The sequence below is a fragment of the Allobosea robiniae genome, from assembly GCF_900102525.1.
GTDB lineage: Bacteria > Pseudomonadota > Alphaproteobacteria > Rhizobiales > Beijerinckiaceae > Allobosea > Allobosea robiniae.
On record NZ_FNBZ01000006.1, the window covers coordinates 113,187 to 169,039 of the forward strand.

Annotated in this window: 52 protein-coding genes (2 of these 52 cut by a window edge); 30 read left to right on the forward strand and 22 right to left on the reverse strand. The window is 66.9% G+C overall.

Annotated elements, in window-relative coordinates:
- Both lptG and lptF read right to left on the reverse strand, forming a co-directional pair.
- Window positions 1-756 carry the 5' portion of an LPS export ABC transporter permease LptG gene (lptG, locus tag BLQ70_RS17290; protein WP_061968103.1) on the reverse strand. The gene continues 336 nt to the left of window position 1, outside the view, so the window shows 756 of its 1,092 coding nt (coding positions 1-756); its start codon is at window positions 754-756; its stop codon lies off the left edge, out of view.
- The gene (gene lptF / locus BLQ70_RS17295; RefSeq protein WP_061968101.1) at window positions 756-1,949 is read right to left on the reverse strand and encodes an LPS export ABC transporter permease LptF; all 1,194 of its coding nucleotides are present in this window, start codon (window positions 1,947-1,949) and stop codon (window positions 756-758) included. The genes lptG and lptF overlap by 1 nt, the downstream gene beginning before the upstream one ends.
- A gap of 155 nt (window positions 1,950-2,104) precedes the next feature.
- Here lptF and BLQ70_RS17300 point away from each other — a divergent pair, with 155 nt between their 5' ends.
- From BLQ70_RS17300 to BLQ70_RS17310, 3 genes are read left to right on the forward strand one after another with little or no spacing between them, the layout of a single operon-like run.
- Entirely contained in the window at window positions 2,105-3,598 is a 1,494-nt protein-coding gene (locus BLQ70_RS17300) for a leucyl aminopeptidase (protein WP_091859088.1), read from the forward strand.
- Between the two features lie 48 nt (window positions 3,599-3,646).
- Window positions 3,647-4,099 (forward strand): DNA polymerase III subunit chi, encoded by a 453-nt coding sequence (locus BLQ70_RS17305; RefSeq protein WP_091859091.1) that lies wholly within the window; start codon window positions 3,647-3,649, stop codon window positions 4,097-4,099.
- The gene (locus tag BLQ70_RS17310; RefSeq protein WP_091859094.1) at window positions 4,096-4,533 is read left to right on the forward strand and encodes a hypothetical protein; all 438 of its coding nucleotides are present in this window, start codon (window positions 4,096-4,098) and stop codon (window positions 4,531-4,533) included. Before BLQ70_RS17305 ends, BLQ70_RS17310 begins: the two co-directional genes overlap by 4 nt.
- Here BLQ70_RS17310 and BLQ70_RS17315 read toward each other — a convergent pair.
- Together BLQ70_RS17315 and BLQ70_RS17320 are read right to left on the reverse strand one after the other, a co-directional pair.
- Window positions 4,530-4,721: a hypothetical protein gene (locus BLQ70_RS17315; protein ID WP_091859097.1), complete on the reverse strand. Its 192-nt coding sequence runs from the start codon at window positions 4,719-4,721 to the stop codon at window positions 4,530-4,532. The two genes, BLQ70_RS17310 and BLQ70_RS17315, sit on opposite strands and share 4 nt — an antisense overlap.
- 26 nt (window positions 4,722-4,747) lie before the next feature.
- Window positions 4,748-5,881: an MlaD family protein gene (locus BLQ70_RS17320; protein WP_091859099.1), complete on the reverse strand. Its 1,134-nt coding sequence runs from the start codon at window positions 5,879-5,881 to the stop codon at window positions 4,748-4,750.
- A 134-nt stretch (window positions 5,882-6,015) separates the two neighbouring features.
- On the opposite strand from BLQ70_RS17320, the gene BLQ70_RS17325 reads away from it, so the two are divergent.
- Both BLQ70_RS17325 and BLQ70_RS17330 read left to right on the forward strand, forming a co-directional pair.
- Window positions 6,016-6,354, forward strand: coding sequence for a YciI family protein (locus BLQ70_RS17325; protein ID WP_091859102.1), 339 nt, complete (start codon window positions 6,016-6,018; stop codon window positions 6,352-6,354).
- 69 nt (window positions 6,355-6,423) lie between these two features.
- Window positions 6,424-6,678, forward strand: a complete 255-nt coding sequence (locus tag BLQ70_RS17330) for a hypothetical protein (RefSeq protein WP_061968089.1) — start codon at window positions 6,424-6,426, stop codon at window positions 6,676-6,678.
- A 42-nt stretch (window positions 6,679-6,720) separates the two neighbouring features.
- Here BLQ70_RS17330 and BLQ70_RS17335 read toward each other — a convergent pair whose 3' ends face one another.
- On the reverse strand, window positions 6,721-8,592 hold the full coding sequence (locus BLQ70_RS17335; RefSeq protein WP_091859105.1) for an ABC-F family ATP-binding cassette domain-containing protein: 1,872 nt from the start codon (window positions 8,590-8,592) through the stop codon (window positions 6,721-6,723).
- Here BLQ70_RS17335 and BLQ70_RS25410 point away from each other — a divergent pair.
- From BLQ70_RS25410 to pncA, 7 genes are all read left to right on the forward strand, one after another.
- Window positions 8,579-8,872: a hypothetical protein gene (locus tag BLQ70_RS25410; protein WP_139163576.1), complete on the forward strand. Its 294-nt coding sequence runs from the start codon at window positions 8,579-8,581 to the stop codon at window positions 8,870-8,872. The two genes, BLQ70_RS17335 and BLQ70_RS25410, sit on opposite strands and share 14 nt — an antisense overlap.
- Before the next feature lie 60 nt (window positions 8,873-8,932).
- Window positions 8,933-9,433, forward strand: coding sequence for a pantetheine-phosphate adenylyltransferase (coaD, locus tag BLQ70_RS17340; protein WP_091859108.1), 501 nt, complete (start codon window positions 8,933-8,935; stop codon window positions 9,431-9,433).
- Window positions 9,434-9,585: 152 nt separating this feature from the next.
- A complete protein-coding gene (proS, locus tag BLQ70_RS17345) occupies window positions 9,586-10,917 on the forward strand; it encodes a proline--tRNA ligase (RefSeq protein WP_091859111.1) in 1,332 nt (443 codons plus the stop codon).
- 43 nt (window positions 10,918-10,960) lie between these two features.
- A complete protein-coding gene (locus tag BLQ70_RS17350) occupies window positions 10,961-12,253 on the forward strand; it encodes a lipoprotein-releasing ABC transporter permease subunit (protein WP_061968081.1) in 1,293 nt (430 codons plus the stop codon).
- A 4-nt stretch (window positions 12,254-12,257) separates the two neighbouring features.
- A complete protein-coding gene (locus tag BLQ70_RS17355) occupies window positions 12,258-12,944 on the forward strand; it encodes an ABC transporter ATP-binding protein (RefSeq protein ID WP_091859114.1) in 687 nt (228 codons plus the stop codon).
- A 594-nt stretch (window positions 12,945-13,538) separates the two neighbouring features.
- Window positions 13,539-17,012 (forward strand): DNA polymerase III subunit alpha, encoded by a 3,474-nt coding sequence (dnaE, locus tag BLQ70_RS17360; protein WP_091859117.1) that lies wholly within the window; start codon window positions 13,539-13,541, stop codon window positions 17,010-17,012.
- 9 nt (window positions 17,013-17,021) lie between these two features.
- On the forward strand, window positions 17,022-17,648 hold the full coding sequence (gene pncA, locus BLQ70_RS17365) for a bifunctional nicotinamidase/pyrazinamidase (protein ID WP_091859120.1): 627 nt from the start codon (window positions 17,022-17,024) through the stop codon (window positions 17,646-17,648).
- A 14-nt stretch (window positions 17,649-17,662) separates the two neighbouring features.
- On the opposite strand, the gene BLQ70_RS17370 is transcribed toward pncA, so the two are convergent.
- A complete protein-coding gene (locus BLQ70_RS17370) occupies window positions 17,663-18,817 on the reverse strand; it encodes a GGDEF domain-containing protein (RefSeq protein ID WP_091859123.1) in 1,155 nt (384 codons plus the stop codon).
- A 215-nt stretch (window positions 18,818-19,032) separates the two neighbouring features.
- On the opposite strand from BLQ70_RS17370, the gene BLQ70_RS17375 reads away from it, so the two are divergent.
- From BLQ70_RS17375 to pyrH, 4 genes are all read left to right on the forward strand, one after another.
- Entirely contained in the window at window positions 19,033-19,422 is a 390-nt protein-coding gene (locus tag BLQ70_RS17375) for a pore-forming ESAT-6 family protein (RefSeq protein WP_061968071.1), read from the forward strand.
- A gap of 250 nt (window positions 19,423-19,672) precedes the next feature.
- On the forward strand, window positions 19,673-20,665 hold the full coding sequence (locus tag BLQ70_RS17380) for a 30S ribosomal protein S2 (RefSeq protein WP_091859126.1): 993 nt from the start codon (window positions 19,673-19,675) through the stop codon (window positions 20,663-20,665).
- 194 nt (window positions 20,666-20,859) lie between these two features.
- Entirely contained in the window at window positions 20,860-21,783 is a 924-nt protein-coding gene (gene tsf / locus BLQ70_RS17385) for a translation elongation factor Ts (RefSeq protein WP_091859129.1), read from the forward strand.
- Window positions 21,784-21,891: 108 nt separating this feature from the next.
- Entirely contained in the window at window positions 21,892-22,599 is a 708-nt protein-coding gene (gene pyrH, locus BLQ70_RS17390) for a UMP kinase (protein ID WP_061968066.1), read from the forward strand.
- A 10-nt stretch (window positions 22,600-22,609) separates the two neighbouring features.
- On the opposite strand, the gene BLQ70_RS17395 is transcribed toward pyrH, so the two are convergent.
- Window positions 22,610-23,023, reverse strand: a complete 414-nt coding sequence (locus BLQ70_RS17395; RefSeq protein ID WP_061968349.1) for a VOC family protein — start codon at window positions 23,021-23,023, stop codon at window positions 22,610-22,612.
- A 247-nt stretch (window positions 23,024-23,270) separates the two neighbouring features.
- Here BLQ70_RS17395 and frr point away from each other — a divergent pair, with 247 nt between their 5' ends.
- The 11 genes from frr (at window position 23,271) to lpxB (ending at window position 35,408) form a co-directional block, all read left to right on the forward strand.
- Window positions 23,271-23,834, forward strand: coding sequence for a ribosome recycling factor (gene frr / locus BLQ70_RS17400; protein WP_061968065.1), 564 nt, complete (start codon window positions 23,271-23,273; stop codon window positions 23,832-23,834).
- Between the two features lie 75 nt (window positions 23,835-23,909).
- Window positions 23,910-24,668, forward strand: coding sequence for an isoprenyl transferase (locus BLQ70_RS17405; RefSeq protein WP_091859132.1), 759 nt, complete (start codon window positions 23,910-23,912; stop codon window positions 24,666-24,668).
- On the forward strand, window positions 24,665-25,492 hold the full coding sequence (locus BLQ70_RS17410) for a phosphatidate cytidylyltransferase (RefSeq protein ID WP_091859135.1): 828 nt from the start codon (window positions 24,665-24,667) through the stop codon (window positions 25,490-25,492). The genes BLQ70_RS17405 and BLQ70_RS17410 overlap by 4 nt, the downstream gene beginning before the upstream one ends.
- Window positions 25,493-25,497: 5 nt before the next feature.
- Complete coding sequence (gene dxr, locus BLQ70_RS17415) at window positions 25,498-26,679, forward strand: 1-deoxy-D-xylulose-5-phosphate reductoisomerase (RefSeq protein ID WP_091859138.1); 1,182 nt, start codon at window positions 25,498-25,500, stop codon at window positions 26,677-26,679.
- A 137-nt stretch (window positions 26,680-26,816) separates the two neighbouring features.
- Window positions 26,817-27,965 (forward strand): RIP metalloprotease RseP, encoded by a 1,149-nt coding sequence (rseP, locus tag BLQ70_RS17420; RefSeq protein ID WP_091859141.1) that lies wholly within the window; start codon window positions 26,817-26,819, stop codon window positions 27,963-27,965.
- A gap of 216 nt (window positions 27,966-28,181) precedes the next feature.
- A complete protein-coding gene (bamA, locus tag BLQ70_RS17425; RefSeq protein WP_091859144.1) occupies window positions 28,182-30,680 on the forward strand; it encodes an outer membrane protein assembly factor BamA in 2,499 nt (832 codons plus the stop codon).
- A 130-nt stretch (window positions 30,681-30,810) separates the two neighbouring features.
- The gene (gene lpxD, locus BLQ70_RS17430; RefSeq protein ID WP_091859725.1) at window positions 30,811-31,872 is read left to right on the forward strand and encodes a UDP-3-O-(3-hydroxymyristoyl)glucosamine N-acyltransferase; all 1,062 of its coding nucleotides are present in this window, start codon (window positions 30,811-30,813) and stop codon (window positions 31,870-31,872) included.
- A gap of 194 nt (window positions 31,873-32,066) precedes the next feature.
- The gene (fabZ, locus tag BLQ70_RS17435) at window positions 32,067-32,525 is read left to right on the forward strand and encodes a 3-hydroxyacyl-ACP dehydratase FabZ (RefSeq protein WP_061968054.1); all 459 of its coding nucleotides are present in this window, start codon (window positions 32,067-32,069) and stop codon (window positions 32,523-32,525) included.
- 35 nt (window positions 32,526-32,560) lie between these two features.
- Window positions 32,561-33,370: an acyl-ACP--UDP-N-acetylglucosamine O-acyltransferase gene (gene lpxA, locus BLQ70_RS17440; RefSeq protein WP_091859728.1), complete on the forward strand. Its 810-nt coding sequence runs from the start codon at window positions 32,561-32,563 to the stop codon at window positions 33,368-33,370.
- Complete coding sequence (locus BLQ70_RS17445) at window positions 33,367-34,236, forward strand: LpxI family protein (protein WP_091859147.1); 870 nt, start codon at window positions 33,367-33,369, stop codon at window positions 34,234-34,236. Before lpxA ends, BLQ70_RS17445 begins: the two co-directional genes overlap by 4 nt.
- Window positions 34,236-35,408 carry a lipid-A-disaccharide synthase gene (gene lpxB, locus BLQ70_RS17450; RefSeq protein ID WP_091859150.1) on the forward strand — a complete coding sequence of 391 codons (1,173 nt, stop codon included), beginning with the start codon at window positions 34,236-34,238 and terminating at the stop codon, window positions 35,406-35,408. The genes BLQ70_RS17445 and lpxB overlap by 1 nt, the downstream gene beginning before the upstream one ends.
- Window positions 35,409-35,631: 223 nt before the next feature.
- Here the strand turns inward: lpxB and gltA are convergent, their stop codons facing one another.
- Window positions 35,632-36,921 carry a citrate synthase gene (gene gltA, locus BLQ70_RS17455; RefSeq protein ID WP_061968050.1) on the reverse strand — a complete coding sequence of 430 codons (1,290 nt, stop codon included), beginning with the start codon at window positions 36,919-36,921 and terminating at the stop codon, window positions 35,632-35,634.
- 371 nt (window positions 36,922-37,292) lie between these two features.
- Entirely contained in the window at window positions 37,293-38,714 is a 1,422-nt protein-coding gene (gene gltX, locus BLQ70_RS17460; RefSeq protein ID WP_061968048.1) for a glutamate--tRNA ligase, read from the reverse strand.
- 171 nt (window positions 38,715-38,885) lie between these two features.
- Between gltX and BLQ70_RS17465 the strand changes: the two genes are divergently transcribed.
- Window positions 38,886-41,177: a ComEC/Rec2 family competence protein gene (locus BLQ70_RS17465; RefSeq protein ID WP_091859153.1), complete on the forward strand. Its 2,292-nt coding sequence runs from the start codon at window positions 38,886-38,888 to the stop codon at window positions 41,175-41,177.
- Here the strand turns inward: BLQ70_RS17465 and lexA are convergent.
- The 11 genes from lexA to BLQ70_RS17520 form a co-directional block, all read right to left on the reverse strand.
- Complete coding sequence (lexA, locus tag BLQ70_RS17470; RefSeq protein WP_091859155.1) at window positions 41,171-41,878, reverse strand: transcriptional repressor LexA; 708 nt, start codon at window positions 41,876-41,878, stop codon at window positions 41,171-41,173. The two genes, BLQ70_RS17465 and lexA, sit on opposite strands and share 7 nt — an antisense overlap.
- A gap of 80 nt (window positions 41,879-41,958) precedes the next feature.
- A complete protein-coding gene (locus tag BLQ70_RS17475) occupies window positions 41,959-43,170 on the reverse strand; it encodes a molybdopterin molybdotransferase MoeA (RefSeq protein ID WP_091859158.1) in 1,212 nt (403 codons plus the stop codon).
- Window positions 43,170-43,652 carry a cyclic pyranopterin monophosphate synthase MoaC gene (gene moaC / locus BLQ70_RS17480; protein WP_091859161.1) on the reverse strand — a complete coding sequence of 161 codons (483 nt, stop codon included), beginning with the start codon at window positions 43,650-43,652 and terminating at the stop codon, window positions 43,170-43,172. Before moaC ends, BLQ70_RS17475 begins: the two co-directional genes overlap by 1 nt.
- Entirely contained in the window at window positions 43,649-44,455 is an 807-nt protein-coding gene (trpC, locus tag BLQ70_RS17485) for an indole-3-glycerol phosphate synthase TrpC (protein WP_091859164.1), read from the reverse strand. Before trpC ends, moaC begins: the two co-directional genes overlap by 4 nt.
- Before the next feature lie 7 nt (window positions 44,456-44,462).
- On the reverse strand, window positions 44,463-45,476 hold the full coding sequence (trpD, locus tag BLQ70_RS17490) for an anthranilate phosphoribosyltransferase (protein WP_091859167.1): 1,014 nt from the start codon (window positions 45,474-45,476) through the stop codon (window positions 44,463-44,465).
- Between the two features lie 15 nt (window positions 45,477-45,491).
- The gene (locus BLQ70_RS17495; protein ID WP_091859170.1) at window positions 45,492-46,109 is read right to left on the reverse strand and encodes an anthranilate synthase component II; all 618 of its coding nucleotides are present in this window, start codon (window positions 46,107-46,109) and stop codon (window positions 45,492-45,494) included.
- Window positions 46,110-46,199: 90 nt separating this feature from the next.
- On the reverse strand, window positions 46,200-47,711 hold the full coding sequence (locus tag BLQ70_RS17500; protein ID WP_091859173.1) for a helicase HerA domain-containing protein: 1,512 nt from the start codon (window positions 47,709-47,711) through the stop codon (window positions 46,200-46,202).
- Between the two features lie 112 nt (window positions 47,712-47,823).
- Window positions 47,824-48,105, reverse strand: coding sequence for a YARHG domain-containing protein (locus tag BLQ70_RS17505; protein ID WP_091859176.1), 282 nt, complete (start codon window positions 48,103-48,105; stop codon window positions 47,824-47,826).
- Window positions 48,106-48,205: 100 nt separating this feature from the next.
- Window positions 48,206-48,511, reverse strand: coding sequence for a hypothetical protein (locus tag BLQ70_RS17510; protein WP_139163577.1), 306 nt, complete (start codon window positions 48,509-48,511; stop codon window positions 48,206-48,208).
- A 69-nt stretch (window positions 48,512-48,580) separates the two neighbouring features.
- A complete protein-coding gene (locus BLQ70_RS17515; protein WP_091859185.1) occupies window positions 48,581-49,618 on the reverse strand; it encodes an AMP-binding protein in 1,038 nt (345 codons plus the stop codon).
- Between the two features lie 9 nt (window positions 49,619-49,627).
- Window positions 49,628-51,481: an extracellular solute-binding protein gene (locus BLQ70_RS17520; RefSeq protein ID WP_244512083.1), complete on the reverse strand. Its 1,854-nt coding sequence runs from the start codon at window positions 51,479-51,481 to the stop codon at window positions 49,628-49,630.
- A 242-nt stretch (window positions 51,482-51,723) separates the two neighbouring features.
- On the opposite strand from BLQ70_RS17520, the gene BLQ70_RS17525 reads away from it, so the two are divergent.
- Window positions 51,724-52,509: an invasion associated locus B family protein gene (locus BLQ70_RS17525; protein WP_061968027.1), complete on the forward strand. Its 786-nt coding sequence runs from the start codon at window positions 51,724-51,726 to the stop codon at window positions 52,507-52,509.
- 178 nt (window positions 52,510-52,687) lie between these two features.
- Here BLQ70_RS17525 and hspQ read toward each other — a convergent pair whose 3' ends face one another.
- Both hspQ and BLQ70_RS17535 read right to left on the reverse strand, forming a co-directional pair.
- On the reverse strand, window positions 52,688-53,017 hold the full coding sequence (hspQ, locus tag BLQ70_RS17530) for a heat shock protein HspQ (protein ID WP_061968025.1): 330 nt from the start codon (window positions 53,015-53,017) through the stop codon (window positions 52,688-52,690).
- A 374-nt stretch (window positions 53,018-53,391) separates the two neighbouring features.
- Entirely contained in the window at window positions 53,392-54,441 is a 1,050-nt protein-coding gene (locus BLQ70_RS17535; protein WP_091859731.1) for an HpcH/HpaI aldolase/citrate lyase family protein, read from the reverse strand.
- A gap of 304 nt (window positions 54,442-54,745) precedes the next feature.
- Between BLQ70_RS17535 and BLQ70_RS17540 the strand changes: the two genes are divergently transcribed.
- On the forward strand, window positions 54,746-55,853 hold the 5' portion of the coding sequence (locus tag BLQ70_RS17540; protein ID WP_091859191.1) for an acyltransferase family protein. 11 nt of this gene lie beyond the right edge of the window; 1,108 of the gene's 1,119 nt are visible here — the first part of the coding sequence; it begins with the start codon at window positions 54,746-54,748; the stop codon falls past the right edge of the window.

A 55,853-nucleotide genomic window follows, 5' to 3' on the forward strand; every position in this document is an offset into this window, starting at 1 on the left:
GAAGCCCACCGCGTCGGGTGGGGTGAAGCTCTGGCGCATCTGTTCCGGCTCCAGCGTCGTGGCGAGCACGTAGCTCTTATAGCTCTGTGGCTCTTCCGTGGCGGAGGTCGTGCGTGCGTCGGCGAGCTCCCAGTGCCCCGGGCGCAGCAGGGCCTGCCGGGCGTCGATTCGCTCCTTGAAGCTGCCGTTCGGATTGAAGATGAAGAACGCGACCTGCGACAATCCGTCCTCGTCGGGCAGGGCGCCCGCGGCGCGGATGATCGCCTGGCCGTCGACGCTGCGCTGCCGCAGCCAGATTTCCTTGGAGAGGGCGGATTTGCCTCCGGAGCGGACGAACAGGCGCGTCTCGAGCGCCGTGGCCTTGCGCTTCAGCTCGGCCGCGACGGGATTGTAGATCATGATCGAGATCAGCCCGAGGACCCCTGCGACCGCCGCGGCCGGCTGCAGGAACTGCCAGGCCGAGACGCCGACCGAGCGGGCGACGACGAGCTCGAGCTTCCGGCTCAGCGTCAGCAGCGCGAACATGCCGCCGAACAGCGCGGCGAAGGGGAAGATCTGCTCGGCGACGGCCGGAGCCCGGAACAGCGCGAGCTGGACGATGCGCGGCGTCGTCGCGATCGGGGAATCGCCGGCGCGTCGCATCAGCTCGACGAAATCGAGCGTCCCGATCAGGAAGAAGAACGTGCTGAAGACGCCGACGATGGCGCGCGCGAAGCGCCTGGTCAGATAGCGGCCGAAGGTCGTGAACAGCAGCATCAGGCGCGCCGGAAACGGGCCGCGAGATTGACCAGCGGCGTGGTGAGGGGAGCGACGAGACGGGCCAGTATCGGCTGGATCCGTGCGCCGTAGAAGATGAAGCCTGTCGCCAGGATGATGGCGAGGATCGGCAGGATGTAGAGCAGCGCGGCAGCAAAGGGCGAGCGCACGCTCGCGGTCCAGGCCGCATAGGCCGCGATGCGGGTCGCTCCGACGATCATGATCGCCGACTGGATCGCCAGCGCGCGGCCCTGGCGGGTGGTGCGCGCCTCGCCGATGGCGGCAAAGGCGATCAGCATGAAGGCGAGGGGATAGAGCGGCGACGAGAGCCGGTTGTGCAGCTCGGCCCGGAAGCGGCCTTCCTGGATCTTGTAATAGGCTTCGTTGGTGTCCTGCCGGAGCAGCTCCCAGGTCGAGCGCTCGCGCGGCTTGTAGATCACCTTGTCGCCGTCGCCCTCGCCGGGGCCGCCGCTGGCGTCGCCTGTGAGCGCCGACAGGTTCAGGGCATAGCGCTCGAACGAGATGATCGAGGTCGTGCTGGTGTTCTTGGCCTCGCGCTGGATCGTGCCCTTTTCCAGCATCAGGAAGCTCTGGCCCTCGGCCTCGACCGTTCGGCCGCGCTCGGCGAGATAGATCGAGGGCTGCGACGGGTCGCGGCGATCCTGCATGAAGATGCCGACCAGGGAGTCGCCGGCCTTCTCGCGATAATGGAAGGTCACACCGGAATCGAGCGAGACGAACTGGCCTTCCTTGACCACGTTGGCGACGAAATCGGCGCGGATCAGCGTGATCAGGTCGCGCAGCATGCGGAAGCTCGCCGGCATCACCGAGATCGTCATCCAGGCGACGATCAGCGAGGTCGCGATCGTCAGCACGATGAAGGGCCGCGTGATGCGCTGTGGCGCGACGCCCGCGGCGTTCATCACGATCAGCTCGGAATCGCCGTTGAGCCGGTTCAGCGTGTAGAGCGTCGACATGAACAGCGCGACCGGCGCGATGCCGGCGAGCAGGGCCGGCAGCGAAAGCAGCGTCACGGTCAGGAAGATCAGGACCGTCTGGCCCTTGCCGGTGATGAGATCGACCTCGCGCAGGGCCTGCGTGACCCAGATCACGCCGGTCAGGCCGAGCAGGAGCACGATCGCCGCCACCGCCGCGATCTTCAGGATGTAGCGATCGAGGCGGTTGAGAAGCACGCGTCGTTTCCGGAGAAGGAGAGCAAGGCGCTCCCCGAGGTGGTTCGTCGGACACACCCTATGGTATAGGCGCGACCATGGCGCAAACGGGAATCGTTTGCCCTCTGCCGTCAATTGTCCTTCCCCTGTCATTTTCGCAAGATTGTGAGCGGATCATGTCGCAGCGCCTGAAGCTCGAGATCAAAGCCCTGGATGCCATCGAAGGGCAGGATCTGGTCATCCTCGTCTCGGACCGGCTTGCCGTCCCCGACGCGGCGCAGGAATGGGCGGGTGAGGGCGCGCAGGCGCTGCTGACCCGGGCCGCCGCCGCCGAGCGTTTCAAGGGCAAGGCCCTGGCCGGCCTGACGCTGCCCTCGCCGGAAGGTGCCTCCTATGAGCGCCTGATCGTCGTCGGCGTCGGGCCTGAGGACGAGCGCACCAAGCTGGATTTCGTCAAGCTGGGCGGCGTCATCGCCGGCCGGCTCGGCGCCGGCCGCAGCGCCGAAATCATTCTCGCGTTGCCTGAAGGCGCGCTCGGGGCGAAGCAGGCCGCCGATATCGCGCTCGGCCTGCGGCTGCGGGCCTATGCCTTCGACCGCTACAAGACCAAGAGCAAGGACAAGGATGAGGCCGAGCCGCTGACGGTCACGCTGCGCGCCGCCGATCCCTCGCCATTGAAAAAGGCTCTGAAGACGACTGACGCCATCGCTGCCGGCGTGATCCAGGCGCGTGACCTCGTCAACGAGCCGCCGAACGTTCTTTATCCGGAAGAGTTCGCCGACCGTGCCGCCAAGCTCGAGAAGCTGGGCGTCGAGATCGAGATCCTCGACGAGAAGGCGCTGAAGAAGATCGGCATGCGCGCTCTGCTCGGCGTCGGCCAGGGCTCGCGCCGCGAAAGCCGCGTCGTCGTCATGCGCTGGAACGGTGCGAAGAAGGATGCGCAGCCGGTCGCCTTCGTCGGCAAGGGCGTGACCTTCGACACCGGCGGCATCTCGCTGAAGCCGGGCGCCGGCATGGAGGACATGAAGGGCGACATGGCGGGCGCGGCCTGCGTCGTCGGCCTGATGCAGGCGCTGGCCGGCCGCAAGGCCAAGGTCAACGCGATCGGCGTCATCGGCCTCGTCGAGAACATGCCTGACGGCAACGCCCAGCGCCCCGGTGATATCGTGACTTCGCTCTCCGGCCAGACCATCGAGATCATCAATACCGATGCGGAAGGCCGCCTCGTTCTGGCGGATGTGCTCTGGTACACGCAGGAGCGCTTCGAGCCGCGCTTCATGATCAATCTGGCGACGTTGACCGGCGCTATTCTCGTCGCACTGGCGCAGGAGAATGCCGGCCTGTTCAGCAACGACGACGAACTCTCCGCCCGCCTGACGGCGGCCGGCATCGCCACCGGCGAGACGGTCTGGCGCATGCCGCTCGGCAAGGCCTACGACAAGATGATCGATTCGAAATTCGCCGACATGAAGAACTCGGCCGGTCGTTATGGCGGCTCGATCACCGCGGCGCAGTTCCTGCAGCGCCATGTCGACGATACGCCCTGGGCGCATCTCGACATCGCGGGAACCGGAATGGCCGCCGCGAATTCCGAGATCAACCGGTCGTGGGGGCCAGGCTGGGGCGTGCGCCTGCTCGACCGGCTGGTCGCCGACCATTACGAAGGCTGATTCGCTTTCTGCGGAAATGCCGGCAACCCTTTAGGATATAAGGCTTCAATGGCCGAGATCCTGTTCTTCCATCTGCAGTCCCGCCCGCTGGAGCAGGTCCTGCCGACGATCCTCGACCGCGCCTTGTCGCGCGGCCAGAAGGTTGTCGTCGAGGTCGGCGGCCAGGAGCGGCTGAGCGTGCTCGACGACCACCTCTGGACCTATGCTGATGAAAGCTTCCTGCCGCATGTCACGGCACTGGAGGCCGATGCGGCGAGCAATCCGATCGTGCTGACGACGCAGGCGCATAACCCGAATGCCGCTCAGGTCCGGGTCTGCGCCGACGGGGTCCGCATTCCCGACGCAATGCAGGACTACGAGCGCGTCGTCCTGATATTCGATGGTGACGATCCCGAGGCGCTTGCTGCCGCCCGCGAGGATTGGAAGAAGGCCAGGGCCTCGGGCCATGCCGCCAGCTACTGGCAGCAGGACGATGCCGGCCGTTGGGAGAAGAAAGCGTGAGACTGCCTGTTCTGTTGCTCTGCACCGCCGCCCTTGCCGGCTGCTCGGTCGATATGGGCGGTTTCGCCTTCCAGTCGGAGACGAAGGGCGGCGTCACCACGACGACGACGACCTCCGGCAGCGCCGGCATCTCGACGCAGGAGCCGGTCCTGACGCCGGAAGGCGAATGCAGCGTCGGCGCCTCGCTCGACCCTTCGACCCGGCCGCTGCCGAAGGAGATCGCGCCCGGCATCACCGAATGCGAACTGGTGAAGCTGAAGGGCGGGCGCCCGACCGACGTGCTGGTCGGCGAAAGCGGCAAGGGCCAGCGCGAGGTCCAGGTGCTCTATTCCGAGCCCGGCGGCCGCGAGATCTACATGTTCACCGACAACCGCCTGAGCCGGATCGTCAAGCCCGGGCAGGGGGATCCGGGGGCGGTCGCGTCTTCACGCTAGCGGCTTTGGCGCCGGGCTCGGTGGGCCATCAGCGACCTGAAAAGCGGGGCGCAGCAGAGCGCGACGATCGCGCTAGTGACCGACCAGCCGATCGCGCCGCCGCCGAGAATCTCCTGGCCGAGATACGCTCCACCGAAACATCCGGCCAGAGCCAATGGGATTTGCCAGAGGATCGTCGTGACGGGCATCGGGCTTCTCCGGACAGGCGCCTGTTCTATCGCGAGCCGTTATATTGCGGGATGCGGTTCTTGCTCCCGAAAATCAGCCCTTGCGGGTCTCGATTCACATTGCGCAGCGTACGGTCGAAGCCGGAGAGGGCGCGGCTGCCGTCCGAGGTGAATGTTTCGACCTTCTGCAGCCCGCTTCCCGTGAACTGGATGATCTTCGCCGCCACCGCCGCCGAGCTCCGATCCAGATTGTCGGCGAGCGTGCGCAGGGATTTCGCCGCCTCGGCAACGTCTTCGAAGACGCTTCCCCCGTTTTCTCTCCCGGCACCAGTCAAGAAGGCTTGCGCGCCTTTCAGCACGCCATCGACCTGATCGGCGGCCCTGTTGAGCTTTTCGCTCATCGAGGCGACGCTCCGCGCCGTCTTGCCGATGTCGGGAGCGGCGGCGCTCAGTTTCGTGGCAAGGCGATCGGCATCGTCGATGGCTGAAGCAATCCGATTTGTGTCGGCAGATCGCAGATTCTCGATGAAGCCCTCACTGAAAGTTTTCAGTTTATCGGGAAGCGGTGCGATGAAATCGGCAACCGAGCTGACGCTCGTCATGAATTCCGCCACTTTTGGAGAGCTGCCATCGAGCGTGGCGGACAGGTTCTCCAGGTATTTGATCTTTTCGTTTACCGGCCCTGCATTGGCCTGGATTGCCGCATCGATACCGACGAGGGATTCGTCGATGCCCTTCGCGATGGATCCGACCTTTTCGAAGATGCTTTCGGAGGATTCCGCGATGATCGTCGGAAGAGCCTGCCCCGGCCCGGCGATCAACGGAGCTGCGGCGGGGCTGCCTCCGCGAAGCTGCACCGCGACGATGCCGGCCAGGCCCTGGCCTTCGAGGCGGGCGATCGTATCGACGCGCAGCGGAGCGGACTGGCTGATCTTCAGGATGGCGTAGATCTGGCGCGGATCACTCGGCTCGATCTCGAGTTCCTTGACCTCGCCGATCCGCAGGCCGTTGAACAGCACGCTGGAGCCACGGCCGAGGCCGGAGACCTTGCCGTTGAAGACGACCTTGACGTCGATGGTGTCCCCTTGCCCCCGGCTGAACCAATAACCGAGCCCGAACAGCACAGCGAGCACGACCAGCGTAGCCAGACCGATCAGCGCATGAGCTGCTCGCGATTTCATCGGCGGAATTGTCTTTCATTGCCAGGTGGAGCGGCCATCCGAGTCGACAGCATAGTCTACTGTCGCGGCGGCCACGAGGCGATCGGGCGACCCATCCGCTTGTTTTCGCCCAATCTGCAACGCATCATCGCGGCATGACGAAATATCTCATCTCCTTTCCGAGCGAGGCGATGGTGCTCACGGACGAGGAGCTGAACGCCGCCTCCGTCGACTCCCATGCGGTGATCGAGGAGGCCAAGGCGGCCGGCGTTTATGTCTTCGGCGGCGGGATCAACGAGCCGGTCGCCCCCGTGCTCGTCTCCGCCGATGGATCGGTGTCCGATCGGATTTATCCGGGCAGCCGCCTCAATGGCGGCTTCGCGGTGCTGGAGCTGCCGACGCGCGAGGAAGCGGTGAAATGGGCGGCGAAGCTCGCGCGGGCCTGTCGCTGCGCGCAGGAACTGCGCGAGTTCATGTATGATCCGGCCAGCTAGGATGGCCGTTGCCAGCTCCCGCCGAGGACGCCATTCGCCGGCGACCGCCGCCATCGGAGATCACCGCCCATGATCAGATTTGCCACCGTTGCGGCGTTGGTCGCGGTCGCCTTTGGGGCTGCCGATGACGCGTTCGCGGCAGGTTCGTGCCGGCCGACGCGAGACGGCAAGGACCGCATGGAAAGGTCCGGCGGCTGCCCGAGCGGTTATGTCGTGCGCGGCGCCTGCTGCGAATCCGTCCGGCCGATCTCGCAGCCCACCGGCCCGCATACCTGCCCGCCCGGCACCATGCTGAGGCTCGGCGCTTGCGTCCCGCGCCCGTAGGTCACCGGTCGCGGCTGCGCCGCATTCCGGAGACCTGACGCCTCAGGCGCTCTCCAGCTCCTCGCCGAGCAGCAGCCATTCCTCCTCCGCCGCCGCCAGCGCCTCCGACAGTTCGGCGCGCTGGCGCGAGATCTGGATCGCCTTGTCGGGGTCGCGGGCAAAGGCGCCGTTGGCGAGCGCCGCATCGACCTTCTCGATCAGTCCGGTCAGCTTGGCGATGCGCGCCTCGGCGAGGTTGAGCTTTTGCCTGAGCGGCCCCTGCGCGGCCCGCTTCGTCGCCGCTTCCTTGCGCTCGTCGGCCTTGGGTTTGGCGTTGGCCTCCGGCGCCGGCTTGCCGCGCTTCTCGGCCTTGGCAGCGCCCAGCACATAGGTCCGGTAATCGTCCATGTCGCCGTCGAAATTCTTCACCGTCCCGCCACCGACGAGCCAAAGCCGGTCGGCGCAGGCCTCGATCAGGAAGCGGTCGTGGCTGACGAGGATGACGGCGCCGGGATAGTCGTTGATCGCGGTGACCAGCGCCGTGCGGCTGTCGATGTCGAGATGGTTGGTCGGCTCGTCGAGGATCAGCAGATGCGGCCCGTGGAAGGTCGCGAGCCCCAGCATCAGGCGTGCCTTCTCGCCGCCGGAGAGCAGCTTCACCGGCGTATCGGCCTTGTTCGCGGGGAAGCCGATCTGCGCCGCCTTTGAGCGCACCTTGGCCTCCGGCGCATCCGGCATCAGGTCGCGCAGATGGCCGACGGGCGTGTCCTCGATCCGCAATTCGTCAAGCTGGTGCTGGGCGAAATAGGCGGTCTCCAGCTTGCTCGACTTCTTCATCTCGCCGGACATGGCGTCGAGCCTGCCGCCGATCAGCTTGCAGAAGGTCGACTTGCCGTTGCCGTTCGAGCCGAGCAGCGCGATGCGGTCGTCGGGCGCGAGCGAGAGGTTGAGCCGCGACAAGACCTTGCGCTCGCCATAACCGGCGGCGGCATCCTCCAGCACGATCATCGGCGGCGAGAGCGGCTTTTCCGGACCGGGGAAGGAGAAGGGCTGCACGTCGCGGTCGACGATCGCGGCGATGGTCTGCATCTTCTCCAGCCGCTTGACGCGCGACTGCGCCTGCCGGGCCTTGGTCGCCTTGGCCTTGAAGCGGTCGACGAAGGACTGGAGATGCTTGCGTTCGGCGTCCTGCTTCTCCTTGGCGCGGGCGAGCTGCATCTGCTTCTCGGCGCGCTGCTTCTCGAAGGAGGAATAGCCGCCGCGATAGAGCGTGAGCTTGCCCTGGTCGAGATGCATGATGTGGTCGACCGAGGTGTCGAGCAGTTCGCGATCGTGGCTGATGACGATCACGGTGTGCGGATAGCGCTCGAGGTAGTCGTAGAGCCAGAGCGTGCCTTCGAGGTCGAGATAGTTGGTCGGCTCGTCGAGCAGCAGCAGGTCGGGCTCGGAGAACAGCACGGCCGCGAGCGCGACGCGCATGCGCCAGCCGCCCGAGAAATCGGAGCAGGGGCGCTGCTGCGCCTCCTCGTCGAAGCCGAGCCCGTGCAGCACCATCGCGGCGCGCGCCGGGGCCGAGTGCGCGCCGATATCGGCGAGCCGCGTGCCGATCTCGGCGATGCGGTGCGGATCGGTCGCGGTCTCCGCTTCCGTCATCAGGGCCGAGCGCTCGGTATCGGCCGCGAGCACGACCTCGATCAGCGTCTCCGGGCCGCCCGGCGCTTCCTGCGCGACGCCACCGATACGCCGGCCCCGCGGCAGGCTGATCGTGCCGCTCTCGGTGCCGAGATCGCCGGTGATGATCTTGAACAGCGTGGTCTTGCCGGTGCCGTTGCGGCCGACGAAGCCGACGCGCGCGCCATCCGGGATCGCGGCACCGGTATGGTCGAGCAGCAGGCGTTCGCCGAGGCGGTAGGTGATATCGTTGATCGTGAGCATGGCGCGCCCGTTTAGGCTTGCCGCGCTCGAAAAGGCAATCGAAAGCCGGAACAAGCGGCCGTTGTCACCGTTTCGTCAAAATCTCGCCTTGGGGCCGCCCGCACCGGGCATCACCCAAGGGAAACCGGGTCAACCGCGATTCGCCGAGGCTATCTTCATGGATACCCGCCTGTCCTACGCCAGCTCCCGCCGTGCCTCCGCTACGGCCTCGCTCATGGTCATCGTCTCGATCATCATCGGCAGCGCCGCCGCGCTCGCCGCGTTGGTGCCGCTGAGCTGAGGCTCCCCAAGCCCCTGAGAAGACTTGTCGTCCTCCGGTCCAGCCGCTAACGCTGGCCGTATGGCACGCATCGCTTTCTACACCGGCTCCTTCGATCCCGTGACCAACGGCCATGCCGACGTCATCGCGGCCGCTGCCGGCCTCTGCGACAGGCTCGTCCTGGCGATCGGGGTCCACCCCGGCAAGACGCCGCTGCTCTCAGTCGATATCCGCGCCGAATTGTTGCGCGCCGTCGCCGGGCCGTTGCTGGCAGCCAAAGGCGCTTCGCTCGAAGTGGTGACCTTCGACGATCTCGCCGTCGACGCGGCGCGTCGGGCCGGGGCCTCGATCATCATCCGCGGCCTCCGCGACGGCAGCGACCTCGACTACGAGATGCAGATGGCGGGGATGAACGGCACCATGGCGCCGGACGTGCAGACCGTGTTCCTGCCGGCCTCGCCCGACGTGCGCTACATTACCGCGACGCTGGTGCGCCAGATCGCGGCGATGGGCGGCGATGTCTCGCCCTTCGTGCCGGGGCCCGTGCTGGCCGCGCTGAAGGCGCGCTTCGCCAAGAGCTGACGGCACGATCTTCGGCGAAAGGCACATAACTTCGCCATCTTCCGCCGCTTCCTGCTGATTTTGGTTTGCAATTTGTCGAGAGCGATGGTGTCTCTCAGATGAAGCGACTCGTCGTGCAGTGCCCTGCACGACGCCCTCCGACAGGTTTCCCGATGCGTCTTTCCCGCTATTTCCTGCCCCTCCTGCGCGATACGCCCAAGGAGGCCGAGATCGTCTCGCACCGGCTGATGCTGCGTGCCGGCATGATCCGCCAGCAGTCGGCGGGCATCTATTCCTGGCTGCCGCTGGGCCTGCGCGTGCTGAACAAGATCAGCAACGTCGTTCGCGAGGAGCAGAATCGCTCGGGCGCCATCGAGATCCTGATGCCGACCATCCAGTCGGCCGATCTCTGGCGCGAGAGTGGGCGCTACGAGGCCTATGGCAAGGAGATGCTGCGCATCAAGGACCGGCATGATCGCGACATGCTGTACGGGCCGACCAACGAGGAGATGGTCACCGAGATCGTCCGCTCCTACGTCAAGTCCTACAAGGACCTGCCGCTCAATCTCTACCACATCCAGTGGAAGTTCCGCGACGAGGTCCGCCCGCGCTTCGGCGTGATGCGCGGCCGCGAGTTCCTGATGAAGGACGCCTATTCCTTCGATCTCGACAAGGATGCGGCGCGCCACGCCTATAACCGCATGTTCACCGCCTATCTGCGCACCTTCACGCGGCTGGGCGTCAAGGCGATTCCAATGAAGGCCGATACCGGCCCGATCGGCGGCGACCTCAGCCATGAATTCATCGTGCTCGCCTCGACCGGCGAGAGCGAGGTCTTCTGCCACAGCGACTACCTGAACTTCGAGACGCCGGCCGCCGACACCGATTTCGACGATGTCGCCGGCCTGCAGGGCGTCTTCGACAAGTGGACGAGCCTCTACGCCGCGACCGAGGAAATGCATGACAAGGCCGCCTTCGAGGCGGTTCCGGAAGACAAGCGCGTCTCGGCGCGCGGCATCGAAGTCGGCCATATCTTCTATTTCGGCACGAAATATTCCGAGCCGATGGGCGCGACCGTTGCCGGGCCGGATGGCCAGCCCGTGCTGCTGCATGGCGGCTCCTACGGCATCGGGCCGAGCCGCCTCGTCGCCGCGCTGATCGAGGCCGGGCATGACGATGCCGGTATCGTCTGGCCGGAGGAGATCGCGCCCTTCGACATCGCGGTCATCAACCTCAAGGTCGGCGACGCCGCGACGGACGGTGCCTGCGAGCAGCTCTACAAGACGCTGCTCGGCAAGGGTTATGACGCGCTCTACGACGATACGGACACGCGCCCGGGCGGAAAATTCGCCACAGCCGACCTGATCGGCGTGCCCTGGCAGATCATCGTCGGCCCGAAGGGGCTGGCCGAGGGCAAGGTCGAGATCAAGCGCCGCGCTGGCGGCGAGCGTGAGCTCGTCTCGCTGGAAGCCGCGCTCGACCGCTTCAAGGGCAGGGCGGCGTGACGGCGAACACCGTCATGAAGACGCACCTGATGGGAGCTGCCGCATGAGCGCCGTCGCCGACAGCGCCGAGGTTCCGACCGGGACAAAGCCTTTCGCCGGATTCGAATGGCTGCTCGCCGGGCGCTATCTGCGCACGCGCCGCCGTGAGGGCTTCGTCTCGGTCATTGCCGGCTTCTCCTTCCTCGGCATCCTGCTCGGCGTCGCCACGCTGATCATCGTGATGTCGGTGATGAACGGCTTCCGGATCGAGCTGCTCAGCAAGATCGTCGGCGTGAACGGCCATATCTTCGCGACGCCGATCGACCGCCCGCTCGACGATTACGACAGCGTCGCGGCCAGGCTCGCCAAGATCCCCGGTATCAAGCTCGCGATTCCGCTGGTCGAGGGCCAGGCGCTCGCCTCCTCGCAGACGGGTAACAACGGCGTGCTGGTGCGCGGCATACGCGAGAGCGACATCAAGGCGATTCCCTTCATCGGCGGCAATATCAAGTCCGGCACGCTCGACGGCTTCGACGGCGGCACGCCCGGCGTCGCCATCGGCCGGCGCCTCGCCAATGCGCTGGGCATCCAGGCCGGCGACATGATGACCCTGGTTTCCCCGCAGGGCGCCTCGACGCCCTTCGGTACGGCCCCGCGCATCAAGGCCTATCCGGTCAAGGCGATCTTCGAGATCGGCATGACCGAGTTCGACGGCACCTTCGTCTACATGCCGCTCAACGAGGCGCAGGCCTATTTCAACCGCGACGGCGACGTGAACGTCATCGAGATCTTCGTCGACAACCCCGACCGGACCCAGGCCGTGCGCGACGCGATCGAGGCCGATGCGCCGCGCCCGCTCGTGCTCTCCGACTGGCGCCAGCGCAATCGCAGCTTCTTCAATGCGCTCGAAGTCGAGCGGAACGTGATGTTCATCATCCTTACGCTGATCGTGCTGGTCGCGGCGCTGAACATCGTCTCCGGCCTGATCATGCTGGTGAAGGACAAGACCGCCGATATCGCGATCATGCGCACCATGGGCTGCACGCGCGGCACGGTGCTGCGCGTCTTCCTGATCACTGGGGCGACGATCGGCGTGGTCGGTACGCTGGCGGGCTTAGGCCTCGGCATCGTCTTCGCCAAGAACATCAAGTCGATCATGGCTGGGCTGAACTGGATCACCGGGGCCAATCTCTGGGACCCGACGGTGCGCTTCCTCAGCGACATCCCCTCGGTCATAGACTGGAGCGAGGTGACGAGCGTCGTGCTGATGGCGCTGACCCTGTCGCTGCTGGCGACGCTCTATCCGGCCTGGAAGGCTGCCCGGCTTGACCCCGTCGAAGCGCTGAGGATGGGCTAAAGCGATGGCACAGGAAATGCCCGCGCTCTTCCTCTCTCAGGTCGAGCGCTATTATCCGCAGAGCGATGCGCCGCTCGAAGTGCTGCGCAAGGCCGATTTCGCGCTCTGGCCGGGCGAGGTCGTCGCGCTGGTCGCACCGAGCGGCACCGGCAAGTCGACGCTGCTGCATGTCGCCGGCCTCTTGGAGAAGCCCGATGCCGGCGAGGTCTTCGTCGGCGGGCTCGCCACCACCAAGCTCGACGACAAGGGCCGCACGCGGCTGCGCCGCACCGAGATCGGCTTCGTCTACCAGTTCCACCATCTGCTGCCCGAGTTCACGGCGCTGGAGAATGTCGTGCTGCCGCAGCGCATCCGCGGATTGGCGCGCGGCCTCGCCGAGGAGCGGGCGACCGAATTGCTGACCTTCCTGGGTCTCGGCGAGCGCCTCGACCATCTGCCGGGCGAGTTGTCGGGCGGCGAGCAGCAGCGTGTCGCGATCGGCCGCGCCGTTGCCAACGGGCCGCGCCTGCTGCTGGCGGACGAGCCCACGGGTAACCTCGACCCGCAGACCGCGCAGCATGTCTTCGGCACGCTGATGGCGCTGGCGCGGGCTTCGGGACTGGCGGCGCTGATCGCGACGCACAATCTCGACCTCGCCCGCCAGATGGACCGGCAGGTCACGATCCGCGATGGGCTGGTCGTCAAGCTGTAGGCGACTGGAAACGCTCAGCCAGTCGTCGGTTCCGGGTTCACGCCTGCGGCGCCCCGGAACGACAAGGGTTGTCCTGGCAGGAACGATCCAGCCGTCGTCATGCTCGTCCTTGTGGCGCGCATCCACGTCTTGAACGCGACCTCGACCAGCGAAGACATCGACGGTCGGGACAAGCCCGGCCATGACGGGTGCGACATTCGCAGGGCAGTGAAGATGAAGGCCGACCCCATGTCGGATTCGGTCCCTCGGTAGGGTTTCATTAACCTCCACGCCGAGATCGACCCGCCAGTTTCCCTATCGACATTGACGAGAACAAATCATGAACTAAACTGAACCTACCAAGAACACAGGAGGTTCTCATGACTGCAGCGCGTAAACTCGCCGCCGGCCTTGCCGAGATCGCCTCGCTCGGCGTCTTCCTCGGCATGATCTGGCTCTGGGCTGCGATCCTCTCCGGTCCGCATGTCTGAGCACGGCAGGAGCCATCCACAGACGGGCCCGCAAGGTCTCGACGCAGGCCCCACCCAGAACGCATAAGAGGCGCATCAGGATCAGGGTCGACGAGTCGCCCGGTTGCGGCGGCAGGAGTGGGACATGAGCAGGGAAGCTGGCGAGGCGCGCGTTCTCCAGGAGATCGGCTTCGTCCACCTGCATGTCCATTCGAGCTACTCGCTGCTCGAAGGCGCGATGACGATCGCGACGCTGGCCAAGATGGCGGTGGCCGACGGCCAGCCGGCGCTGGCGCTGACCGATACCGACAATCTCTTCGGCGGCCTCGAATTCTCCGAGAAGCTCGCGGGCTCGGGGCTGCAGCCCATCGTCGGCGTCCAGCTTTCGGTCGATTTCGCTGATGAGGGCGAGGGCAGCCGCAAGCCGATGCAGCCGCAGCGCCTGCCGCATATCGTCCTGCTCGCCATGGACGAGGCCGGTTACGGCAACCTGATGAAGCTCGTCAGCGAAGCGGCGCTGGCGACCGGCGGCTCCGGCCAGCCGATCACCACGGTCGAGCGTCTTGCCGCCTATAATACGGGACTGATCGCACTGACCGGCGGGCAGGGCGGGCCGATCGACGTTGCCTTGCGTCTCGGCCAGCTCCCGCAGGCGGCTTCGCGCCTCGCGACGCTCGCCGGAATCTATGGCGACCGGCTCTATGTCGAGATCCAGCGCCATGGCGGCGATGGCGAGGCGGCGCGGGAGGCCCATCTCCTGCGCCTCGCCTACGACGCCGATCTGCCGATTGTCGCGACCAACGAGCCCTTCTTCGCCAAGCCTGCCGATTTCGACGCGCATGACGCGCTGCTGGCGGTGGCGGAAGGGCGCCTCGTTTCCGACGGCACGCGCCGCCGCGTCACGCCGGAGCATTATTTCGCCTCGCGTGCCGAGATGAAGAAGCGCTTCGCCGACCTGCCGGAGGCGCTGGCGAGCACGGTCGAGATCGCGATGCGCTGCCATTGGCGCGTCACCACCCGCAAGCCGATCCTGCCGCGCTTCGGCGAGGAGGGCCGCGACGAGGCCGAGGAGCTGCAGGAGCAGGCGCGTGCCGGCCTCACGGCACGGCTCGCCAAGCACGGCCCGGCCGAGGGCTTCAGCGTCGAGGATTACGAGAAGCGGCTCGATTTCGAACTCTCGATCATCACGAGGATGAAGTTCCCGGGCTACTTCCTGATCGTCTCGGATTTCATCAAATGGGCGAAGAACCAGGACATTCCGGTCGGGCCGGGCCGTGGCTCGGGTGCGGGTTCGCTCGTCGCCTATGCGCTGACCATCACCGACGTCGACCCGCTGCGCTTCGGCCTGCTCTTCGAGCGCTTCCTCAATCCCGACCGCGTCTCGATGCCCGACTTCGACATCGACTTCTGCCAGAACCGGCGTGAAGAGGTGATCGAGTATGTGAAGCATCATTACGGGCAGGAGCGCGTCGCCCAGATCATCACCTTCGGTACGCTGCTCGCCCGCGGCGTGCTGCGCGACGTCGGCCGCGTGCTCGAAATGCCCTATGGCCAGGTCGACAAGCTGACCAAGCTCGTGCCGCAGAACCCGGCCAAGCCGATCTCGCTGAAGGATGCGATCGAGGGCGAGCCCAAGCTGCAGCAGGCGGCCGAGGAGGAGCCGATCGTCGCGCGCCTGCTCGAAATTGGCCAGAAGCTGGAGGGGCTTCACCGCCATGCTTCGACTCACGCCGCAGGTGTGGTGATCGGCGATCGGCCGCTCGAACAGCTCGTCGCGCTCTCGGTCGATTCGCGCACCGGCATGCGCGTCACCCAGTTCAACATGAAATGGGTCGAACAGGCCGGCTTGGTGAAGTTCGACTTCCTCGGCCTGAAGACGCTGACCACGCTGACCACTGCGGTGAAGCTGATCGCCCAGCGCGACATCCATATCGATCTGGCGCAACTGCCCTTCGATGATCCGACGACCTACGCCATGCTGGCGCGAGGCGAGACGGTCGGCGTGTTCCAGGTGGAATCGGTCGGCATGCGCAAGGCGCTGGTCGAGATGAAGGCCGACCGGATCGAGGACCTGATCGCGCTGGTGGCGCTTTACCGGCCGGGTCCGATGGACAACATCCCGACCTATTGCCGCCGCAAGCTCGGGCTGGAAGACCCGACCTATCTTCATCCCGGCATGGAGCCCTATCTGCGCGAGACCCACGGCATCATCGTCTACCAGGAACAGGTGATGCAGGTGGCGCAGGCGCTCTCGGGCTATTCGCTCGGCGAGGCGGACCTGCTGCGCCGCGCCATGGGCAAGAAGATCAAGGCGGAGATGGACGCCCAGCGCGACCGCTTCGTGAAGGGCGCGATCGACGGCGGCATCAAGAAGGACGTCGCCTCCGAGATCTTCGACCTGCTCGCCAAGTTCGCGGATTACGGCTTCAACAAGAGCCACGCGGCGGCCTATGCCATCGTCGCCTTCCAGACCGCCTATCTCAAGGCGAATTATCCGGTCGAGTTCCTGGCCGCGTCGATGACGCTCGACATGGGCAACACCGACAAGCTCTCGGAATTCCGCCGGGATGCCGAGCGCCTCGGCATCAAGGTCGAGCGGCCGGCGATCAACCAGTCCGGCGTCGAGTTCGACGTTGCCGACGGCAAGATCTTCTACGCGCTCGGCGCCATCAAGGGCGTCGGCACTGCGGCGGTGGAATCGCTGGTGGCGGCGCGGCAAGCCGCCGGCCCGTTCCGCGACCTCGCCGATCTCGCCCGCCGCATCGATACGAGGCTGGTCAACCGCCGGACGCTTGAGGCCCTGATCGCGGCGGGCGCGCTCGACGAGCTGGAGGCGGATCGCGCCCGAGCGGTCGCGGCACTCGACGGTATGCTGGCGCTGTCCAACCGCACCCGCGACGAGGCGGCGGCCGGCCAGTTCGATCTCTTGAGCGGCGGCGTCGTCCAGGAGGCCTTCCGCATCCCGCAGGTCGAGCCCTGGGCGCCTGCCGAGAAGCTGAAGCGCGAGCATGAGGCGGTCGGCTTCTTCCTCTCCGGCCACCCGCTCGACGATTACGAGCATGTGCTGAAGCGCCTGCGCGTGCAGCGCTATGCCGATTTCGCCCAGACGGTGCGCGCCAACGGCACCGGCGTCGGCAAGGTCGCGGTTTCGGTCATCGACAAGTCGGAGCGGCGCACCAAGTCCGGCTCCAAGATGGGCATCGTCAACCTGTCCGATCCGAGCGGCCAGTTCGAGGCCGTGCTGTTCTCGGAAGGGCTGATGAAGCTGCGCGATCTGCTGGAGCCGGGCAGGGCGCTGGTGCTGCGCCTGTCCGCCGTGCTCGACGGCGAAGAGGTGCGCCCGCGCATCGAGGATGCCGAGGAACTCGACGGCCTCGCCGCGCGCCAGAAGCAGGATCTCGTCGTCTATCTGCGTGACGACAAGGCAGTGGCCTCGGTCGCCGAGCGCATCCGCCCGCGCGAGGCGACGCGCGCCGAGGGCAAGGTCTCGATCGTGATGATCATCGACGACGGGGCGCAGGAGGTCGAGATCGAATTGCCCGGCAAGTTCCCGGTCAACCAGCAGATCGCCAATGCCGTGCGCGCCGCGCCCGGCGTCGTCGATGTCAGGCTGCAATAGGAGCGCGCTATGGCCGACGACCGGACTGCCCTGCTCGTCGTCGACGTCCAGAACGATTTCTGTCCGGGCGGCAACCTTGCCGTACCGGATGGCGATGCGGTCGTGCCTCTCGTCAATGCGCTCGGACGCCGCTTCCGCCATGTCGTGCTGACGCAGGACTGGCACCCCGCAGGGCACGCCTCCTTCGCCTCCAGCCATCCCGGCCGCAAGCCGTTCGGGACGATCGAACTGGCCTATGGCCCGCAGGTGCTCTGGCCGGACCATTGCGTGCAGGGTTCGACCGGAGCGGCTTTCCATCCCGGCCTCGACCTGCCCCATGCCGAGGCGGTCATCCGCAAGGGATACCGCCCGGGCATCGACAGCTATTCCGGCTTCGTCGAGGCCGATCGCCGGACGCGGACGGGGCTGGAAGGCTATCTGCGCGAGCGCGGTATTGCGAAGGTCGTCATCGCCGGTCTCGCCACCGATTTCTGCGTGAACTGGACGGCGCAGGATGCTGCCCGCGCCGGTTTCGAGACGGTGGTGGTGGAGGATGCCTGCCGCGCGATCGATCTCGACGGCTCGCTCGACCGGGCCTGGGCCGAGATGACGGCGGCCGGGATCAGGCGGGTCAGCGCTGCAAGCCTCGCGATCTGAGCTTCAGCCTGATTTCAGGCCGCCGGCTTGAGCTGCGCCTGGACGCGGTCGCGCCCGAGCCGCTTGGCGCGGTAGAGCGCCTCGTCGGCCTCGACCAGAAGGTCGTCGAGCTCGCGCCCGCCGAGTTCGATCTCGGCCACGCCGATGCTGAGAGTCGGCTGCAGCCGGATCTCGGCGAGATCGGCGATCTTGTCGCGGAAGGCGTGGCGGATGCGTTCCGCGACCCGGACCGCTTCCCTGACGCCGACATCGGGCAGGATGATCGCGAATTCGTCGCCGCCCTGCCGGGCCAGGATGTCGGTGCTGCGCAGTTGCTCCCGCACGGAATCTGCGAACAGGCGCAGGATCCGGTCCCCGGCCGCATGGCCGAGCGTGTCGTTGAGCCGCTTGAAGTGATCGATGTCGACGAGCAGGAGCGCGGCCCGCCGCTCTCCGCGCGATTGCTGTGCCAGCCATTGCTCCAGGCCGGAACGGTTCATCGCCCCCGTCAATGAATCGCGCCGGGCAAGGGTTGCCAGCATCCGGTTGCTGCGCTCGGCCGCGAGCATCAGCAGGGCCTGGCCTCTGAGGATGATGAAGGCGACGCCGCTGGCGGCGAGCCAGCCGGTCGCTCCCGATTCCTCCGGGAACAGCGTCGTGCCGACCCGGTCCAGCGCCGCCAGTGCGATGCGTCCGGCATAGATCACGACTGTCGGGGCGAACAGGATGGCCAGCAGCCAGGCCGAGCGCAGCCCCTCCTGCCGGCCGAGCCGGACGGCCTCGCGCACGATGGCGGCGTCGCAGAGCGCCATCACCGTCGCAACGACCATGACCCGTGTGGAATAACCTTCGATGCCCGGTGACAGCGCGAGCAGCGCCCAGCTGCCGAGAAGCACCACCCCGAATCCGAACCAGTTGAGCTCCCGGCCTGCGAAGCTTCGAATCCCCAGGAGCAGCAGCAGGCAGCCGGCCAGCAGCGCCGTGTTCGCGAACTCGATCGAGACGATATCGGGAATCGTGCCGCGGAAGGCTGCGCCCAGCAGGCCGGTGCCGATGCACAGGCTGCTGACACCCCACCAGACCGGGCTGCGGGTGAAGCGGCCGGTCGCGAAGGTCATCAGCTGCATCGCGCCGATGATGAAGCAGGTGAGCGCGCCCGTGACGAAGATCGTTCTCAGGTCGAGGATCACGCCGATGTCGACCTCCCACGATCGCTTCGTCGGGTCGTTTCGCGTCCTGCGCCGACGGCCGAAACAGCCGGCCGCGACGGCAAGTCCGGTCCAGGAGGCCGGGGATGCCGCGGCGTTCCGGGTTGTCCGGCCCGGCTGCACGCGCTAGGCAGGCTGCGGCGGGTGGGAGAGCATCGTGGCATGCTTGAGAACATGATAGGCTGAGGATATTCCCCATGAACTTTTATAAGTCGTTGATAGTCGCCTCCACGATCGCGTTTTTAGGCTCGGTCGCGCCGTCTTTCGCGCAGACCCAGGCCGACCAGCTCAAGGTCGCCTACCAGGCGGCCCGCAATCAGCTCGGCATCCTCGGCTATTGTGCCGACAAGGGGTACACCGACGCTGCCGCTGCCGACGTCCAGAAGAAGCTGGTCGCGATGATTCCCGCGCCCGCTGACGTCAGCGGCGGCGATGCCGCCGAAGCCGCTGGTCGCAAGGGTACGATCTCCGCCATGGGTATGGAGCAGGACATCGAGGTCATCGCCAAGGCACAGAACGGCACGCCTGCGACCTTTTGCAAGCAGATCGGCGATCTCGTGAAGCAGATGGGCGCCAAGCTGCCGTAGTGAGGCGAGGGCGGGGGCAGGCCCCGCGCCCGCTTCTGAATGGGCCCATGCGGTACCCGCATGGGCCTTATCAAGGCGCGCTTCCGGTTTTCTGGGCCGCGCCGGCTTGCAATGCTGCGCTATCCCCTGTAAGGCGCAGCCCATCCCACATGGAGTGCATCACCTCGATTTCCGAGGCGTTCCGGTGACGTGGCAGCTCATGCCTTGTTCATTCGCGCTCCAGAGGCTCAACCGGAAGGACTAGAACACCATGGCTCTGCCTGATTTCTCCATGCGCCAGCTCCTTGAGGCCGGCGCCCATTTCGGCCACCAGTCGCATCGCTGGAACCCCAAGATGTCCCCGTACATCTTCGGCGTCCGCAACAACATCCACATCCTCGACCTGTCGCAGTCGGTGCCGATGCTGCACCGCGCCCTGCAGGCCGTGTCTGACACCGTCGCCCGCGGCGGCCGCGTCCTCTTCGTCGGCACCAAGCGCCAGGCGCAGGATGCCATCGCCGATGCCGCCAAGCGCTCGGCCCAGTATTATGTCAACTCCCGCTGGCTCGGCGGCATGCTGACCAACTGGAAGACCATTTCGGCTTCGATCCAGCGCCTGCGCAAGGTCGACGAGCTGCTCAACGGCGGCGGCTCGGGCCTGACCAAGAAGGAGCGCCTGATGCTGTCGCGTGAGCGCGACAAGCTCGAGAAGGCTCTCGGCGGCATCAAGGACATGGGCGGCACGCCGGACATGATCTTCGTGATCGACACCAACAAGGAAGCGCTCGCGATCAAGGAGGCCCAGCGCCTCGGCATCCCGGTCGCCGCGATCGTCGACTCGAACTCGGATCCGGATGGCATCACCTTCCCGGTCCCGGCCAATGACGACGCCGGTCGCGCCATCCAGTTCTATTGCGACCTGATCGCCCGTTCGGCGATCGACGGCATCGGCCGCGCCTCGGGCGACCAGGGCATCGATGTCGGCGCCGCCGAGGCGCCGGTCGTCGAGGAAGCTCTCGAGACCGCCTCCGGCGCCTTCGAGACGCTGACCACCCCGCGCGGCGCTCCGGACGACCTGACCAAGCTCTCGGGCATGGGTCCCGATGCGGTCCAGAAGCTGAACGACGGCGGCATCTACCACTTCTGGCAGATCGCGGCGATGACCCCGGCCGACGTGACCAAGATCGACCATGATCTGAAGCTCGGCGGCAAGATCGAGCGCGAGGGCTGGGTCGCCCAGGCTCGCGAACTCGCCGACGCGTAATTCGGTTTGCCCTTGCGGCGCGTCATCGGCGCGTCGCAATCGAGCCTCTCGATTGACGCCGGCTTTGAGACGTTAAGAGGACGCGCCGACGGCCGGAAACGGAGCGTCGGCGTTTCCCCATGCAGGCGTCCGCATCAATCCGATCCGCGGCCGGTCCCAGGGCCAGTGCCGCACCGACAGCAAGGACAAGACAGATGGCAGCGATCACCGCCGCGATGGTGAAGGAACTCCGCGACAAGACCGGCGCGGGCATGATGGACTGCAAGACCGCCCTTTCGGCGAACGACGGCAACATGGAGGCCGCCGTCGACTGGCTGCGCGCCAAGGGCCTGTCGAAGGCCGCCAAGAAGGCCGGTCGCGTCGCCGCCGAGGGCCTCGTCGCCGTCTCGGTGCAGGGCAATGAAGGCGTCGTCGTCGAGGTCAACTCCGAGACCGACTTCGTCGCGCGCAACCCGGAATTCCAGGCGCTCGCCAAGACCATCGCCGATGTCGCGCTGGAGCGTGGCGGCGACGTCGAGGCTCTGCTCGGCCATCATTATCCGGGCGGCGGTTCCGTTCAGGACGCGATCGCCAACGCCATCGCCACCATCGGCGAGAACATGACGCTGCGCCGCGTCGCCGCGCTCAAGGTCTCCTCGGGCCTGATCGGTTCCTATGTCCACGGCGCGATCGCCGATGGTCTCGGCAAGATCGGCGTCATCGTCGCGCTCGAGTCGACCGGCAAGTCGGATGAGCTTGCTGCGCTCGGCCGCCAGCTCGCCATGCATGTCGCGGCGACCAACCCGGTTGCGCTCGACCTCGCTTCGGTCGCCCCGGACGTCCTGGAGCGCGAGAAGGCGATCCTGGCCGAGAAGAACGCCGGCAAGCCCGAGCATGTCCTCGCCAAGATCACCGAGAGCGGCCTGAAGAGCTACGCCAAGGAATACTGCCTGCTCGAGCAGGCCTATATCCATGACGGCTCGAAGTCGGTCGCGCAGGTCCTCAAGGAGATCGAGGGCAAGGTCGGCGCTCCCGTGCAGCTCACCGGCTTCGCCCGCTTCGCGCTCGGCGAGGGCATCGAGAAGGAAGAGCAGGACTTCGCGGCCGAGGTCGCTGCCGCCGGCGGCACCACGGGCTGACAAGCCCTGTGATGAATGACAGAAAGGCCGCGCATCGCGCGGCCTTTTTTGTAGGAAGATAGGGCCGCGTCGAATCGCGGCCGGCCACAACGAGACGGAGAGACATCGATGAGACCCCAACGCGTTCTCGTGAAGCTCTCCGGCGAAGCCCTTGCCGGTCCGGTCGGAAACGGCCTGGACGGCGTCACGCTGACGGCGCTCGCCGCCGACATCGCCCATGCTTCCCGTGAAGGCGTCGAGATCGGCATCGTCGTTGGCGGCGGCAACTTCTTCCGCGGCGTCCAGGGCCTCAACAAGGGGCTCGACCGGACCACGGCCGATTCGATCGGCATGCTCGGCACGGTGATGAACGCGCTCGCTCTGGAGCATTCGATCGAGGCCGCCGGCGCTCCGGCGCGAGCCATGTCGGCGGTGCCGATGCCCTCGCTCTGCGAGAGCTATGCCCGCAAGCGCGCGCTCGATCATCTCAGCAACGGCAAGGTCGTCATCCTCGGCGGCGGCACCGGCAATCCGTATTTCACCACGGATACCGGCGCGGCGCTTCGCGCAGCCGAGCTCGGCTGCAGCCATCTGCTCAAGGCGACGCAGGTCGACGGCGTCTACAGCGCCGATCCGAAGAAGGACCCGGCTGCGACCCGCTACGACACGCTGACCCATGAGGACGCGATCAAGCGCGACCTCAAGGTGATGGATACCGCCGCCTTCGCGCTCGCCCGCGACGCGAGCCTGACCATCGTCGTCTTCTCGATTGCCGAGCCCGGCATGCTCGCCGCCGTCCTGCGCGGCGAGGGCAGGGCGACTTACGTCACGCCTTGAGGCAATCGCCTCAGTAGGTCCGCCAGAGACGGGGCGTCGCCAGTTCGAGGAGATGCCCGTCGGGATCGCGGAAATACAGGCTCGTGCTGCCGCGCTCCCATTGCATCCGCCCTTCCACGGCGATGTCGAGCTGACCGAGCTTCGCCTCCCAGGTCGCAAGCTCTTCCGCGTCGATCGCGAAGGCGATGTGCAGCGGCCCGCTGCCGTCATGCGGCGGGATGGTGCCGCCGGCCGCGGTCTGCGTCTGCAGCGAGGCGCCACGCAGGAACAGCAGCAGCACGTTCGCTCCCCCGACGTCGTAGGCGAAGAGGGTCTTCGTCTTGAGCAGGGGTGCGAGGCCCAGCTTGTCCTCGTAGAAGGCGCGGGCGCGGTCGAGGTCGTCGACATAAAGCGCGGTCTCGATGATGCGGTTGAGGCGAGGCACGGTTTTCTCCACGGTTCCTTGCGGCCGGCGCTGGCCGACGGGCCGGCCGGTCTCTAGGATGAGATGGGCATCCATGAGCAGGGAACCAGCGGGTCGTGCCGCTACCCGGTCATGATCCGCCCGGATCGACGCTTTTCCCTTGCCCAATCCGGGGGAAAATGCTGTTCGAGGATGTAAATCTTGACCCTGCGCGGCCCCGCCGCCATGGTCTCGCCGATTTTGAATTACCTGCAAGGTCCCGATTGAAATGGCCCAGACGACGTTCGACCTCGCCGACATCAAGCGCCGCATGGCCGGTGCGGTGCAGTCCTTCAAGGGCGATCTCGCCTCGCTGCGCTCCGGCCGCGCCTCCGCCAACATGCTCGACCCGATCCAGGTCGAGGCTTATGGCGCCCGCACGCCGCTGAGCCAGCTCGCCACGGTCAGCGTGCCGGAGCCGCGCCTGCTCAGCGTCCAGGTCTGGGACCGCTCGATGGTCCAGGCCGTCGACAAGGCGGTGCGCGAATCCGATCTCGGCCTCAACCCGCAGACGGAAGGCCAGGTCCTGCGCATCCGCATCCCCGAGCTGAACGAGCAGCGCCGCAAGGAGATGGTCAAGGTCGCGCATAAATATGCCGAGGAAGCCAAGGTCTCCGTGCGCCATGTCCGCCGCGACGGCATCGACGTCGTCAAGAAGCTCGAGAAGGACGGCGACATGACCAAGGACGACGCCGCCCGTAATTCCGATCTGGTCCAGAAGGCGACGGACCAGCATATCGCCGAGATCGACCAGGCTCTGGCGACGAAGGAAAAGGAAATCCTGCACGTCTGATCGTCTGGACGTTCGATCTCCCGCGCGGGGGACCTCCCGCGCTCCTTCGGCCGCAGCCGAGCGAGGCTCATCCGCATGTCATCCGGTCAGCGCGACGCAGGCGTGTCCAACCCGGCTCATGTCGCCATCATCATGGACGGCAACGGACGCTGGGCGCAGATGCGCGGGCTGCCGCGGCAGGAGGGCCATCGCCGTGGGCTGGAGGCGCTGCGCCGCACGGTCCGGAATGCCAGCGATCTCGGCATCCAGGTCCTGACGCTCTATAGTTTCTCGACCGAAAACTGGCGCCGGCCCTATGCGGAAGTCTCCTTCCTGATGGGGTTGCTCAAGCATTTCGTCGAGAAGGATCTCGCAGAACTCTCCGCCGCCAATGTGCGGGTGCGCATCATCGGCAGCCGGGACGATCTCGCAGCCGACCTGCGCCGCCTTGTCGAGCACGCCGAGGCCAGCACCCGCAACAATACCGGTCTCGTGCTGGTGATCGCCTTCAATTACGGCTCCCGCGACGAGATCATGCGTGCGACACGCCGGCTGGCGGCTGAGGTCGCCGCAGGGCGGATCGACCCGGCCGCGATCGACGAGGCCGCGATCGCCGGCCAGCTCGACACCCACGACCTTCCGGATCCCGAGCTGGTCATCCGGACCTCGGGCGAGACCCGCATCTCGAACTTCCTGCTCTGGCAGGCAGCCTATGCCGAGTTCATCTTCGCCCCGGTGATGTGGCCTGATTTCGACCGGGCCGCCTTCGAGGAGGCTCTGGCGCAGTATCGTCAGCGCGAGCGGCGTTTCGGCGGTCTTGCCGCCCCCTCCGACCGCAGCGTAGGCGTAGCGTGAATGAGCCGGGCGCCTCTGCGCCGCGATCCGGCTCCGAGCTGAGGCTCAGGGTCGCTTCGGCGCTGGTCCTGGGCGCGCTGATCCTGCTCGTCACGATCTGGGGCGGCTGGCCGTTCCGGCTGGTCTGGATATTGGTTGCCGGGCTCGTCGCCTATGAATGGCTCGCGATCATCGGCCGCGGCAATGCGATCCCGGCGGGCATCGCGGTGGTCGCCGCCGGCTTGGCGCTGTCCTTTTCCCCTGCAAGTCCGGCGGCGCTTGCGGGCACGGCCTCGGCCATAGCGCTCCTGGGTGCGCTTGCGACGCCCTTCGTGCGCTCGCGTCTGGCGCTGGAGCTCTGTGGCGTCGCTTATGCGCTGGCCTTCGCGCTGGTCACGCCGGCGCTGCGCGATCTCGCCGGAATAGGCCTCGCCCTGATCCTGTGGAGCTTCGCCGTCGTCTGGCTGACCGATATCGCCGCCTATTTCACCGGCCGAAAGCTCGGTGGCCCGAAGCTGATGCCGGCCGTCAGCCCGAAGAAGACCTGGTCGGGCGCGATCGGCGGCGCCGTGGCCGGAATGATCGGCGGCTACCTCGTCTGGCGATGGATGCCGGCGCTGCAAGGCATGACGGCGGCCGGGCCCGTGGTTGCCGCCTCGTTCGCCGGCTCGGTCGTCAGCCAGGCCGGAGACCTGTTCGAATCCGCCCTGAAACGCCGCTTCGACGCCAAGGATTCGAGCAGGCTCATCCCCGGCCATGGCGGCTTCCTCGATCGGCTCGATGGCTATTGGGCGGTGCTGGTGCTCGCCGGCTTCGCGCTCTTCGCCCTGCACATCAACGTCTGAGACCGATGCCCTTGCGCAGCGTCACGCTTCTGGGAGCGACCGGCTCCGTCGGACGTTCGGTCCGCGACGTCGTCGCCGAGAATCCCGAGCGGCTCTCCATTGCGGTCGTGGTCGGCGGCCGTGATGCCGATGCGCTGGCCCGGGCCGCGATCGAGGTGGGCGCATCCTTTGCCGCGCTCGCCGATGCTGCCGGCGGCGAAGCACTGAAGCAGGCGCTCTCCGGCACGGGCATCGCCAGCGGGGCAGGGCGTTCCGCCGTGCTGGAGGCGGTCGACCGCCCGGCCGATATCGTCGTCAGCGCAATCTCCGGCGCTGCCGGACTGGAGGCAACCTTCGCTGCGCTCCAGCCCGGGCGCACGATCGCGCTCGCCAACAAGGAAAGCCTGGTTTGTGCCGGCGAAGCCGTGATGGCGCAGGCGGCCGAGGTCGGCGCCCGCCTGCTGCCGCTCGATTCCGAGCACAACGCCCTGTTCCAGGTTCTGGGCGCCGAACCCCTAGCCTCGGTCCGCAGCATGACGCTGACGGCCTCCGGCGGCCCGTTCCGGACCTGGAGCATGGAGCGCATCGCTGCGGCGACCCCCGACCAGGCGCTGAAGCACCCGAACTATGCGATGGGCGCCAAGATCACGATCGACTCCGCCAGCCTGATGAACAAGGGGCTGGAGCTGATCGAGGCCCGCTTCCTGTTCGATCTGAAACCCGATCAGCTCGATGTGCTCGTCCATCCCCAGCAGATCGTCCACGGCCTCGTGACCTTCCGCGACGGCTCGGTCAGCGCCGGCATGGCGGTGCCGGACATGCGGGTCGCAGCGGCGCATTGCCTCGGCATCGACGGCCGCCTCGACGCGCCGCCTCAGCGCTTCCTCGATCTCGCTCTGGCGGCGCCGCTGAGCTTCGAGCGGCCCGATCTCGTCCGTTTCCCGGCGCTCGGCCTCGCGATCGCCGCTTTGCGCGAGGGCGGCGCCATGCCGGCCGTGCTCAATGCCGCCAACGAGGTCGCCGTCGCGGCCTTCCTGGAGAGGCGGCTTGGCTTCCCCGCTATCGCCGCGCTGGTGGAAGCGGTCTGCGCAGCCTCTCCCGCCGGGTCGGAGGTGCCGTGCGATGTCGCTTCCGCGCTCGCCATTGACCAAGATTCAAGACGGCGGGCTGCCTCGCTCTTGTCGCAAGCACGGTTCACTGTCACCTAGAGGCCGTTATTCCATCGGACCGAAAAGTGGAATCCACTTTTCGGACAAATCCGATGCAGCACCAATGAGCTAGTTCATCGTGATCGCGTCCGATCGAATGCGATCACAATGAACTAGGACCCCGGGGGAATAGGTTCATGGAATTCGCAGCGTCTCTCTGGAATGCCGGGCATTTCCTGCTCGGCTATCTGCTGCCGTTCCTGTTCGTCCTGACCACCGTCGTTTTTGTCCATGAGCTCGGGCATTTCCTCGTCGGCCGCTGGTGCGGGGTCGACGTCAAGACGTTCTCGATCGGCTTCGGCCGCGAGATCTTCGGGTTCAACGACCGGCATGGCACGCGCTGGCGCTTCGCGCTGATTCCGCTCGGCGGCTACGTCAAGTTCTCGGGCGACGCCGATGCCTCCAGCGCGCCCGACGATGAGGCGGTGAGCCGGATGTCGGCGCAGGAGCGTGCGCGCTCGTTCCCCGCGCAGTCGCTCGGTGAGCGGGCGGCGATCGTCGCCGCCGGCCCGATCGCGAATTTCCTGCTGGCGATCGTGATCTTCGCCGGCTCGACCTTCTTCTTCGGCAAGCAGGTGCTGATCCCGCGCGTCGACGCCGTCGTCGCCGGCAGCGCGGCGGAGCGGGCCGGCCTGAAGGCGGGCGACATCGTGATCGCCATCGACGGCCAGTCGGTCGGCAGCTTCTCCGACATGCAGCGCATCGTCTCGATCCGGCCCGACGAGCGTCTCGAGGTTTCCGTAGAGCGCGACGGCGGCACGCTCACCCTGCCGGTGACGCCGGCGCTGACCGAGATAAAGACCAAGCTCGGCACGCAGCGCATCGGCGTGATCGGCGTCAAGGCGTCGCCGCGTCCCGAGGATTGGAAGACGCAGCGATTCGGATTGGTCGACTCCACCAAGGCCGGCTTCACCGAGACCTGGTTCGTCGTGACGCGGACCTATGACTATGTCGCCAAGCTGGTGACCGGCCGCGAATCCACCGACCAGCTCTCCGGTCCGATTCGGATTGCGCAGGTCTCCGGCATCGTCGCTTCGAGCAGCGGGCTGCTCGGGCTGATCAATCTTGCTGCGATCCTCTCGGTCTCGATCGGCCTGATGAATCTGGTGCCGGTTCCCATGCTCGATGGCGGGCACCTGCTGTTCTATCTCTATGAGGCGCTGCGCGGCCGGCCCTTGAGCCCGCGCGCACAGGAAATCGGCTTTCGGGTTGGCCTCGCGCTCGTCCTGATGCTGATGCTGTTCGTGACCTGGAACGACATCGTTCACGTCCGCGGCCTGCTCTGAAATCGGCCTGCGGAAGGCGCTTTGCGGCGGAAAAACGGCACGCTGCGTGGCCCGGCGGCAACGAGATTTCTAAAAACGCTTTATTAACGATGATCGCGGTTTGCACCCTGCTGGAAACTTTGTAGAAGCGTTTGAACCGCAATGTCCCCGTGCTGCTGTCGCTAGATGGCGGTCCCCGTTTGGGGTGGTGACCAGAGAGATGGAATAGGCGACCCGATGACGTCGACCCAACAGAGCCGGACGACCAAGACGCGGCTCTCTCGATCGATCGGACTTTCGGCTTTGATGCTGGCCGTGAGTGGTGGTGTGGCTTTCGCGCAGGCTGTGGTCGTCCACGGCAACCGCCGCGTCGATGCGGAGACGATCCGCTCCTACGCGGTCGGCCGTGAAAACCCGCAGGAAATCCGCGAGAGCCTGCTGGCGACAGGCCTGTTCAGCAGCGTGCAGGTCAACCGCCGCGGTTCGCAGATCGTCGTTGCGGTTCAGGAGCAGGGCGGTACGGCCAACCGGGTCGCTTTCGAAGGTAACCGCAAGCTGAAGGGCGAGCAGCTCGCGCAGATCGTGCAGTCGCGTGCCGGCGGTCCGGTCAGCCAGGCGCTGATGAATTCCGATATCGAGCGCCTGCGCGAAGCCTACAAGCGGGCGGGCTACGGGCTGTCTTCGGTCAGCGCGCGCGTCGCTCCTCTGCCGAACGGCCGCCAGGATATCGTCTTCACCATCAACGAGAGCGGCAAGACCGGCATCAAGTCGATCAACTTCAGCGGCAACCAGGCCTATTCCGGCGGGCGCCTGCGCGGGTTGATGACGTCGACGGAATCGAATTTCCTGAGCTGGATCAAGACCTCCGACGTCTATGATCCCGATCGGATCAATTCCGACATGGATCTCATTCGCCGCTTCTACCTGAAGAACGGCTACGCCGACTTCCAGATCGTCAACAGCGGCGCCCGCTTCGACGAGGCGGCCGGCGGCTGGGTCATCGACATCCAGGTCGAGGAAGGCCAGCAATATCAGGTCGGCAACGTTACGGTCGATTCCTCGCTGCGCGATGTCGATGCGGCTGCCTTGCAGCGCTATGTCGCGACCTCCACGGGCGATACCTACAACGCCGAGGCGGTCGAGAAGTCGCTGGTTGCGCTGACCACGGAAGTGGCCCGCCGCGGCCATGCCTTCGCCCAGGTTCGTCCGCGCGGCGACCGTGACGCTGCAGGCCGCCAGATCGGCATCACCTATGTCGTCGACGAGGGCCCGCGCGTCTATGTCGAGCGCATCAACGTGCGCGGCAACACCCGGACCCGCGACTATGTGGTTCGCCGCGAGCTCGATCTCGGCGAGGGCGATGCCTACAACAAGGTCATGGTCGACCGCGCCGAGCGTCGCCTGAACAATCTCGGCTTCTTCAACAAGGTCCGCATCACCAACGAGCCCGGCTCGGCTCCGGATCGCGTGGTCGTCAACATCGACGTCGAGGACAAGGCGACCGGTTCGTTCTCCGTCGCCGGTGGTTACTCGACCTCGGACGGCGTCATCGGCGAGGTCTCGCTGTCGGAATCGAACTTCCTCGGCCGCGGCCAGTTCGTCCGCATCGCCGGCACGCTCGGCGAGAGGACGCAGGGTGTCGATTTCTCGTTCACCGAGCCTTATTTCCTCGGCTATCGCGTGGCGGCCGGTATCGACCTGTTCTCGAAGTTCAACGACAACTACAACACCGGCCGTTTCGAAAGCCGTGTGACCGGTGGGCAGGTTCGCTTCACCTTCCCGATCACGGAAGAGTTCTCGATCACGCCGCGGTACTCGATCTACCAGACCGAGATTACCATCCCGAACGAGTTCAGCCGTCCTTATAACGACTGCACCTTCCCGATCCCGGGCGTCACGCCGACCGGTGGCGCCAGCGCGCCCCTGAACTGCGTGACCAACGGCGAAGCGACGGTGGCGGTCAAGGAGGCCCAGGGCTCGACCCTGACCTCTCTCGTCGGCCTGAACTTCAACTACAACTCGCTCGACAGCGTGCAGAACCCGCGCAACGGCTTCTCGGCCGAGCTGAAGCCGGAATTCGCCGGCCTCGGTGGCGACTCGAAGTTCCTGCGTATCTCGGCCGATGCCCGTTACTACCGCGAGATCTTCGACGACGTCGTCGGCTTCCTGCGCGTCCAGGGCGGTCACGTCCAGGCGACCAGCGGCAACCTGCGCATGGTCGATCACTACTTCCTCGGCCCGTCGCTGGTGCGTGGTTTCGCGCCGTCCGGCATCGGCCCGCGCGACGTGCTGAACGACCCGACGGCGAACGCGGTCGGTGGAACCACCTATTTCGGCGGTACGGTCGAGGTGCAGTTCCCGATCTTCGGCCTGCCGCGTGACCTTGGCCTGCGCGGCGCGGTCTTCGCCGATGCCGGCACGCTGTTCAACTATGACGGCGGCTCGAAGTCGGTGGCTTTCGCTTGCCCGGCCGGCTCGGAGGCGCGTCAGTACAATGTCGTGACCGGCGGTGCCCAGTCGAGCATCGGCTGTATCCGCGACAAGAACATGCTGCGTTCGTCGGTCGGCGTGAGCCTGCTCTGGCAGTCGCCGCTCGGACCGATCCGGTTCGATTACGCCTACGCCCTGACCAAGGACGAAGGCCAGATCGGGCTGAACCCGCAGACCGGCCTCGTCGGCAAGTACGGCGGCGACCGCCTCCAGGCCTTCCGCTTCTCGGGCGGCACCCGCTTCTGACGTAGGCGGGCTTGAGCATCGACCGGGAAGTGACACCACTTCCCGGGGAGAAATCGGTGCGATAACAACGACATGGATCGCCATTCTCGCGTCCCGTGGGATGCGCGGCGATCCCGCTCCGGACCGGATCATGGCAGAGCCAGTTTTCTTTCCGTTCGCGACCTCGCTGGACTTCGGCGAGGTCGCAAGCATTTCAGGCGGCACCTTGCCGGAGGGCGTGGAGTCGACCCGCAGGATCGACGGCATTGCCGCCCTCGAAACGGCTGGTCCGGCCGATCTCGCCTATATGGACAATCCGAAATACACGGACGCCCTGGCGGCAACCAAGGCGGGCCTGTGCATCGTCTCGCCGCGTTTCGCCGATCGTGTTCCGGCGGGAACGGTGACCCTGGTGTCGCCGGCGCCGTATCACGCCTTCGCGAAGATCATGGCGCGCTGCTTTCCGAGCGCACTGAAGCCTGAATCGATCTTCGCCTCGCAGGGCGTCGCGCCGGGTGCCATCGTCCATGCCACGGCCGTCCTCGAGGCGGGCGTCACCGTCGATCCCGGCGCGGTCATCGGCCCCGGGGCCGAGATCGGGGCAGGGACTGTCGTCGCCTCGCATGCGGTCATCGGCCCGCAGGTCCGGATCGGGCGCAACTGCTCGATCGGGGCGGGCAGCACGATCCAGGCGTCCCTGATCGGCAACCGGGTCATTATCCACCCCGGCGCGCGGATCGGGCAGGACGGTTTCGGCTTCGCGATGAGCCCCAAGGGGCACATGAAGGTGCCGCAGATCGGCCGCGTCATCATTCAGGATGATGTCGAGATCGGTGCCAACAGCACGGTCGACCGTGGCGCCAGCCGCGACACGGTAATCGGCGAAGGCACCAAGATCGATAACCTCGTCCAGATCGGCCATAACTGCGTCATCGGCCGTCATTGCGTGATCTGCGCCCAGACCGGCCTTGCGGGTTCTTCCACGCTCGAGGATTTCGTGGTGCTTGGCGGCCAGGTCGGGCTCGCCGGTCATCTCACCATCGGCGTCGGCGCACAGATCGCGGCGCAGAGCGGTGTCGCCGGCGATGTTCCACGCGGCGCGCGCTATGGCGGATATCCCGCCCAGCCCGCGCTCGGTTGGGCGCGCGAGACCGCGTTGCTCAAGACGCTGGTGGCCAATCGCGGCAAGAAGCCGGGCGCATCGCAGGGTTGAGCCAGGCGTTTCCGCCGTCCGCTGGGGGCTTTCTGCTCCCGATGCCAAGAATTTTGTTGCCGAACCCGCTCCGTTTCCGGCAAAGCGGCGGAAGGCTTTGAAATCGTGGCGGGTTGCAGGAACGTTGCCTGCTCCCGGCCACCGACGTGAATACAAGGCGCTGCCCGGCGACGGCACGCGGGAGAAGACAGACCATGAGCGAGGCGACGACGGCACTGGGTGTGATCGACATCCAGAAGATCATGGCCAGCATCCCCCACCGTTATCCGTTTCTGCTGGTCGATCGCGTCGTCGAGATCGATGGCGATACGTCCGGCGTCGGGATCAAGAACGTCACGGTCAACGAACCCCAGTTCACCGGCCACTTCCCGGAACGACCGGTGTTTCCGGGCGTGCTGATGATCGAGGCGATGGCGCAGACGGCCGGTGTCCTGGTCGTGAATGCCCGCGAGGTCGGTGCGCAGGAGGTCAAGTCCGTCCTCTTCACCACGATCGACAAGGCGAAGTTCCGCAAGCCTGTCACGCCTGGCGACCAGATCCGCTTCCACCTCACCAAGCTCGCCCGCAAGCGCAACATCTTCTTCTATCGCGGCGAGGCCCGCGTCGACGGGGTGCTCGTGGCCGAAGCCGAGATTTCGGCGATGGTCGTTTGAGCGGCGCGGCGGTTCAGGATCAGGGCAGCGTTTCGATGAGCGTCTCCATTCATCCCATGTCGCTCGTCGACCCGAAGGCACAGCTTGCCCCGGGCGTGAAGATCGGGCCGTTCTGTCAGGTCGGCCCCGATGTCGTGCTCGGCGAAGGCGTCGAGCTCGTCAGCCATGCGGTCGTGGCCGGCCGGACCACGATCGGCCCGCGCACGCGCATCTTCCCCTTCGCTTCGATCGGCCATCCGCCGCAGGACGTGAAGTATCGTGGCGAGCCCTCGACACTGACGATCGGGGAAGATTGCCAGATCCGCGAGGGGGTCACCATGAACCCCGGCACGGAAGGCGGCGGCATGATCACCAGCGTTGGTGATCGCTGCTTTTTCTTGGCCAATTCGCATGTCGGCCATGACAGCCGTCTCGGCAACAACATCATCTTCTCGAACAATGTGATGTGCGCCGGCCATGTCACGATCGGGAATTTCGTCATCGTCGGCGGCGGAGCCGGCCTGCAGCAGTTCATCCGTATCGGCGACCATGCCTTCATCGGCGGCGGAGCCGGCGTGCTGAGCGATGTCATTCCGTTCGGGACCATTCGTGACAACCCCGCGCATCTGGTCGGGCTCAATCTCATCGGCCTCAAGCGGCGCGGCTTCACGCGCGAGCAGATCCACGAGCTGCGCCGTGCCTATCGGCTGCTCTTCGCGGCCGAGGGGACCTTGACCGAGCGTGTCGAGGATGTCGCGGCCGAGTTCAGCGAGGACCCTCTGGTCCATGAGATCCTGAATTTCATCAGGGAAGGCGGCGACAAGGCGCTCTGCACGCCGCGGGACGCCACCGTCGCGGAGCGGTGACCACCGATCAGCCTGCCGATGCAGCCGCCCCGCGCGGCCCGCTCGCGATGATCGTGGGGAGCGGCGACTATCCGCTCCAGCTCGCCCGCATCGTAACGGACAAGGGCGAGCGCCCCTATATCGCGGCGCTGGATGGGGCGGCCGATCCCGCCGCTTTCGGTGACGGCGCGGATATCAGGACATATCGCCTGGGCCAGCTCGGCAGCCTGCTCGAAGAGCTGCACCGGCGCGGCATCGTCGATATCGTCATGCTCGGGGCCCTGCCGCGACCGAGCTTCGGCTCGTTGCGCCCCGAGGTCTCGACGCTCAAATACATGCCGCATTTCGCCAAGGCCTTTCTGGGCGGCGACGATCATCTGCTGCGCGGCGTCGTCCGCTTCTTCGAGATGCAGGGCTTTCGCGTCCACGGGCCGGCCGAGATCGCTCCCGAGATGACCGCGCCACGCGGGGCGCTTGGCCGCCGGCAGGCCTCTGCGGAGCAGCGTGCCGAGCTTGAACGCGGCTTCGCCTTGCTCGCCACGCTGTCCCCCTTCGATGTCGGGCAGGCGGCCATCCTGGCCGATCATCGTGTCGTCGCGATCGAGGCTGCCGAAGGCACGGATGCGATGATCAGGCGGGTCGCCGATCTCGTCGCGCGCGGGCGCCTCAAGATCGGCAAGGGCGACGGCTTCCTAGTGAAGGTTCCGAAGACGGGGCAGGACCTGCGCGTCGATATGCCTGCCATCGGGCCGGATACCCTGCGCAACATTGCCGAGGCCGGGCTCTCCGGCATCGGTGTCCGGGCCGGCGAGGTCCTGGTCGGCGACCGTGCTGCGCTCGGCCGGCAGGCAGACGAGCTCGGCCTCTTCGTCGAGGGCTTTGCCTGATGCGGCCGTTCCGCTTGGGCGTCATCGCCGGCGAGGCCTCGGGCGATGCCCTGGCCCTGCGCTTCCTCGCCGCGCTGCGCGAGCGATTGGGTGATCGCCCGATCGAGCTTTGCGGCGTGGGCGATCACGGCCTGCCCGAAGCCGGGCTCAGGCCGCTCTTTCCCCAGGCTGATATCGCCGTGATGGGCTTCGGCCCGGTGATCGCGCGCCTGCCCTTGCTGCTGCGGCGGATGGAGGATGCGGCACGCGGCATCGCTGCTTTCGAGCCCGATCTGCTGCTGACGATCGACAGCCCGGATTTCTGCCTGCGCGTCGCGAAGAAGGTGAGGGCGCGGGCGCCTTCCATCCCGATCGTGCACTGGGTCTGCCCCAGCGTCTGGGCCTGGCGTTCCGGCCGCGCAAGGCGGATGGCACCGCATGTCGATCGCATCCTTGCCCTGCTGCCCTTCGAGCCCGCTGCGCTCGCCCGCTTGCACGGCCCCGAGACGATCTATGTCGGCCACCCGCTGATGGAGCGGCTCGACGAGATGCGCCCGGATGCGGATGAGCAGCGTCGTCGCGACGACGCGGGGCGGCCGCTGGTGCTCGTCCTTCCCGGCAGCCGGCGTTCCGAGATCCACCATCTGATGCCGGTCTTCGGCGAGGCGGTGGCGAAGGTCGCGGCAGTTGTGCCCGGTGCTCGCTTCGTCTTGCCGGCCGTGCCGCGGCTCCAGCCGATGATCGCCGATGCGGCAGCGCGCTGGCCGGTCGGACCCGAGATCGTGACCGGCGACGCGGCCAAGCTGGCGGCATTCCGCGGGGCCCGCGCGGCGCTGGCGGCATCCGGAACGGTGACGCTGGAGCTTGCCTTGTCGCAGATCCCGACGGTCGCAGCCTATCGCGGGGCGAATTGGGAGGCGTTTCTGGCGCGCCGCCTCGTCAAGCTGCCGAGCGTGATCCTGCCCAACCTGATCCTCGGCCGCAGCATCGTTCCGGAATTCATCCAGGAGGAGGCGACGGCGGAGGCGCTGAGCAGCCATCTCCTCGCCGTCATGGCCGAGGGCGACAAGCGCCGGGAACAGCTCGACGGCTTCATCGAGGTCGAGACCATCATGCGCTCGGCCGGGCCGAGCCCTGCGGCGAACGCGGTCGCGGCGGCGCTGGCAATCTTGCCGTCCGCGCAGGCGGGCTGACAGAAGCGCACACAGCGCCTCCTGTCATGGTCGGGCTTGTCCCGACCATCCACGCCTTCATCCAGTCTATCCGGCGTTCAAGACGTGGATGCCCGCCACAAGGAGCATCATGGCGCGGCTCCCTGGACAATCAGCGACCCCGGGGCGATCACGGCCAATTCACCACGAAAAAAGGCGCGAGGCTTTCGCCGCGCGCCTTTCCGGATAGCTGATATCCCTGCGATCAGCGGCGGCCGATCGGCGGGTAGTCGCGCTGTGCCGAGCCGGTATAGAGCTGGCGCGGGCGGCCGATCTTCTGGGACGGGTCCTCGATCATTTCCTTCCACTGCGCGATCCAGCCGACCGTGCGGGCAACCGCGAAGAGCACCGTGAACATCGAGGTCGGGAAGCCCATCGCCTTGAGGGTGATGCCCGAATAGAAGTCGATGTTCGGGTAGAGCTTCTTCTCGATGAAGTACTCGTCCGACAGCGCGATGCGCTCCAGCTCGACCGCGACGTCGAGCAGCGGGTCGTCCTTGATGCCGAGCTCGTTCAGCACCTCATGCGTGGTCTTCTGCATGATCTTTGCGCGTGGATCGTAGTTCTTGTAGACCCGGTGGCCGAAGCCCATCAGGCGGAACGGATCGTTCTTGTCCTTCGCCTTGGCGATGTATTTCGGGATGTTGTCGACCGAGCCGATCTCCTCGAGCATCTTGAGCGCGGCTTCGTTGGCGCCGCCATGGGCGGGGCCCCACAGGCAGGCCGTGCCGGCCGCGATGCAGGCGAAGGGATTGGCGCCCGAGGAGCCGGCGAGCCTCACCGTCGAGGTCGAGGCGTTCTGCTCATGGTCGGCGTGCAGGATGAAGATGCGGTCGAGCGCGCGCGACAGCACCGGGTTGACCTTGTATTCCTCGGCCGGCACCGCGAAGCACATCCGCAGGAAGTTCGAGGTGTAGTCCAGCGAGTTCAGCGGATACACGAAGGGCTGGCCGATCGTGTACTTGTAGGCCATCGCGGCGAGCGTCGGCACCTTCGCGATCATGCGCATCGAAGCGATCATGCGCTGATGCGGGTCCGAGATGTCGGTCGAGTCGTGATAGAAGGCCGACATCGCGCCGATCGAGGCGACCATCACCGCCATCGGATGCGCGTCGCGGCGGAAGCCTTGGAAGAAGCGGGCCATCTGCTCGTGCACCATGGTGTGGCGCGTGATGCGATAGTCGAAATCGGCCTTCTGGGCGGCCGTCGGCAGCTCGCCCTCGAGCAGCAGGTAGCAGGTCTCGAGGAAGTCGCCGTGCTCGGCGAGCTGCTCGATCGGGTAGCCGCGATAGAGCAGCACGCCCTTGTCGCCGTCGATATAGGTGATCTGCGACTCGCAGCTCGCCGTCGAGGTGAAGCCGGGATCATAGGTGAACATGCCCGTCTGGGCGTAGAGCTTGGCGATGTCGATGACGGCGGGGCCGACCGACCCCTCCTTGATCGCCATGTCGACGGTCTTGTCGCCGACCTGGAGCTGGCTGGTATTTCCGCTCATCGATACCGATCCTTTCAAGGCTCGCTGCTGTTCAGCCCCGGTTCCGCCTCTCCGCGCTTGCGCGCCGGGCATCTCTCATCCGAAGGCCGCGATATGACGAACACATGTCGGAAGGAGAAGGGAGAAGTCGGTCCATGTGACTGATTTACAAGCAATATTCGTGCCTCGCCACGTTGCCGCGGTGCAATGCACATGCGCGTCACTAGACCATTTGCGCAGCGCATTCAACCGAGCCAAAAGGCGGTTGGAACCGCGCTGGGCTCATATCTGCGCGAGCATCAGTGCCGTCGCCTTTTGCAAGGCGGCGGTTGGTCCAGGGGATCGGGAGTTGGCTGGCTTTTCGGGCAGGCCAAAACCCGGATCGGAGCCGTTCAAGCCGTCTGGTCGGCGAGCCGCGCCAGCGTCTCTTCACGACCCAGAACCGCCATGACGTCGAAGAGGCCCGGCGACATCGCCCGGCCGGTCAGCGCTGCGCGCAGCGGCTGCGCGGCCTGCCCGAGCTTGAGCCCGCTTTCCTCGACATAGGCGCGCACCGCCGCTTCGAGCGGCGCAGGCGTCCAGTCGCCGACGGCAGCGAGCTTTTCCGCGATCTTCGGCAGGCGCTGGCGCGCGGCTTCGTCGAGCAGGCCCTTGGCCTTGTCGTCGAGCTGCAGCGGGCGCTGGGCATAGAGATAGAAGGCGCTGTCGAGCAGTTCGATCAGCGTCTTGGCGCGCTCCTTGAGGCCGGGCATGGCGGCGAGGAATTTGGCCTCCAGTTCGGGCGAGAGCGTCGGCCCCAGCCCGCGCGCCGGTCCGATCTCCGGCAGGATGACCTTGAGCGCAGCGAGCAGCTCCACATCATCGGACTGGCGCATGTAGAGGCCGTTGAGGTTCTCCAGCTTGGCGTAGTCGAAGCGCGCCGGCGAACGGCCGATCGAGGAGAGATTGAAGGCGTCGATCATCTCCTGCGTCGAGAAGACCTCCTGGTCGCCATGGCTCCAGCCCAGCCGCACCAGATAGTTGCGCAGAGCCGCCGGCAGGTAGCCCATCGAGCGATAGGCATCGATGCCGAGCGCACCATGGCGCTTGGAGAGCTTGGCACCGTCCGAGCCATGGATCAGCGGGATATGCGACATGCTCGGCACGTCCCAGCCCAGCGCCTCGTAGATCTGGGTCTGGCGGGCGGCATTGGTCAGGTGGTCGTCGCCGCGGATGATATGGGTCACGCCCATGTCGTGGTCGTCGACCACCACCGCGAGCATATAGGTCGGCGTGCCGTCCGAGCGCAGCAGCACGAGGTCGTCGAGATTCTCGTTCTGCCAGACGACGCGGCCCTGGACCTCGTCATTGACCACGGTCTCGCCGGTCTGCGGCGCCTTGAGGCGGATCACCGGCTTTGCGCCTTCCGGCGCCGTCGCTGGGTCGCGGTCGCGCCAGCGCCCGTCATAGCGCAGCGGCTTGCCCTCGGCGCGTGCCTTCTCGCGCATCTCCTCGAGCTCGGCCTGGGTCGCATAGCAGTGATAGGCCTTGCCGGCGGCAAGCATCTGCTCGGCGACCTCGCGATGCCGCGCCACGCGCTGGAACTGGTAGACGGTCTGGCCGTCCCAATCGAGGCCGAGCCATTCCAGCCCGTCGAGGATCGCGGCGATCGCCGCGTCAGTCGAGCGTTCCCGGTCGGTATCCTCGATGCGCAGCAGCATCTTGCCGCCTTGCCGGCGCGAATAGAGCCAGTTGAACAGCGCGGTCCGGGCTCCGCCGATATGCAGGAAACCGGTGGGCGAGGGCGCAAAGCGCGTGACGACGGCGTTGCTCATGGGAGGAAACTCCGGCCGGGCGGCGCAGGGCCGTCCGGGGCAAGACAGGGGAAAGGCGCCAGATCCCGACATGACACAAGTCGAGACATGACAACCGGCGCGCGCCCTGTAACATGGCTTGGCCGGAAACGTTAAGCGGTCAAATCGCAGCGCCGGCAGGGGAGGCGGGCGATGCAGCCGGCGCCGCCGGGGCAGGGGCAATCGGGAAGCCGGCGCGGCGCGCGCGCCGATGCCTTGCCGGCTCGCCTCCATGTCCCGGCCTCGCTGGCAGCAGGTCTCCGCGCCCTGCTTCGGCAGCTTTGGCTTCAGCTCCGGCAAGGCTTCGCGCTGGAGGCCGAAAGACGGCGCCCCTTCCTCTGGCTGCCGATCGCGATGGGCGTCGGCATCCTGCTCTATTTCGCAGCCGATCGTGAGCCGGCACTCTGGGCGCCGCTGCTCGGCCTGACCCTGAGCGCTGCACTGGCCTTCGCCCTGCGCCTGCGCCGCTTCGCCGCGATGGCCTGCCTCGCCTCGGCCGCAGCTTTCGCCGGATTCGCCGCCGGGGTCTGGCGTACGGCCGATATTGCGGCGCCGATGCTGGAGCGGCCGCGCATCGGCAAGCTCTCCGGCTTCGTCGAGAGCGTCGAGGCCCGCGACAAGGGCGCGCGGCTCGTGCTGCTGGTGACGGAGATCGCCAATGTGCCGGCTGATCAGCGTCCGAAGCGCGTCCGCGTCAATATTCGGCAAGGCTCCGTGGCACCGGGCGACCATATCGTTGCCACGGCGCGCCTGCTGCCGCCGCCGGGACCGGCGCGGGCCGGCGGCTATGATTTCGGCCGTGATGCCTTCTTCCGCGGGATCGGCGCCGTCGGCAGCATCTCCGGCAAGATCGCGCTCGCGCCTGCGCCCCATCCGATGCCGACGCGCCTTGCGATCGATGTGATGATCGACCGCGCCCGCAACGCGCTGACGAAGCGCATCGCCGAGGTCGGAGGCGGGCAGGGCGGGGCGGTCGCCGCGGCGCTCGTCACCGGCAAGCGCGGCCTGATCACCGAAGCGACGAACAACGACCTGCGCGCCGCCGGCATCTATCACATCGTCTCGATCTCGGGCCTGCACATGGTGCTCGCCGCCGGCACGATCTTCTGGCTGGTCCGGGCGCTGCTGGTCCTGTCGCAGACGGTGGCGCTGCACTGGCCGGTCAAGAAGATCGCGGCGGCAGCGGCGATGCTTGGCGCGACCGCCTATTGCATCTTTTCCGGGGGCGATGTCGCGACCGAGCGCTCGCTCATCATGACGCTGGTCATGCTTGGCGCGATCCTCGTCGACCGCGCCGCGCTCAGCATGCGCAATCTTGCGCTGGCCGCCATGATCGTGCTGCTGCGCGAGCCGGAAGCCTTGCTCGGGCCGAGCTTCCAGATGTCCTTCGGTGCGGTCGCGGCGCTGATCGCCTTCGCGGAACGCTGGGAAGGGCGAAGCCGCACCGAGCCGCCGCGCGTGTTGCCCTGGCCGCTCGGAGCCGTTGGGACGGCGGCGCTCGGCATCCTCGTCACCACTATGCTGGCCACCGCCGCGACGGCGCCCTTCGGAGCCTATCACTTCCAGACCTTCAATCCCTTCGGCCTGCTCGGCAACGCCATGGCGCTGCCCTTCGTCTCGCTCTTCGTCATGCCGGCGGCGGTGTTCGGCGTGCTCGCCTATCCGTTCGGGCTGGACTGGCCGGCCTGGGCCTTGATGGGGCTCGCCTCCGACGTCGTCCTCAAAGTGGCGCATTGGGTCGCGGCCATCGACCATTCCACCGTGACGGTGGCGGCTTTCGGCTCAGGCGTGCTCGCCTGCTTTGCGATGGCGCTGCTCTGGCTGACACTCTGGACCACGGCCTGGCGCTGGCTTGCGGCCCTGCCGCTGATCTTCGGCGTCGCGATCGCCGGAAAGCCGGAGCGGCCGGAAATCCTGATCGAGCGCGATGGCTCCGGGATGGCGGTGCGCGGTTCCGACGGGCGCCTCGCCATCGCGGGCAAACCCAGCCGCTTCGTCCTGCAGCAATGGCTCGCCGCCGATGGTGACAGCCGCTCGCCCGACGATCCCAGCTTGCGCGCCGGCATCGCCTGCGACCGGCTGGCATGCGTTGCGCAGACCGCCGACAAGCGCACGGTCTCCTATACGCGCGAGCGACTCGCCATCATCGAGGATTGCCAGCGCGCCGACCTCGTCGTCACCGCAATCCCCTGGGGCGGCACCTGCAAGGCCAGGCTGGTCGAGCGCATGACGCTATCGCGCGACGGCGCGACCTCGCTCTACCGGACAGCGTCGGGATGGAGCAGCCATATCGCGGAGCAGTCCGACAGCGAGCGGCCCTGGAGCCGCCGGCGCGAGCGGCGCCTGACGGAGCCAGGCACGCGTTCCACCAATCAGTCAGTCACCGTACAACCCGCACCGGCCGCCGACAGCGAAGCCGAGGCCGACACCGAACGCCTTCAGTAGCGCCGCATCAGATTGACCAGCCGGCCCTGGATCTTGACCCGGTCGGGGCCGAGCACACGGGTCTCGTAGGCCGGGTTCGCCGCTTCGAGCGCGATCGAGGAGCCGCGCTTGCGCAGGCGCTTCAGCGTCGCTTCCTCGTCATCGATCAACGCCACGACGATGTCGCCGGTATTGGCCGTGTCCTGCCTGCGGATGACGACGGTGTCGCCGTCGAGAATGCCGGCCTCGACCATCGAATCGCCGCGCACTTCCAGCGCGTAATGCTCGCCGGAGCCGAGCATGTCCGGCGGCAGCGAGACGGTGTGGCTGCGGCTCTGGATCGCCGAGATCGGCGTGCCCGCCGCGATGCGGCCCATCACCGGGATGGCGATGGAATGCCGGCTGTCGTCCTCGGCAGGGCGCGGCTTGGCCATGCTGGGCTGTGAGCCCAGGCCGCCCTGGACGATGGCCGGACTGAAGCGGGGCCGCACCTGAGGCGCGCCGAGCCCGTCCGGCATCTTGATGACTTCGAGCGCGCGCGCCCGGTTCGGCAGGCGGCGGATGAAGCCGCGCTCCTCCAGGGCCATGATCAGGCGGTGAATGCCGGATTTCGAGCGCAGGTCGAGCGCATCCTTCATCTCGTCGAAGGAGGGCGGCACGCCACTTTCGCGCAAGCGTTCCTGGATGAAGCGCAGGAGTTCATGTTGCTTGCGTGTCAGCATGGTCGCCGCCAGCCCCTCAATGCGCAGATTCGAAACAAAGCACGAACACCATACGCGTTCTGCTTGTGTTCCGCAAGCCGCTACCGCAAGGGCAGGATGCGGCAGGCCTCGCCTTTCTTCGCGGGAGCGGCATGGGCCGGGCGGATCGTCAGGGCCTGAGCGCGCGCCAGCGTGCCGAGCATCGAGGAATCCTGCCGGTCGAAGGGCGTCGCCACCCAGCCTTCCGGCGTCAGCGTGAGCTCCGAGCGCAGGTAATCCTCGCGCTCGTCATTGCCGGGCATGTCGCGTCCCAGAATGGCGGGGATGCTGCGGTCGCGATCGGCGTCCGCGATGCCGAGCAGCGCCTCGATCAAGGGCAGCGCGAAGAGATGGCCGCAGACGATCGAGGAGACCGGATTGCCCGGCAGCCCGACCACGACCATCCGGCCGAGGCGTCCGGTCATCATCGGCTTGCCCGGCCGCATCGCGATCTTCCAGAAGCCGAGCGCCATGCCGGCCCGCGTCAGTGCTTCCTGCACGAGATCATGCGCGCCGACCGAGGCCCCGCCGAGCGTGATCAGCACATCGGCATCGGCGTCGCTCGCCCTTGCGATCTTGCTGGCGAGGTCGGCATGGTCGTCGCGGGCGATGCCGAGATCGATGACGGTGCCGCCGGCCTTCTCGACCAGCGCGGCGAGCGAGAACGAGTTCGAGGCGACGATCTGGTCGCGGCCGACCGGCTCGCCCGGCGCCACCAGTTCGTCACCGGTGGCGAGGATCGCGACACGCGGCTTGCGTCGGATGGGCAAGGTCGGATGCCCCATCGCGGCCGCAAGCCCGAGCGCCGCGCTGTCGAGCACCCGCCCGGCCGGCAGCAGCACGTCGCCCTCATGAAAATCGAGCCCTGCGGCGCGCAGGAACTTGCCTTTAGCTGGCGGCACGCGGACGCGGATCACCGGACTGCCGACACCGTCGGCGTCTTCCTGCATCAGGATGGTGTCGGCGCCCTCAGGCATCGGTGCGCCGGTGAAGATGCGGACGGCCTGTCCCGGCCCGACCGGTCCATCGAAGGCCCGGCCGGCAGCGGATTCGCCGATGACAGTGAGCGAAACGCCTTCCGCCATCTCGTCGCCGCGCACGGCATAGCCATCCATGGCGGAATTGGCGAAGGGCGGTTGTGTCCTGAGGGCTTTGACCTCACCAGCAAGCACCCGCCAGGCGCATTGCGCCAGCGGCAGGGTTTCCGCCGCGGTCGGCCCCGGAATGCTGTCGAGCAGCGCCTTGCGCGCGACGGGGACCGGGGTGAGCGCCATCAGCTAGCTTTCGCCTCGTAATCGCCGGACTGGCCGCCGGACTTGCGCAGCAGGCGGATGTTCTCGATCCGCATCGCCCGGTCGACCGCCTTGACCATGTCGTAGACGGTGAGACAGGCGACGGAGACGGCGGTGAGCGCCTCCATCTCGACGCCGGTCTGGCCCTTCATCTTCACCTCGGCCCGTACGTGCACGCCCGGCAAGGCCTCGTCGATCGCGAGATCGACGGCGATCTTGCTGAGCAGCAACGGGTGACAGAGCGGGATCAATTCATGCGTGCGCTTCGCCGCCATGATGCCGGCGAGGCGCGCGGTGCCGAGCACATCGCCCTTCTTGGCGTTGCCGTCGCGGACGATCGCGATCGTTTCCGGCGCCATCACCACCTGGCCCTCGGCGATCGCCATGCGGGTCGTCTCGGCCTTGCCGCCGACATCGACCATATGCGCCTGGCCTTGCGCGTCGAGATGGCTGAGCCGGCTCACGCCGCGACGGCCTTGCCGGTCAGCAGCGCCTGCGTCGCGGCGGTGACGTCGGCCTGCCGCATCAGACTCTCGCCGACGAGGAAGCTGTTGACACCGATCGGGTTGAGCCGGGCGATGTCCTCATGCGTGAAGATGCCGCTCTCGCTGATGACGATCCGGTCAACCGGCACGCGCGGCGCCAATCGCTCGGTGACCGCAAGATCGACATTGAAGCTGCGCAGGTCGCGGTTGTTGATGCCGAGCAGGCGGCTTTCGAGCTTGAGCGCCCGGTCGAGCTCGGCATCGTCATGGACCTCGACGAGGACATCCATGCCCAGTTCCCGCGCGGTCTCGTTCAGCGCCTTGGCGGTCGCGTCGTCGACACCGGCCAAGATGATCAGGATGCAGTCGGCGCTCCAGGAGCGGGCCTCGTAGACCTGATAGGGCTCGTAAAGAAAATCCTTGCGCAAGGCGGGCAGGCCTGTGGCCTCGCGCGCCTGCGTCAGGAACTCCGGCCTGCCCTGGAATGAGGGCGCATCGGTCAGCACCGACAGGCAGGCCGCACCGCCGGCCGCATAGGCGCGGGCGAGCGAAGGCGGGTCGAAATCGGCGCGGATCAGGCCCTTGGAGGGGCTCGCCTTCTTGATCTCGGCGATCAGAGCGGGCGTGCCCTGAGCGAGCTTGTTTGCGAGCGCGTCAGCAAAGCCGCGCGGCTTGCTGGCCGCACGTGCCCGGCGCTCGATCTCGGCCTGCGGCACCGCGGCCTTGGCTGCCGCGATCTCCTGGCGCTTATAGGCTTCGATCTTCGCGAGGATGTCGGTCATGCCGGCCTCACGCGTTCGAGGCTTTGACGAGCGCGGCGAGCGTCGCCTTGGCCTTGCCGGAATCGAGCGCGGCCGTCGCCTGGGCGAAGCCGTCCTTCAAATCCCGGGCCTTGCCGGCGACGAGCAGCGCCGCAGCCGCATTGAAGGCGGCGATGTCGCGGAAGCCGGTCTTTTCGCCGGCGAGCACGGCGTTCAGCGCCGCCGCGTTCTCCTCCGGCGTGCCGCCGCGCAGGACTTCGGGCTTTGCAGGTTCAAGGCCGACATCGGCGGGGCTGATCGAGAAGCTTTCGATCTTCCCGTTCTCCAGCGAGACGACGCGGGTCGGGCCTGTCGTGGTGATCTCGTCGAGCCCATCCGAGCCGTGCACGGCCCAGACGCGGGTCGAGCCGAAGGAGGCGAGCACCTTGACCATCGGCTCCAGCCAGGTCTCGGAGAAGGCGCCGATGAGCTGACGCTTGGCGCCGGCCGGGTTGGAAAGCGGGCCGAGCAGGTTGAAGATCGTGCGCGTGCCGAGCTCGGTGCGCACCGGCGCGACATGGCGCATCGAAGCGTGATGCGTCGGCGCGAACATGAAGCCGACGCCGGCCTCGCGGATACAATGCTCGGTCGCGGCCGGATCAAGCCCGACCTTGACGCCGAGCGCGGTCAGCACGTCGGCGGCCCCGGAGCGCGAGGAGGCCGCGCGGTTGCCATGCTTGGCGACCGGCACGCCGCAGGCGGCGGTGATGATCGAGGCCAGCGTCGAGACATTGTAGGAGCCGGACGAATCGCCGCCGGTGCCGACGATGTCGATCGCCTCCGGCGGGGCCTTGACGGTAAGCATCTTGCCACGCATCGCGCTGGCGGCGCCTGCGATCTCATCGATCGTCTCGCCGCGGACACGCAGCGCCATCAGGAAGGCGGCCGATTGCGCGTTGGTGACCCCGCCCGAGAGGATGGTGTCGAAGGCGTCGCGCGCTTCCTCGCGCGAGAGCGTCGCGCCGGTCGCCACCTTGGCGATGAAGGGTTTGAAATCGTCCATGGGAACTCTGCGGAATCAGGCTGAAGGGGTCAGGGCGGAGGCTTCGCGTTCGCTCTGCCACCGCTCCGCGAGGTCGAGGAAATTCCGCAGAATCGTCGCGCCATGCTCGGAAGCGATGCTCTCCGGATGGAACTGGACGCCGTGGACCGGCAGCTCCCGGTGAGAAAGCGCCATGATCAGGCCGTCATCGCTCTCCGCCTCGATCTCGAAGACATCGGGGCAGGAGGCTCGCTCGACCACGAGCGAGTGATAGCGCGTCGCCTGCAGCGGTCCGTTGATGCCGCGGAACAGCCCGCGCGCCCGGTGGCGGATCGGCGAGACCTTGCCGTGCATCGGTAGCGGCGCACGCACCACCTCGCCGCCGAAGGCCTGTCCCATCGCCTGCAGGCCGAGGCAGACGCCGAAGATCGGCTTCTTGCCCGCGCCTTCGCGGATCAGGTTCAGGCAGATTCCGGCTTCATTGGGCGTGCAGGGGCCGGGCGAGAGCACGATCGCGTCGTGGTCGCCGGCAAGCGCCTCGTTGACGGTGAGCGCATCGTTACGCCAGACATCGACCTCGGCGCCGAGCCCACCGATGAGGTGGACCAGGTTCCAGGTGAAGCTGTCGTAGTTGTCGATCAACAGAACGCGCATGGCCGGACCCGTGAATACGGCTTGAGGTCATGCACGTTCGGGGGCGGGGTGGTCAAGTTTCGCGCGGCCGAATGACCGGGCGATTCCTCCTCACCCCCGCGCGCTGCGCGGCATGCCTGCGGTGCGCGGCTGCGCCAGTCCCGGCGCGGTCTCGACGCCGAGCGTCGGCAGGGCGAGCGTCCGCTGTCCTCTGAAATCGACATGGCAGACGATCAGCCCGCGCTCCTCGATATAGCTGAGCACGCGGCGCGCGCGGCTCGGCGAGGCGCTGCCATAGATCTCCGCGAGCTCGGCATCGCTGGGGCAGGGCCGGCCTTCGATGGCGGTGCGGGCGATGTAGAGGAAGAGCCCCTGCAGGTCTTCCGGCAACGTGCCGGACGCGGCCACAGCCGCCTGCCAGCCATCGCTCGTCGCGACGCTGTCGCTGACGCCGGCCCGCGCCACGGCGAGCCTGCGGCGGAACTCCTCGAGGCTGAGTTGCGTGCGGCCGAGCCGGCGCATCCGGCAGCGCACGGTGAAATCCTGGTAGAGCACCGCGACCTGGCGCGAGCGCGCCTCGGGATCGGCCATCAATTCGCGCAGGATTTCGACCATGATCGCCTCGCGCTCGGCCGGCTCCAGCTCGATCTCGGGTTCCGGCTCCGCCTGCGGGGCAGGGCGATAGTTCTCGATCCGGCGCAGCACCTCGGTCGGATCGGGCTTGGGACGCGGGGCCGGGCGCACCGGACGGGCCATCGGCAGCGGTTCGTCCTCGCCGCGCGTGAAGATCAGCTTGCCGGCCTCCTCCGGCGCCTGCTCCGGCAGCGGCATCAGGCCCGGCGCGCCACCGCGATCGACCGAGGAGACCGCACCGATCCGGATCGGCAGCGGGCGCTTCGACAGGGCGGGGCCGAGCGCGACGAACTGGCCGCGTTCGAGATCGCGGAACATCTCGGCCTGACGGCGGTCCATGCCGAGCAGGTCGGCGGCGCGGGCCATGTCGATGTCGAGGAAGGTGCGCCCCATCAGGAAGTTCGAGGCTTCCGCCGCGACGTTCTTGGCAAGCTTGGCGAGGCGCTGCGTCGCGATCACCCCGGCAAGGCCACGCTTGCGGCCACGGCACATCAGGTTGGTCATGGCGCCCAATGAGAGCCGGCGCGCCTCGTCGGAGGCCTCGCCCGCCATCACCGGCGCGAAGAGCTGCGCTTCGTCGACCACGATCAGCATCGGGAACCAGAGCGAGCGGTCGACATCGAAGAGCCCGCCGAGGAAGGCGGCGGTGGCGCGCAACTGCTCGTCGGCTTCGAGATTTTCGAGATTGAGCACCACCGAGACGCGGTGCTGGCGCACGCGCAAGGCAACGCGCTGCAATTCGGCCTCGCCGCATTCGGCATCGACCACGACATGGCCGAACTGGTCGGCGAGCGAGACGAAATCGCCCTCGGGATCGATGATCGCCTGCTGCACCAAAGGCGCGCTCTGCTCCAGCAGGCGGCGCAGGAGATGCGACTTGCCCGAGCCGGAATTGCCCTGCACGAGCAGACGCGTCGCCAGCAACTCGGCGAGATCGATCAGACCGGGCTCGCCGGTCCTTGTCGTTCCCATCTCGATTGCGGTGGTCATGCGGGCGGTGAGTCGTCGTGTTGGATCGGGCGCGGAGATGCGGCCGGCGCTTCTAGCACGGCCTTTCCTTCGCTGGACGCAGGGCTGCCCTGCCTTCCACAGGCAATCGGCTTCAGCGCGGGCAGCGCAGGGCGCGTTCCTGCCGGACGATGTCGGCGATCACCCGGTGGTCATTGGCCGAGAGCGGCAGGTCCTCGACATCGTCATATTGGCAGCCGGCATTGCCGAAGGCCGCGATGGCGCGTTTCGTCCGGAAGCAATAGCCCTGCGCCTTGTAGATTTCGTTGCGCGCCGTCCACAGGTCGGCGCAGGCCTGAGGGTTGGCGAGCGCCGGCACCGCCATCCCGCTGGCAAGCAGGGCGGTCGCGAGAAGCGAAAGGCAAAAGCTGCGCATGGGGCGGTCTCTCCGACGATTGAGTCGGGAGCTTTGCGGAGCGGGTTGGCGAAGGCAACCTGGGAATGCCGGAGTGTGGGGGCTGACACGTGCCCTGCCGTCACGGCTCCTTCATCTCCAGGCAGGTCAGGACCTCGACATAGCTCGGAGGCCCGCCGAAACTGGCACTTTCGACACACGCCGTCCGGGCGCCCGGCTGGAACTGGTTCCAACGTGCGGTGAGCGCGGCGCGGGCGCGTTCCTCATCGCCCTGGCAGGCTCTGGCGGGGCGGCCGATATCGATGCCCGATTTGCCGACATCGCGGCAGGACGCGGCGATGTCGAAGCGCGGCGGCGAATCCGCCACCTGAATGATCGCAGGAGATGTGCTGGAGAGAGACAGAAGGACGAGACCGGCGGCAAGCATGGCTGCCACTCCAAAAAGGACGCCCTGTCGGTCAACGCGAAGCCGCCGCCGAAGTTCCGGATGAAGGCGCTATTCGGCCGGCGAAGGTCCCTGCCGTTTGCTGACCGTGATATCGCGGGCCGAACGCGCCTCGATGTCGACGATGGCGACGTCCGGCCGGTCTATGGCCGGGAAGCTGCGCGCGTCCGTCGCCCGATGGACGAAGACCAGGCTGGCCAGCGCCGGATGCCCGGCGAGGCGCGAATGCGCCAGCGCAGGCTCCATGGCGCCCGGCAGGACCAGATGGACGCTGCGCCCGCCCTCGATACAAGCCTCCAGGTCGCCGAGGCTGAACAGGCCGAGCGGCAGGAGTTCCAGGCCGCTCAGCATCGCCATGCCCGGCCCGCTCGCCAGCGCAGCGAGGTCGCCGCCGACCAGCGTCGTCACGATGCGCGACGAGACCGTGGGCTTCAGCGCCCGCGAGATATCCAGCGCCTTGCCGAGCAGTTCGCGTTCCGGCAGCGCGATCGGCCCTTGCAGCGACAGGCCGTCGGCGATCTGCAGCGCCGGCCGCTCCATCATCTGCGGCAGAGGGTGCAGGGTCGGGCTGGCCATCAGCATATCGAGGGGGGCGACGCCATCGGGAACATCCGGCCCGAAACCGCCGACGAAGCGTGTGCCGAAGGCCCGCATCGCAAGGTTGCGCAACGTCAGGAGCGGCCGCAAGGGTCCGACCCGGCTGACGCCGACCGCCATCACCGCGCCGGACGCCTCGATCAGCGCCAGCAATTCGAGCTCGTTGCCGTGCAGCGGCAGCATCAAGGGCGAAAGCCCCGCGCGCAGGCTCGCCAGGATCGAGATGATCGCCTCGGGCCCGAGCGGCGCCAGGATCGCGACGCTCGCGCCCGGCGTGCCCTTGTTGATGGCGAGCAGGCGCGCCAGCCGGTCGATGCGCTCGTCGAGGTCCAGGAAATTGATCGAGCCGGGCTTCACGTCGCTCCAGCCGCGCCGGCCCGGCGGATCGCGCAGGGCCGCATCATAGCCGCGGGTCCGGGTCAGGGCCGCGAGCAGGGTGTCGAGATCGAGTCCGTCGAGCACGGCGGAGGCTTCGTCCTGGTCTGCCCGCATCGACAAACCCTAGTTCGCCGGAGCCGGTGCGGCCGGGAGGCGCGCCAGCGTTTCGTTGGAGAGGAAATAGGCCGGCTGGCGCCCCGCGAGCACGACGCCGCGCGCCAGCGCGATCCAGCTATCGGGCAGGTAATAGAGCGGCACGACGTAGAAGCCCGAGATCAGCAGCCGGTCGAGCGCCCGCACCGCCGCGACGAAATCCTCGCGCTCGCGAGCCCCGAGCAGGGCCCGCAGCACGGCGTCGACGGCGGGCGATTTCACGCCGGCATAGTTCAGCGCGCCGTTGCGGGCGGCATTGGCTGAGCCCCAGCGCCCGATCTGCTCGTTGCCGGGCGAGGCCGAGGCCGGCCAGGTCCACTGGATCATGTCGAAATCGAAGGTCGACAGCCGCCGCCAGTACTGCACATCGTCGATCAATCGCACGGACACCGCGATGCCGAGCCGGGCGAGCGACTGTGCGTAATTGAGCGCGAGCCGCTCCTGCGGCCGGCTGGTCACGGTGATCTCGAAGGCGAAGGGCTCGTCCTTGCCGTTGCGCAGCACGCCCTCGCGCAGGACGTAGCCGGCGGTCTTGAGCAGATCGAGCGCCTTGCGCGCCTGCTCGCGATCGCGGCCCGAGCCGTCGGTTTCGGCGGGCCTCCAGCTGCCGGCTAGAATGTCCTCGCGCACCGCACCCGGAAAACCGGCGAGCAGGACCTTCTCCCGTTCGTCGGCGGGCACGCCGAGTGCCGAGAGATCCGAATCGGAGAAGAAGCTGCCGGCCCGGCGATAGACGCCGTGGAACAGGTTGCGGTTAACCCATTCGAAATCGAACAGCAGCCCCAGCGCCTCGCGCACCCAGACATCGGCGAAGATCGGCCGGCGCGTGTTGAAGACCAGGCCGGTCATGCCCTTGGGCGTGTCGAAATGCAGGGTTTCCTGCCGGATGCGCCCGTCATGCACGGCCGGCACGTCGTAGCCGGTCATCCAGCGCGTCGGATCGCCCTCGAGGCGCACATCATAGAGCCCGGCCTTGAACGCCTCGAACAGCGCATTCGAATCCCGGTAGAAATCGTAGCGGATCTCGTCGGCATTATAGAGCCCGCGCGTCACCGGATGGTCCTCGGCCCAGAAATCCTTGCGCCGTCTCAGCGTGAGCGATTCGCCGGGCCGGACCTCCTCGACGCTATAGGCGCCGGAGCCGAGTGCCGGCCTGAAGCTGGTTTCGCCGAAGGTTTCGGCGTTGGTCGCATGCTTCGCGAAGATCGGCATCGCGCCGATGACCAGCGGCAATTCGCGGTTGGAGCCGTCGCCGAGCTCGAATTCGACGCGCCGGGGCGAGGGCGCCGAGACCTTGGTCACGCGGCCGAGGCTGGAGCGATGGAAGGGCTTGCCCTTCGTCTTCAGCATCTCGAAGGTGAAGATCACGTCCTCGGCGGTGACCGGCTTGCCGTCGGAAAACCGGGCCCGCTCGTCGATCTCGAAGGCGAGGCGGGTACGGTCCGCGTCGAGCGACACCCCCGAGGCAAGCAGGCCGTACGCCGTGAAGGGCTCGTCTGCCGAGCGGTAGAGCAGGCTCTGCTGGACGTATTTCGGCACGGCATCGGGCGCGACGCCGAGGACGACGAGCGGATTGAGGCTGTCGAAAGTCCCCTGGATGCCGAGAACGATGCGCCCGCCCTTCGGAGCCTTGGGGTCGGCATAGGGCAGATGCGCGAAGCCGGGCGGCAGGGCCGGCTGACCATGCATCGCGATGGCATGCTGCAGCGGGGCCGAATCGGCCAGCGCATTGCGCCCGCGCGCCAGGGCGGCGAACGGGGCCAAAGCCAGCATAAGGTTGACCCCGCGGCGGTTCATCGCCTGGGGCAATCGAAGAAATTCCATCACGCGACCTGATTCCCTGCGCAAGAATAGCATGGGCACAGCATGGTCACGCAGCTATTCGGGCTGGAATCCTTGGTGCGAACTCGCTAAAGGCGAGGGCAGGGTGTCATTCAAACGCCTCAATCGGCCTTGATGTGCACGGCTTGCGATGGCCGGCGCCCCATGCGATTGGGCCATCAGCGGTGACGCGCGCGGCTTGCGAAGTCGTGATCCCGAATTCGCTTGATAAGGAAAGACAAGGAATGTCCGCTTCGTATCGCCTGTCATCATCTGCTCTGGGCCTCGTGCTCAGCGCGGCCATCGGCTTCGCGCCCGTCGCGGCCTTCGCCCAGGCTCCGGCGCAGCGCCCGGCTCCGTCCCGTCCGGCTGCCCCGGCCCAGCAGCCTGCCGCTCCGGCCCAGCCCGGCGCCGCCGCGGCCACCGGCCCGACCGTCGTCCAGGTCAAGCCCGAGCCCTCGCAGACGAGCTGGACCAAGGTCTGCGGCAAGGACCAGGGCGCCAACAAGGAAATCTGCTACACCACGCGCGACTTCGTCTCGGATCAGGGGCAGCCGGTGCTGGCCGTCGCGATCTATGACGTCAAGGGCGACGCCAACAAGATCGTGCGCTTCCTGATGCCGCTCGGCCTGCTGCTGCAGCCCGGCATCCGATTCGGCGTCGACAGCGCCCAGCCGACCGGCGGCCGCTACGCCATCTGCTTCCCGAACGGCTGCTTCGCCGAGGCGCAGGTCAAGGACGACTTCATCAACGCGATGAAGAAGGGCACCAACCTGAACGTCAGCGTCCAGAACCAGGGCGCTCGCGAGCTGACCTTCACCATCCCGCTCGCCGATTTCGCCAAGGGCTTCGATGGCGCGGCGATCGACCCCAAGGTGCTCGAGGAGCAGCAGAAGCAGTTGCAGGACGAACTCGGCAAGCGCCAGGAAGAGCTGCGCCAGCGCCTCGGCGCCGGCGGCGCTGCCGCTCCGGGTGCCGCCCCGGCCCCCGGCGCCGCGCCCGCCGTGCCCGCGACCCCGCCGAAGCCCTGAGCCACGGCGTACCGCCTGAAACAGAAAAGGCCGGTCCCTCGCGGGGCCGGCCTTTTTCTTGGGGCGCTGGAGTCTGTGGATAGTTGCGGGGTGATTTTGGTCAGCCCTTTGTCGTTCCGGGTTCGCACCTGCGGCGCGCCCCGGAATGACAACCGTAGGTTACGAAAGGCAGCCGGCCTCAGTTCAAATCGGCACGGTCCAGCTTGTAGCGGCCCTTGCGATCACGCCGGAAGAACTCCCGGGCGCGGGGATGGCGCACGGGTTCGCCGGAATCGTCGTCGACGAGATTCTGCTCGGAGACATAGGCGACGTATTCCGCCTCCTGGTTCTCGGCGAAGAGATGGTAGAAGGGCTGGTCCTTCGACGGGCGCATGGCCTCCGGGATCGCCATCCACCACTCCTCGGTATTCGAGAAGACCGGGTCGACGTCGAAGATCACGCCGCGGAACGGGTAGATGCGGTGCTTGACCACCTGCCCGATCCTGAATTTGGCCGAACGCGCTTCCATGACTGATCCATCGTGAGCCGGCCGATGCGCCGCCGGCTGGAGGTTGTTAGGGGTTATGGGACAGGTTTGACGCGAGCGATTTTTCGCGAATGCCAGGAGTTCGAGGACGCAAGCCTTCCGGCTTGCTACGAAGAACGACACAGCAGTCGCGCAAAAGCGCCGCGCCCTGTGGGTGAGGTGAAAACGACGGAGCTGCAGCGTCGCACCGCTTGCCGATACCAGCGGTATCGGCTGCGCGATGCTCCTCCCATCTCCGGCGTTTTGACCTCATCAAACCTGTCCCATAACCCCTAACAACCTCTAGGTCTTGCCGCCTTGCGCAAGCAATGCGTCGTAAATGCGTCGAAATCAATCGATCGGGACCGTTTGTCCCATCACATTCCGTAGCGCTCAGCCAGATCGGGATCGCGCGCAGCGACCTGCCGGGCAAGGTCGACGATCACCTTCGCCTGTTTCCAGGTGGCGTCGTCCTGCATCTTGCCGTCGATCATCACGGCGCCTGAGCCGTCCGGCATCGCCTCCAGGATGCGCCTGGCGAAGGCGACTTCCGTGGGGTCCGGGCTGAAGACGCGCTTGGCGATGGCGATCTGCGAGGGATGCAGCGTCCAGGCGCCGGCGCAGCCGAGCAGGAAGGCGTTGCGGAACTGCGCCTCGCAGGCCGCCTCGTCACTGAAATCGCCGAACGGGCCGTAAAACGGCTTGATCCCGGCCGCGGCGCAGGCATCGACCATCTTGGCCAGCGTATAGTGCCAGAGGTCCTGCTGTGCGACGGCCCGCGATCCGCCATCGGGGGAGGGGTCGGCGATCACCTTGTATTCGGGGTGCCCGCCGCCGACGCGTGTCGTCTTCATCGCGCGCGAGGCGGCGAGGTCGGCGGGGCCGAGGCTCATGCCGTGCATACGCGGCGAGGCGGTCGCGATCGCCTCGACATTCTTCACGCCCTCCGCCGTCTCCAGGATGGCGTGGATCAGGATCGGCTTGCGCAATTGGTGCCGCGCCTCGAACTGCGCCAGCAGCTGGTCGACATAGTGGATGTCCCAGGGGCCCTCGACTTTCGGCACCATCACGACGTCGAGCTTGCCGCCGATCTCGGCCATGATCGCGCTGATGTCGTCGAGAAACCACGGCGAATTCAATGCATTGACGCGGGTCCACAAGCCGGTCTTGCCGAAATCGACCGCCTTGCCCATGGCGATGAAGCCGTCGCGCGCCGCCTGCTTGGCCTCGACGGGAATCGCATCCTCAAGATTGCCGAGCACGATATCGACCTGTCCGGCGAGTTCGCCGACCTTGGCGCGGACCTTCTCCAGATGCGGCGGCACGAAATGGATCATCCGCTCGAGCCGCTGCGGCAATTCGCGGAAGGGTTCCGGCGCGCCGATCGCGAGCGGGCGGAAGAACTGGCGCGGCGTCCTGGTCGTCATCGGCGGCTCCGTTTTGCGTTGCAGCATTGTGAACCAGATCGCGACGGCCCCGTCCATGATGCTTTTGGGAGCGAGCGGATAATGTGCCTAGGCTATTATTCCTTTGCACTAAGGTAAGTATAATTTCCTAGGCATTTTATCTTGCCTTGATGAAGCCGAGCGTGGCGGGCGTTCCGGTGCCATTGCGGACGGGTAACCATCGCCGGGCTTTGTCCCGGTCGAACGGCGGTTATCCGCTATAGTGCCCGGTGTCCGACGCTGGAGGGTCCGGCGCCGCCCTTGCAGCGAGCGACATGCGAGTTTCATGACCAAGCCGGAAACCGCCGCCTCCAGCCTGCGGCTCGAAACCCTCGACGCGCTGCGCCTGCTGGCGGCCCTGGCCGTGTTGCTGTTCCATTTCGGCTTTCGGGGTCTGTCGCTCGGCGTGACCGATATCGCACTGCCGGCCTATGAGCCCGTCCTGAAATACGGCTATCTCGGCGTGCAGTTGTTCTTCGTGATCAGCGGCTTCGTGATCGCCTATTCCGCGGAAGGGCGCACGCCGCTTCAGTTCGGCATCGCCCGTTTCGCGCGGATCTATCCGACCTTCGTCCTGTGCATGACCATCACCTTCCTGGTCGTGGTGGCCTTCGGTGCTCCGCGCCTGCACGCGACGACCGGTCAATGGGCCGCAAACCTCCTGATCAAGTCGGAACTGCTCGGGAAGCCGGCGCTCGACGGCTCCTATTGGTCGATCTTCTACGAGGTGGTCTTCTACGCTTGGGTTTTCGCCTTCATGGCGGCAGGGCGGTTCAAGCGCGCGAACTACCCTGCGATCGTCGTCGGCTGGCTGCTGATCTCGGTCATCGACCGGGCGACGGTCTCCAGCGGCGTGATGCGCTACCTGCTCCTCACCGATCAGAGCGCCTTCTTCTGCGCCGGCCTCATCCTCTATGCCGCCTTCCGGGATGGCTATGATCGCAAGATACTGGGTTTGCTGGCCCTGTGCACGGCGGTCGCGATCTTCCAGTCGCTGCAACTCGCGCAGTGGAACCGGGAGAATTACCGGGTCGCCTACAGCGATCTCGTGGTGGCGGCGTCCTGTATCGTGATCTTCGCGACCGTTGCCGCTTCCATCCGGTTCCCGCGCCTGCCGCTGCCCTCGCGCATGATGCTGGCGATCGGCGGCCTGACCTATCCGCTCTACCTGCTCCACCAGCATATCGGCTACGTCGTCTTCAATCTGGCCGGCGCCATGCTCCAGCCCCTGCCTCTGGTGATCCTCGTCACGCTGGGGCTGATCGCCTTCTCCTGGCTGATCTGGCGCTTCTTCGAGCGTGCCGCGCAGAGCTGGACGAAATCTGCGTTGACCGGGCTGGTGAACGGGGCTCTCGCCTTGCTGTCAGGGAATGGCGCGAAGCGGAAGGAAGGGA

What these genes read in the sequence shown, in the direction of transcription:
- BLQ70_RS17300 (WP_091859088.1), top strand. Translation starts at nt 2,105, where the DNA reads ATGTCGCAGCGCCTGAAGCTCGAGATCAAAGCCCTGGATGCCATCGAA.
- BLQ70_RS17305 (WP_091859091.1), top strand. Translation starts at nt 3,647, where the DNA reads ATGGCCGAGATCCTGTTCTTCCATCTGCAGTCCCGCCCGCTGGAGCAG.
- BLQ70_RS17315 (WP_091859097.1), bottom strand. Translation starts at nt 4,721, where the DNA reads ATGCCCGTCACGACGATCCTCTGGCAAATCCCATTGGCTCTGGCCGGA.
- BLQ70_RS17320 (WP_091859099.1), bottom strand. Translation starts at nt 5,881, where the DNA reads ATGAAATCGCGAGCAGCTCATGCGCTGATCGGTCTGGCTACGCTGGTC.
- BLQ70_RS17325 (WP_091859102.1), top strand. Translation starts at nt 6,016, where the DNA reads ATGACGAAATATCTCATCTCCTTTCCGAGCGAGGCGATGGTGCTCACG.
- BLQ70_RS17330 (WP_061968089.1), top strand. Translation starts at nt 6,424, where the DNA reads ATGATCAGATTTGCCACCGTTGCGGCGTTGGTCGCGGTCGCCTTTGGG.
- BLQ70_RS17335 (WP_091859105.1), bottom strand. Translation starts at nt 8,592, where the DNA reads ATGCTCACGATCAACGATATCACCTACCGCCTCGGCGAACGCCTGCTG.
- coaD (WP_091859108.1), top strand. Translation starts at nt 8,933, where the DNA reads ATGGCACGCATCGCTTTCTACACCGGCTCCTTCGATCCCGTGACCAAC.
- proS (WP_091859111.1), top strand. Translation starts at nt 9,586, where the DNA reads ATGCGTCTTTCCCGCTATTTCCTGCCCCTCCTGCGCGATACGCCCAAG.
- BLQ70_RS17350 (WP_061968081.1), top strand. Translation starts at nt 10,961, where the DNA reads ATGAGCGCCGTCGCCGACAGCGCCGAGGTTCCGACCGGGACAAAGCCT.
- BLQ70_RS17355 (WP_091859114.1), top strand. Translation starts at nt 12,258, where the DNA reads ATGGCACAGGAAATGCCCGCGCTCTTCCTCTCTCAGGTCGAGCGCTAT.
- dnaE (WP_091859117.1), top strand. Translation starts at nt 13,539, where the DNA reads ATGAGCAGGGAAGCTGGCGAGGCGCGCGTTCTCCAGGAGATCGGCTTC.
- pncA (WP_091859120.1), top strand. Translation starts at nt 17,022, where the DNA reads ATGGCCGACGACCGGACTGCCCTGCTCGTCGTCGACGTCCAGAACGAT.
- BLQ70_RS17375 (WP_061968071.1), top strand. Translation starts at nt 19,033, where the DNA reads ATGAACTTTTATAAGTCGTTGATAGTCGCCTCCACGATCGCGTTTTTA.
- BLQ70_RS17380 (WP_091859126.1), top strand. Translation starts at nt 19,673, where the DNA reads ATGGCTCTGCCTGATTTCTCCATGCGCCAGCTCCTTGAGGCCGGCGCC.
- tsf (WP_091859129.1), top strand. Translation starts at nt 20,860, where the DNA reads ATGGCAGCGATCACCGCCGCGATGGTGAAGGAACTCCGCGACAAGACC.
- pyrH (WP_061968066.1), top strand. Translation starts at nt 21,892, where the DNA reads ATGAGACCCCAACGCGTTCTCGTGAAGCTCTCCGGCGAAGCCCTTGCC.
- frr (WP_061968065.1), top strand. Translation starts at nt 23,271, where the DNA reads ATGGCCCAGACGACGTTCGACCTCGCCGACATCAAGCGCCGCATGGCC.
- BLQ70_RS17405 (WP_091859132.1), top strand. Translation starts at nt 23,910, where the DNA reads ATGTCATCCGGTCAGCGCGACGCAGGCGTGTCCAACCCGGCTCATGTC.
- dxr (WP_091859138.1), top strand. Translation starts at nt 25,498, where the DNA reads ATGCCCTTGCGCAGCGTCACGCTTCTGGGAGCGACCGGCTCCGTCGGA.
- rseP (WP_091859141.1), top strand. Translation starts at nt 26,817, where the DNA reads ATGGAATTCGCAGCGTCTCTCTGGAATGCCGGGCATTTCCTGCTCGGC.
- bamA (WP_091859144.1), top strand. Translation starts at nt 28,182, where the DNA reads ATGACGTCGACCCAACAGAGCCGGACGACCAAGACGCGGCTCTCTCGA.
- lpxD (WP_091859725.1), top strand. Translation starts at nt 30,811, where the DNA reads ATGGCAGAGCCAGTTTTCTTTCCGTTCGCGACCTCGCTGGACTTCGGC.
- fabZ (WP_061968054.1), top strand. Translation starts at nt 32,067, where the DNA reads ATGAGCGAGGCGACGACGGCACTGGGTGTGATCGACATCCAGAAGATC.
- lpxA (WP_091859728.1), top strand. Translation starts at nt 32,561, where the DNA reads ATGAGCGTCTCCATTCATCCCATGTCGCTCGTCGACCCGAAGGCACAG.
- lpxB (WP_091859150.1), top strand. Translation starts at nt 34,236, where the DNA reads ATGCGGCCGTTCCGCTTGGGCGTCATCGCCGGCGAGGCCTCGGGCGAT.
- gltA (WP_061968050.1), bottom strand. Translation starts at nt 36,921, where the DNA reads ATGAGCGGAAATACCAGCCAGCTCCAGGTCGGCGACAAGACCGTCGAC.
- gltX (WP_061968048.1), bottom strand. Translation starts at nt 38,714, where the DNA reads ATGAGCAACGCCGTCGTCACGCGCTTTGCGCCCTCGCCCACCGGTTTC.
- BLQ70_RS17465 (WP_091859153.1), top strand. Translation starts at nt 38,886, where the DNA reads ATGCAGCCGGCGCCGCCGGGGCAGGGGCAATCGGGAAGCCGGCGCGGC.
- lexA (WP_091859155.1), bottom strand. Translation starts at nt 41,878, where the DNA reads ATGCTGACACGCAAGCAACATGAACTCCTGCGCTTCATCCAGGAACGC.
- BLQ70_RS17475 (WP_091859158.1), bottom strand. Translation starts at nt 43,170, where the DNA reads ATGGCGCTCACCCCGGTCCCCGTCGCGCGCAAGGCGCTGCTCGACAGC.
- trpC (WP_091859164.1), bottom strand. Translation starts at nt 44,455, where the DNA reads ATGACCGACATCCTCGCGAAGATCGAAGCCTATAAGCGCCAGGAGATC.
- trpD (WP_091859167.1), bottom strand. Translation starts at nt 45,476, where the DNA reads ATGGACGATTTCAAACCCTTCATCGCCAAGGTGGCGACCGGCGCGACG.
- BLQ70_RS17495 (WP_091859170.1), bottom strand. Translation starts at nt 46,109, where the DNA reads ATGCGCGTTCTGTTGATCGACAACTACGACAGCTTCACCTGGAACCTG.
- BLQ70_RS17500 (WP_091859173.1), bottom strand. Translation starts at nt 47,711, where the DNA reads ATGACCACCGCAATCGAGATGGGAACGACAAGGACCGGCGAGCCCGGT.
- BLQ70_RS17505 (WP_091859176.1), bottom strand. Translation starts at nt 48,105, where the DNA reads ATGCGCAGCTTTTGCCTTTCGCTTCTCGCGACCGCCCTGCTTGCCAGC.
- BLQ70_RS17510 (WP_139163577.1), bottom strand. Translation starts at nt 48,511, where the DNA reads ATGCTTGCCGCCGGTCTCGTCCTTCTGTCTCTCTCCAGCACATCTCCT.
- BLQ70_RS17515 (WP_091859185.1), bottom strand. Translation starts at nt 49,618, where the DNA reads ATGCGGGCAGACCAGGACGAAGCCTCCGCCGTGCTCGACGGACTCGAT.
- BLQ70_RS17520 (WP_244512083.1), bottom strand. Translation starts at nt 51,481, where the DNA reads ATGGAATTTCTTCGATTGCCCCAGGCGATGAACCGCCGCGGGGTCAAC.
- BLQ70_RS17525 (WP_061968027.1), top strand. Translation starts at nt 51,724, where the DNA reads ATGTCCGCTTCGTATCGCCTGTCATCATCTGCTCTGGGCCTCGTGCTC.
- hspQ (WP_061968025.1), bottom strand. Translation starts at nt 53,017, where the DNA reads ATGGAAGCGCGTTCGGCCAAATTCAGGATCGGGCAGGTGGTCAAGCAC.
- BLQ70_RS17535 (WP_091859731.1), bottom strand. Translation starts at nt 54,441, where the DNA reads ATGACGACCAGGACGCCGCGCCAGTTCTTCCGCCCGCTCGCGATCGGC.